Below are 57,671 nucleotides of genomic sequence, written 5' to 3'. Positions count from 1 at the left end.
CGGTGCCGCCTTTCGCTGACAGATCGCCACGGATGGCGGTAGCAGCACGATCCAAATCTTCCTTGGCGCGGCCCAGCGTACCGTGCCAGTAAATTGGCCAGGTCAGATCGGTACCGATATAGGAGTAAGCAACAGACTTGGCACCTTCGGCCAGCACGCCGGCATCTTCCAGCGCGGACATCCACAGTTCCCAATCCTGGCCGCCCATCACGGTGATGGTGTTCTGGATCTCTTCTTCCGTCGCCGGTTCAACCGTGGCGGTGATGATTTGATCTTTATTGGTGTCGATGGCAGTGGTGGTGTAAACCTCACCGATCGGCTTCAGTGCGGAACGCACCACTTCGCCGGTATCTGGCATCTTACGCACTGGCGAAGCCAGCGAGTACACCACCAGGTCGATCTGGCCCAGGTCGGCTTTGATCAGCTCAATCACCTTGGCACGGCATTCGTTGGAGAAGGCATCGCCATTGACGCTTTTGGCGTATAGGCCCGCTTCTTTAGCGGCTTTGTCAAAGGCGGCAGAGTTGTACCAGCCTGCGGTAGCGGTTTTACCTTCGCTGCCCGCTTTCTCGAAGAACACGCCGATGGTGGCGGCATCGCTGCCAAACGCGGTGGCGATACGGGAAGCCAGACCATAACCGGTAGATGCACCGATCACCAGCACACGTTTAGGGCCATTGGCAATTTTGCCCTGCGCTTTGGTGTAGGCAATCTGACGACGAACATTGGCTTCACAACCGACCGGATGAGTGGTGGTGCAGATAAAGCCGCGAACCTTAGGTTTGATAATCATAATGGGTCTAGGATCCGTTAAAGGGATGAAATCGGGACATAAGATAACTCATTGTGCCCCTTTATTGTGATCTGATGTGTTGGATTGCACAAATATTGCGCTAACTTTGTTAAATTAAGCACAAATTTCGTCGGGATTAGCCAAAAAACCGCCATCAATCCTGTGTGCCCCCTCACCCTAACCCTCTCCCCAAGGAGAGGGGATCGATCGTGCTACCATTTAGCGCCTGCGCCTGATGGCGGCTCTGGACTAGCTCCCTCTCCCCCGAACAAGTGTCCTCTGACATCCTCGGTTTGTAAAACGGGAGAGGGTTGGGGTGAGGGGCATGCTTTACATCAATCCTGTGTGACAAACCCTAATTCCTGGGAAATACGCCGCGTGGTATCCAGCAGCGGCTTCATCAGCGACTGTACGCCAACCTGTTGTAGCTTAGCCGTGGGCAGCGAAACCGAGACGGCATAAGGCACCCGTTGCTGAATATCGAACACCGGAGCGGCGATACAGGACACGCCCAGTTCGTTCTCTTCACGATCCATCGCCACACCCTGCTGGCGAATATCGGCCAACTCTTGGTACATCTTGGGTAATTCAGTGATGGTGTTACGCGTCAGCACCTGGATCTGTTGTTGATGGGTTTGCCAATAGTGATCCGGATAGTCGCTCTTGCCATAGGCCATGAAGATTTTGCCCATCGCCGAACAGTACAACGGCATGTGCTGGCCGATATAGGCACGGGTGCGCATCATGCCGGTGGTCGGTTCCAGTTTATAGATCAGGATCACGTGATCGTCTTCCCGGCTCGAGAAGTTGACCGTTTCCCCCACTTCCAGGTTCAACTGCTCCAAATGCGGAGCGGCAACATGGATGATATTGAGTGAGGAAAGCGCCTTTTGCCCAATGGAAATAAATTTGGTGGTCAGGCGATAGCTGCCTGGGGAAGGCGCCTGGGTGACGTAGCCGCTGGTATGCAGCCCCTGTAACAGGCGGTGCACGGTACTTTTGTTCATCTTTGCCAGCTCTGACAGGTGCGCCAGCGGGCAACCATTCGGGAAATTGCTCAATATCTCAATCAGCTGCAAACCACGGAACAGGCTCTGACTGCCCAGAGGTTTGTCTTTTTTATCATCTTTTTCGTCAACAGCTTTCAGGCTCATAGCAAAATCTCTCCAAAGTTGAGCCGCCAGCCGTTGCCACGGCGTAAGAAGCGGGCCTACTAACGGAGAATGTTACTCCATGGGCCGCATCAGGTGAAGTTGGAACGCCGTATCATTTTCAGTAACAGGGTTAAAACTCGCAACATTTGAGCAACCTTATAAGTGAGTTGTTCGTCACAAATTCGCCAAATTAAAAATAACCCATTGTTTATTAAATAAAATTAAAATCGTCTCGCCTTTGCTTTAGCACGGGGTTCAGCATATCATTTTTGAAATCTAATTTCGCATATTGAAATTTAAGGTCGATTTAAACAGCAAAGATTCACTTATTGGCGGCGCGCTGATTGCGCGAGCCGGACACAGGGGCGCATCACATGACTCAAGGCAATGCGGATCAACCCATTCTCACGCTCAGCCATATCGTCAAACGATTTGGCGGCAACGTCGCGGTCAATGACGTCAGTTTGCAGGTCATGCCCGGCGAAGTGCTGGCGCTGCTAGGGGAAAACGGCGCGGGTAAATCCACGCTGATCAAAGTGCTGGCCGGGGTGTACCCACGCGATAGCGGCGACATCCACTTTCAAGGTACCAGCATTGCCTCGGCGGCGGCGATTAAAAGTGACAGCCGCCAGCCGATTGCCTTTATCCATCAGGATCTGGGCCTGATTGAATGGATGACGGTGGCAGAAAACATGGCACTGGTGATGGGGTTTCCCCGCCGATTCGGGCTGATCGACTGGCGTGCCATCCGCTGCCGGGCGCTGCAAGCCTTGCAGGACGTTGGTATTGCTTTGGATCCCGATGCGCGCGTGTTCGAACTTTCCCGGACGGAGAAGTCTTTATTGGCCATTGCCAGAGCGGTGGCCGTCAATGCCGAACTGCTGGTGCTGGATGAACCGACCGCTTCCCTACCCGCCAACGACGTGCGCCACCTGTTTGCGGTGATCAACCGCCTGCGCGCCAAAAAGGTCGGCATGATTTACGTCACCCATCGTCTGGATGAGGTGATTGAAATCGCCGACCGGGTTTGCGTGATGCGTGACGGGCGCTACGTCGCTGGCGGCAATACTGCCGATTATTCGCTGCGCGATCTGGTGCAGATGATCGTCGGTGAAGCGATGGCAGAAGATCAGCGCGAGCCGCTGCCGCAACATCAACCGCCGGTGCTACAGCTGGAAAACGTCACCGTCGGGGATATTGGCCCGGTCAGCTTCGCGCTGCAGCCGGGGGAAATGCTCGCGCTGGCTGGCCTGCGTGGTGCTGGGCAGGAAGAAATTGGCCGCCTGTTGTTCGGCCTGCGCCAACGGGACAGCGGCGACATCCAGTTCCGCGCCGAACCTTACGCCGCCAGCTCGCCACAACAGGCAATGGCTCGCGGGGTATCGCTGGTTGCGGGCGATCGCACCGGAGAAAGCCTGGTGATGTCTATGAGCGTGCGGGAAAACCTGTTTCTCAACCCCTGCGCCAGCGGCCATAGGTTGCTATCTCGCTATAGCCGCCGTGCCGAAATCGGTGCCAGCTGGTGGAAGGTGCAACTGTTCGACGTGCGGCCCAAGGACGTCAATATCGATATCAGCGCCCTGTCCGGCGGTAATCAACAAAAAGTGGTGATGGCCCGCTGGATGCACCTTGCAGCACCGTTGCTGATCCTGGAAGACCCCACTGCCGGGGTCGATGTGGGTGCCAGGGCCGAAATCTATCATCTGTTAAATCAATCCCTGGCAGCCGGCGTGGCGGTATTGGTGATCTCCAACGATTTTGAAGAGATCGCTCATATCTGTAACCGCGCCCTGGTGTTTAACCGGGGAAAAGTGATGGGCGAACTGAAAAATCAGCAGGTCTCGTTCGCCAATTTATTAGAGCTTGCCTCGGCCAGCACCGGGGAAGCCGTTGTGGAGGAATACCATGTCGAATAAAACGTCCGTCAAATCAACGGCGCTGGAGCAACGTGTCAGCCTTGGGCAGGACGGCGTTGGCCCTTGGCTGATGCAAATCATCACCCGCTACGGCCTGCTGTTGCTGTGCATCGCACTGGTGATCCTGTTCTCGCTCACCACGACGTCGTTCGCCTCAATGCTGACGGTACAGGCGATCCTCTCCAGTAAATCCAAAATTGCCTTGCTGGCACTGGCGGCCACCATTCCGATGATCGTCGGCAAGATCGACCTGAACGTCGGCTTCGGTATCGTGCTTTGGCACATCCTGGCGATCACCTTGCAGGTGCAATATGGCTTCTCCTGGCAGATGGCGGTGCTCACCGTGCTGGTCCTTTCCGCGCTGTACGGCCTGCTTAATGGCATCCTGGTGGCACTGGCGGATATCGACAGCTTTGTGGCTACCCTGGGTTCAGGCACCGTGCTCTATGCGGTGGCGCTGTGGCACTCCGGCGGGCGGCAGATTGTCGGCGACTTGCCAGACGCCTTTATTGCCCTGCATCACACCGAAATTTACGGCATCCCGATCGTGGCCTTCTATGTGCTGATCGTCGCCATCATTCTGTGGCTGATCACCGAACATACCCCGCTGGGGCGTTGCATGTATGCGGTGGGCGGTAACCCGGCGGCGGCAAGGCTCAACGGGATTTCGGTCAATCGCTTCACCATCGGCGCATTTATCGCTTCGAGCGTGCTCACCGGATTCAGCGGCGTGCTGATCGCCGCCGAACAGGGCGTGGGCCAGGCCAGCGTCGGGATGGATTATCTGTTACCTGCACTAGTCGGCGCATTTCTTGGCAGCACCACCATTCGCCCTGGGCGGGTGAACGTCTGGGGCACCGTGGTCGGCATCGCGATTCTGGCGATCGGCATTGCGGGCATTCAGCAGTTTGGCGGGGAGTTCTGGGTCGAACCGTTATTTAACGGCGCGACGCTGCTGCTGTCCATCACGCTGGCGGGCTATGCCCAACGCCGCCGGTTACTCAATCAAAAAGCAGTACAACGCAGTCAGGCAGCCTCTGCCGAAAACAACAACCAAAAAGCGATCAATCCTTCATCAGGAGCACAGCCATGAAACATTTTTGGATTTTGCCCGGGATCACCACCCTGCTGTTGGCCACCTCACCGGCCTGGGCAGATGCTTATCTCGATCAGGCCACTGCGGCGGTAGCCAAAGCCACGGCCAGCAGCAGCCAATGGGATGGCCCCACCAGCGGCCCGCAGTTACTGGCCAATAAAAAGATCATCTTTATTGCCTCCGATATGAAGAACGGTGGCGTGCAAGGCGTGCAGCAAGGGCTGAGTGAAGCAGCCAAGGTCGCGGGCTGGCGCTTGGAAACGCTGGACGGTGGCGGCTCGGTGAAAGACCAACTGTCGTCGCTGAATCAGGCCATTGCCCAAAAGCCGGACGGGATCGTGATCGGCGGCTGGAACCCTAACGTAGCCAAGATCCCACTGAAAAAGGCGGTGGCCCAGGGGATCGTGTTAACAGCCTGGCACGCGGTGCCGGAGCCTGGCCCTATCGCCAAATACGATGTGTTCTATAACGTCACTTCCGATTCCAATGAGGTGGCACGTATCGCCGCACAATACGCGGTGGTGAAATCCGGCGGACAGGCCAACGTGCTGATCTTTACCGATTCGCTGTACCAGATCGCCTTGGACAAGGCGAACGTGATGAAAGAAGAAATGGCCAAATGTAGCGGCTGCAAGGTGGTGGAGTTTATCGACACTCCGCTGGCCGATACCGCCAGCCGGATGCCAGCCATGACCTTCAGCCTGTTGCAGAAGTACGGCGACAAGTTCCAATACGCGCTGGCCATCAACGATCTGTATTTCGACTTTATGGCCCCGGCGCTGAAAACTGCCGGTAAAGGTGGTAGCAATGCGCCGTTTAACATCTCGGCAGGTGACGGTTCCATTTCCGCCTATCAACGCATCCGCTCCGGTGACAGTCAGTCTGCCACCGTGCCCGAGCCGCTGAAGCTGCACGGTTGGCAGTTGCTGGATGAATTCAACCGCGCCTTCGCCAAGCAGTCACCTTCCGGTTATGTTACCCCGGCCCATCTGGTCACCCGCGAGAACATCGCCAATGACGGTGGCCCGAACAACCTGTACGACCCGCAAAATGACTACCAGGGCCATTACAAAACCATTTGGGGCGTGAAGTAACGGGAGGCTGAGATGATCGAACAACAACTGGAACGTTTGTGCTCCCCCGCCATCTGGGCCGAAGGACCGGTATGGTTGCCGCAACAGGATGCGGTTGTGTTCAGCGATGTGAAAGGCAACCGCATGTTCCGTTGGGCGCGCAATGGCGAACTCAGCGTATGGCGCGCCGCGTCAAACTATGCCAACGGCAATGCCCGCGATGCCGAGGGGCGAGTCGTTAGCTGTGAACATGGGCGGCGTGGTATCAGCCGCACCGAACACGACGGCAGCATCCAACTGCTGGTCGATCGGGTGGACGGCAAGCGCTTCAACTCACCAAACGATGTCGTGGTCCGTTCCGACGGCACAATATGGTTTACCGATCCGCCCTACGGCATCATCGGCGATGAAGAGGGCTACAAGTCGGAAAGTCAGGTGATCGGCTGCTATCTGTATTGCTTTGATCCCCGTGATGGCTCGTTGAACATTGCCGCCAGCGATCTGCAACGGCCCAACGGCCTGGCCTTCTCGCCGGATGAAAGTCTGTTATATGTGGCAGATATGTCGATCATTGACTTCCCTACCCTTGGACGCCGCGAACTGCGAGTGTATCAGGTGGCAGGACGAGAGTTGCAGGCTGGCAGGCATTTTGCCCAGGTGATGCCGGGGATCCCGGATGGTTTTTGTGTCGATTGCGCCAGCAATCTGTTTTGCAGCTGTGCCGACGGCGTGATTATCTTTGATCCGTATGGAGAACAAATTGGCAAAATCCCGCTGCCGGAGTGCGTTTCCAACTGCACCTTCGGTGGGCCGGCAGGCAATGAGCTCTATATTACCGCTACCACCTCGCTGTACCGCATTGTCCTGAATACCCACGGGTAATCATGGACTGATAATACGCAGGGGGAGCGGGTCTCCTCCTGCTTTGTCACGTCTGTAGCACGCCAAAACCCCGAAACCGTGTTATCGATCACATATTCATCATATTAATTTAACTGACTGTTTTTACTTGATAATTTCAGCCTTAGCGGCTTTGACTTCACCACCGCGTGGGTATAGCATTAATTTGAAATGTGATTTCGTATATTGAAATACAAAGAACATAAATCACTCAGTTGGTCACAATGGAGAAGCAGCATGAGAGTGAGCTATACCGAGTTAAAGCAGCAGTTCAAACGCGTGTTGCTGGCACGGGGCCTGGGGGAATCCACGGCGGATGAGTGTGCCACCCTGTTCGCCGATACTACCGAAACCGGTGTCTATTCCCACGGGGTCAACCGTTTCCCGCGCTTTATCCAACAGTTGGACGCTGGCGATATCATTCCCGATGCCGAACCGAGCAAGCTGCTGTCTTTAGGCGCGATCGAACAATGGGATGCTCACCAGGGGATCGGCAACCTGACCGCCCGCAAGATGATGGATCGCGCCATGCAGTTGGCAGATCAGCACGGTATTGGCCTGGTGGCGTTGCGTAATGCCAACCACTGGATGCGCGGGGGCGGTTACGGCTGGCAAGCGGCCGAGAAAGGCTACATCGGCATTTGCTGGACCAACTCGATCGCCGTCATGCCGCCTTGGGGAGCCAAAGAGTGCCGCATTGGGACTAACCCGCTGATCGTCGCCGTGCCGAGTAATCCAATCACCATGGTCGATATGTCGATGTCGATGTTCTCCTACGGCGCGCTGGAAATGAATCGCCTGGCGGGCAAACAGTTGGCGGTAGACGGCGGCTTCGATAACGAGGGCAACCTGACCCGCGATCCGGCCATCATCGAAGAAAATCGGCGTATTCTGCCGATGGGCTATTGGAAAGGCTCCGCACTGTCGGTGGTGCTGGACATGATCGCCACCCTGCTCTCCGGCGGTTCCTCCGTTGCCGAGGTTAGCGAAGATAACCGCGATGAATACGGCATTTCACAGGTGTTTATCGCCATTGAGATCGATCGCCTGATCGACGGCAAAACCCGTGATGCAAAACTACAGCGCATTATGGATTACGTGACCAGCGCCGAGCGTGATAACCCAGAGGTCGCCATTCGCTTGCCGGGCCACCGCTTCCCGCACGTCCGCGCCGAAAATCAGCGCGATGGGATCCCGGTGGACGACCGCGTCTGGGCACGTATTCAGGCACTTTAAGGAGCAACAGATGATCTTCGGCCATATTGACCATACGACAGCTGAGCACTATCCCCCGGCGATTGCCAAAGCCGTGGCCTATTTGCAACGCACCGACTTCACGGATATGCCTGTCGGGCGTTATGCAGATCCGGCAACCGGCTATGTGGTGCAGGTGCTGGATTTACACACGCAACCTAAAGATGATCTGCGCCCGGAGGTGCACCAGAAAAATATCGACGTGCAGTTTTTGGTGAGCGGCACCGAGTTAATTGGCATCGCCGCGGATAAGGGAAATAACGTCATCCATCAGGAATTATTAGCGCAGCGCGACATTATATTTTATCAGGATGTGGAGGACGAATCCTGGTTGACCATGCAGCCCGGTAATTTTGCGGTATTCTATCCGCAGGATGTGCATCGCCCGGCCTGTATTAATCACAGCCCCTGCGATATCAGAAAGGTGGTGGTAAAAATACCGCTGACATTACTTACCAGCGAAATGAAATAAACAACGCCTCATAATATGAATCTTGCCGCTTGATTGATAGCGGCACTATCAGGTGAACAATATGAAAAATACCACACCGGGCTTTATTATTGGTGCATATCCCTGCGCGCCTTCATTTCACCAGCTCGAACGTGAAAAGGAGGTTCAATTCTGGGACTGGCTAGCCGAACTGCCGTCGATCCGTGGGCTGGAACAGCCTTGTCTGGACGACCTGCATCCTTATGGTGATGATTTTCTGCTTAAGCAGATCCCCAATCACTGGCAGTTGGTGCTGACCGCGATCATGGGAACCATGCAACGCCGCGGCAGCGGGCGGGATTTTGGTCTTGCCGCCCGTAATGAGGAAGAGCGTCAGGCGGCGGTGGATTATATCCGCTCAATACATGACAAAATAAAGCGCACCAACGATCGTGCCGGTCGTCAACAGGTGGTGGCGCTGGAGCTGCAATCCGCCCCCAACCGGCAGGAAAAAGACAGTGCGGCGGCGCGTCAGGCCTTTATGACCTCGTTAGAACAGATTGTCGGTTGGCACTGGGAATGCGATTTGGTGATTGAGCACTGCGATGCTCTGACCGGGCCCATGCCACGCAAAGGCTTTCTGACGTTAGAAGATGAGATTATCGCCGCACAGGCGATTAATCGCCACTTTGGCACCTCGCTGACAATGGCTATCAACTGGGGCCGTTCCGCCATTGAGGGGCATAATAGCCAACTGCCCTTGCAGCAGGTGAAACAGTGCCAACAGGCAGGATTATTAAGCGCCCTGATGTTCTCTGGCACGGCCAGCCATGGCCCCTATGGAGAATGGGAAGATACCCATGCGCCCTTTGCCCCATTCATTGGCAGTCAATACGTTTGCCATGAGTCATTAATGACGCTGGACAGCGCCCGGGAATTATTTACTCAGGCTCCGCTGGCAGAGTTAAGTTATGCCGGTATCAAATTACTTTCCACCTCTCCGCAAGATAGTGTGGAACAACGGATTGCGATTATCAAAGATGGTATCAACGCGCTGGCATTAAGCAGCGGCGCTATTTCACAACCAATAAAATAGAACATCAATTAAACGCTAAAAATAATACAGAACCATTCCGAGCCTACCCTATTTATGTGAAGGGATCGATAACATGAATACTGCTTCTATTGCCGTTAATCAAAACCAGCCCATACCCAAATTACGTTGGCTGCGCATCGTGCCGCCCATTCTGATTACCTGCATTATTTCTTATATGGACCGAGTCAACATCGCCTTTGCTATGCCGGGCGGCATGGACGACGAATTGGGGATCACCGCCTCGATGGCCGGATTGGCGGGCGGCATCTTCTTTATCGGTTATCTGTTCCTGCAAGTGCCCGGCGGCAAGTTGGCGGTTAACGGTAACGGCAAGAAGTTTATCGGCTGGTCGCTGCTGGCCTGGGCAGTGATCTCGGTACTGACCGGCATGGTCACCAACCAATACCAACTGCTGTTCCTGCGCTTTGCCCTTGGCGTTTCCGAAGGCGGCATGCTGCCGGTGGTGCTGACCATGATCAGCAACTGGTTCCCGGACAAGGAACGTGGCCGCGCCAACGCCATCGTGATCATGTTTGTGCCGATCGCCGGTATCCTCACCGCCCCGCTCTCCGGCTGGATCATCACCGCCTGGGACTGGCGCATGCTGTTCCTGGTGGAAGGTGGCCTGTCGCTGGTAGTGATGGCGCTGTGGTGCTTTACCATCAGCAACCGCCCGCAGGAAGCCAAATGGATCTCACAGGCAGAAAAAGATTACCTGATTAAAACCCTGCATGACGAACAACTGCTGATCAAAGGCAAAACGGTGCGCAATGCTTCGCTGCGGCGCGTGCTGGGCGATCGGATCATGTGGCAACTGATCCTGGTCAACTTCTTCTACCAGACCGGTATCTACGGCTACACCCTGTGGCTGCCCACCATTCTGAAAGGCTTGACCAACGGCAATATGGAACAAGTGGGTTGGTTGGCCGTACTGCCCTACATCGGGGCCATTTTCGGCATGCTGATCGTTTCCACGCTGTCCGATCGCACCGGTAAACGTAAAGTCTTCGTGGCCCTGCCATTGGCCTGCTTTGCGATTTGCATGGCGCTTTCCGTCCTGCTCAAAGATCACATCTGGTGGTCGTATGCCGCGCTGGTCGGCTGCGGTGTGTTTATCCAGGCTGCTGCGGGCGTGTTCTGGACTATTCCTCCCAAATTATTCAACGCCGAAGTGGCCGGTGGCGCACGTGGTGTGATCAACGCCTTGGGCAATCTCGGCGGTTTCTGCGGCCCCTATATGGTCGGCGTGCTGATCACTCTGTTCAATAAAGACGTGGGTGTTTATAGCTTGGCTGCCTCTCTGGCGATCGCGGCGGTGCTGGCCCTGATGTTGCCCAACAAATGCGATCAGGTCGCCGGGAGCGAGCAATGAAATATTGGTTAGGGCTGGACTGCGGCGGCACCTTTATCAAGGCGGGTTTGTATAACGCCGAGGGTAAAGAACTGGGGGTCGCCCGTCGTAATCTGGCCATCATCTCCCCACAACCCGGCTGGGCCGAGCGGGATATGCCTTCGCTATGGCAAACCGCCGCCAGCGTGATCCGCGAGGTGCTGGATCAAAATGGTATCGCAGCGGTCGCCGTGCAGGGACTGGGGATTTCGGCCCAGGGCAAAGGAGTGTTCCTGCTGGATAAACAAGGGCAACCGCTGGGTAACGCCATTCTGTCTTCCGACCAACGGGCATTGGCGCAGGTGATGGCCTGGCAACAAGCGGGCATGCCACAAACGCTGTATGAACAAACTCGTCAGACGCTATGGACCGGCCACCCGGTTTCGCTGCTGCGCTGGATCAAGCAGCATCAGCCCGAACGCTACGCCCGGATCGGCAGCGTGCTGATGGCGCATGACTACCTGCGCTTCTGCCTGACGGGCGAACTGGCCTGCGAAGAAACCAATATCTCTGAATCCAACCTGTATCAGATGGAGCGTGGTGATTATGACCCGGCGCTGGCGCAGCTGCTTGGCATCGCTGAAGTCATGCCCGCTCTGCCGCCGATTGTTGGCTCTGCCGAGATCGCCGGGCGCATCAGTGCCGAGGCAGCAGCAGTGACCGGGTTGCTGATCGGCACCCCGGTGGTGGGCGGTTTGTTTGACGTAGTATCCACTGCCCTCTGCGCCGGGTTGCAAGACGAAACCCGGCTCAACGCGGTGATGGGCACCTGGTCCGTCACCAGCGGGATCACCGACACCCTTGCCGCTGACGCCGATTATCCCTTTGTTTATGGCCGCCACGCCGAGCAAGGCAAGTACATCGTCCACGAAGCCAGCCCAACCTCCGCCGCCAATCTGGAATGGTTCTGCCAGCAATGGGGATTGCACGATTATCAACAACTCAATCATTGGGTAGCTGCCTTACCCAAGGCTGGCAGCCAATTGCTGTTTGCCCCCTTCCTCTATGGCTCCAACGCCGGGCTGGGGTTAAGCGCCAGCTTCTACGGCATTCAGGCCTTCCATCAGCGTGAACATTTGGTACAGGCGATTTTCGAAGGCGTGGTGTTCTGCCATATGACTCACCTGAACCGCATGCGCCAGCGTTTCCCTCAAACCACAGCACTGCGCGTCACCGGAGGCCCGGCCAAATCAGCCCCCTGGATGCAGATGTTTGCCGATATCAGCGGGTTACCGGTGGAGCTGCCGCAGGTGGAAGAAACCGGCTGTTTGGGCGCGGCAATGGCCGCCATGGTGGGCACCGGCGTTTTCAGCGACTTTGCCGCCGCGCAGCAGGCATTGGCTCCGCGCATTGAAACCGTGCTGCCAGATATCGCCGCTCAGGAAGCTTATCAACGCAAATACCAACGTTATCAGGCGTTAGTTGCCACGCTACAAACGCTGCAACACAGCGATCTTCAGGAGGCTTTATGACCATCAAACCGCGCCTGCAACTGGCGCTCGACCACACCCGGCTGGATGCCGCCCTACAAACGGTCGAACTGCTGCATCCGCATGTCGACATCATCGAAGCGGGTACCATTTTATGTATCAGCGCCGGGATCCAGGCGGTTAGCGTCCTGCGCGATCGTTGTCCGCAACATACCTTAGTCGCGGATCTGAAGGTGGCCGATGCCGGAGGCACCTTGGCTGAGCAGGCTTTTGCGCAAGGGGCTAACTGGATGACCGTGATATGCGCGGCCCCGCTGGCCACCATGGCCAGCGCGTTAGAGGTGGCCGAACGCCACCGGGGCGAGATCCAGATTGAGCTGTTTGGCCGCTGGACGTTGGAAGATGCCAAAGCCTGGCGCGAGCTGGGCATCAAGCAGGCGATTTACCACCGTGGCCGCGATGCTCAGGCCAGTGGACAAACCTGGAGCCAACAGGATCTGGACACCATGAAGGCACTGTCAGATCTGGGGATTGAGCTTTCGGTGACCGGCGGGATCACACCTGCCGATTTACCGCTGTTTAAAGACATTGCCGTTACGGCGTTTATCGCCGGCCGCGCGCTGGCCGAGGCCGCCGATCCGGTGCTGGCCGCCCGTCAGTTCCATACCGCCATTGATGACATCTGGAGATCTTGATATGCGCCAGCATCCGTTGGGAATTTATGAAAAAGCGCTGCCGAAGCACCTGAGCTGGCCGGAGCGTTTGGCGTTGGCGAAAGCCTGTGGTTTTGATTTTGTCGAGATGTCGGTCGATGAAAGCGATGAGCGGCTGGCACGACTGAACTGGAGCAAAGAGCAGCGTCTTTCGCTGGTCAGCGCCATGCTGGAAACCGGCATCAGCATCCCTTCCATGTGCCTTTCCGGCCACCGGCGCTTCCCGTTTGGCAGCCACGATGAGGCCACGCGACAACAGGCTTATCTGATCATGGAACAGGCCATCCAACTGGCCAAAGATGTCGGCATCCGCACCATTCAGTTGGCGGGCTATGACGTGTATTACGAACAGCAGGATGAGGGGACTCTCGCCCGTTTTACCGAGGGTCTGCAATGGGCGGTAGAACGTGCCGCTGCCGCGCAGGTGATGCTGGCGGTAGAGATTATGGACACCGCCTTTATGAACTCCATCAGCAAATGGAAAAGCTGGGACACCCTGCTGGCCTCCCCTTGGTTCACCGTGTATCCGGACGTTGGCAACCTCAGCGCCTGGGGCAACGACGTAACGCAAGAATTGCAGCTTGGCATCGACCGCATCGCGGCAATTCACCTCAAAGATACTTTCCCGGTCACAGCCACTTCCCCGGGCCAGTTCCGCGATGTGCCTTTTGGCGAAGGCTGTGTGGACTTTGTCGCCCTATTCCGCACCTTGAAACGGCTCAATTATCGCGGCGCATTTTTGATTGAAATGTGGACCGAAAAAGCCGACGAACCGGTTGCCGAGATCGTGCAAGCCCGCCGTTGGATTGAACAGCAAATGCAGCAAGGAGGCATGACATGCTAACGTTAGCGCAGCTTAAACAACAGGTACTGGAAGCCAACCTCGATCTTCCACGCCACAAGCTGGTGACCTTTACCTGGGGCAACGTCAGTGCCGTTGATCGCGAACGTGGGTTGGTGGTGATCAAACCTTCCGGCGTGGAATATGCGCATATGCAGGTGGAGGATATGGTGGTGGTCAATCTGGCCGACGGCCAGCGGATCGAGGGCAACAAGAAGCCCTCTTCGGATACCGCGACCCATCTGGCACTGTACCGCGAGTTTGCCGATATTGGTGGCATCGTGCATACCCATTCACGCCATGCCACCATCTGGGCGCAGGCCGGGCTGGACATTCCAGCCTGGGGCACCACCCATGCCGACTACTTCTACGGCGCCATCCCATGCACCCGCTTAATGACCGCAGATGAAATCGAGCATGACTACGAACTGGATACCGGTAAGGTGATTATTGAGACCTTCCGCCAGCGCGGTATCAGCCCGAGCGCCATCCCGGCGGTGCTGGTTAACGCCCACGGGCCGTTTGCCTGGGGCAAAGATGCGGCTGATGCGGTTCACAACGCGGTGGTGTTGGAAGAGATTGCCTATATGGGGATTTTTTCACGGCAGTTAACACCGGGGATCGGCAGCATGCAGCAGGTGTTGTTGGACAAGCATTATCTGCGCAAGCACGGCAAGAACGCCTATTACGGGCAATAGCCCCTCTCACCCCAACCCTGTGGGAGAGGGTTAGGGTGAGGGGCCGTTAGATACAAAAAATGCCAGTCACCGCAAGGTGGCTGGCATTGTGTTTTATACCCGTTAAATTACAGCGCGCGCAGGATCGCTTCCACGCTGGCTTTGGCATCGCCAAACAGCATCTGGGTGTTCTCTTTAAAGAACAGCGGGTTCTGCACCCCGGCATAGCCGGTATTCATCGAGCGTTTGAACGCGATAACGTTTTGCGCTTTCCACACTTCCAGCACCGGCATACCGGCGATTGGGCTGCGCGGATCTTCCAACGCCGCCGGGTTCACCGTGTCGTTGGCACCAATGACCAGGACGGTATCGGTGTCCGGGAAGTCATCGTTGATCTCGTCCATTTCCAGCACCACATCGTACGGCACGCGGGCTTCCGCCAGCAGCACGTTCATGTGGCCCGGTAAACGGCCCGCCACCGGGTGAATACCGAAGCGCACCTTGATGCCGCGCGCGCGCAGCTTCTCGGTGATTTCCGCTACCGGATACTGCGCCTGTGCCACCGCCATGCCATAGCCTGGGGTGATGATCACCGAGGTGGAGTTACGCAGCTGTTCGGCCACTTCTTCCGCCGTGGTTTCACGGTATTCGCCCATTTCTTCGGCATCGCCGGTTGAGGAACCATCGGTACCAAAACCACCGGCAATCACGCTGATAAAGGAGCGGTTCATCGCCTTACACATGATGTACGACAGGATCGCACCGGAAGAACCGACCAGCGCACCGGTCACGATCAGCAGGTCGTTGCTCAGCATAAAACCTGCCGCCGCAGCTGCCCAACCCGAGTAGGAGTTCAGCATCGACACCACTACCGGCATGTCTGCCCCACCGATTGACGCCACCAGATGCCAGCCGAAGCCCAGGGCAATCACGGTCATGATCAGCAGTGCGAACACTTCCCAACCGACGCTATTGGTACGCACGAACAGCACCATCAACAGGAAGGAAACCACCAGCGCAGCCAGGTTCAGCTTGTGACGGTTAGGCAACATCAGCGGCTTGGAAGAGATAATGCCGCGCAGTTTGCCGAAGGCCACGATAGAACCGGTAAAGGTTACCGCACCGATAAAGATGCCGAGGAACACTTCGGTAAGATGGATATTTTCCATCACCGGCTCCATGGCAACCGTACCGTGATCCAGGTAGCTGTTGAAGCCTACCAGCACCGCAGCCAGACCCACGAAGCTGTGCAGTACCGCCACCAGCTCTGGCATTTCGGTCATTTCGACCTTCTTCGCCAGATAGACGCCGATGGAACCACCGATGATCATCGCGATAATGATCCAGCCCACGTTGCCGGAATCCGGCCCGAGGATGGTGGCGATCAAGGCGATCGCCATCCCAGCCACGCCGAACAGGTTGCCCTGCTTGGACGTTTCATGGCGCGAAAGACCGGCCAGGCTGAAAATAAACAAAATAGCGGCAACAATGTATGCAGCTGTAACTAATCCACCAGACATTTTTGTTACCCCTTAGTTTTTGCGGAACATCTTCAGCATGCGCTGAGTGACGGTAAATCCACCAAAAATGTTGATGCTGGCGATCAGTACCGCGACAAAGGAGAGGAAACTCACCCAGCCGCCACTGCCGATCTGCAACAACGCACCGACCACGATAATCCCTGAGATCGCGTTAGTGACCGACATCAACGGGGTATGCAATGCATGGCTGACGTTCCAGACCACGTAGTAACCCACCACGCAGGCCAGCGCAAACACGGTAAAGTGAGACAGGAACTCTTTTGGTGCCGAATTGGCAAACCATCCGAACAGAATGATCGCCAGTGCGATCAGGCCGTATTTCACCACAGGTGAGGTTGGTTTCTTTTCAATCTTCTCGATTGGCGCAGCGGCAGCCTGCTTCGGCTGGGCTGAGACCTGGATCGGCGGTGCTGGCCAGGTAACTTCACCATCGCGCACCACGGTCACGCCGCGGATCACGGTGTCTTCGAAGTCGATATCGATTTCACCGTTTTTCTCTTTCGACAGCAGCTTCAGCAGGTTCACCAGGTTGGTGCCGTAAAGCTGTGAGGACTGGGTCGGCAAGCGGCTTGGCAAGTCGGTATAACCGATGATCTTCACGCCGTTTTCGGTGATGGTCACCTGGTCTGCTACGGTCAGCTCACAGTTACCACCGGTTTGCGCGGCCAGATCGACAATCACGCTGCCCGGCTTCATGGAAGCCACCATCTCTTTGGTGATCAGTTTCGGTGCCGGACGGCCTGGGATCAGCGCCGTAGTGACGATAATGTCCACTTCCTCTGCCTGAGCGGCAAACAGCGCCATCTCCGCTTTGATAAAGGCTTCCGACATCACTTTGGCATAGCCATCGCCGCTGCCGGCTTCTTCCTCAAAGTCCAGCTCGAGGAATTCTGCGCCCATACTCTGTACTTGCTCTTTCACTTCCGGGCGGGTGTCAAAGGCGCGAACGATCGCTCCCAGACTACCTGCTGCACCGATAGCGGCCAAGCCAGCAACGCCAGCGCCGATAATCATCACTTTTGCCGGGGGGACTTTACCCGCTGCGGTGATCTGACCGGTGAAGAAACGCCCGAACTCGTGCGCCGCCTCAACGATAGCGCGATAGCCTGCGATATTGGCCATCGAACTCAGTGCATCCAGAGACTGCGCACGTGAAATACGTGGCACGGAATCCATGGCCATAGCGGTCACGTTGCGGGCCGCCAGCTTCGCCATCAATTCTGGATTTTGCGCAGGCCAGATAAAGCTGACTAACGTACTGCCTTCACGCATTAACGCAATTTCTTCCTCTAACGGCGCGTTCACCTTCAGGATCAGATCCGATTGCCACACATCGGCAGTATCGGTAATTGTTGCCCCTGCGGCTTGATAAGCAGCATCTTCAAAGCTTGCCAGTTTTCCCGCCGCGCTTTCGATCGCGACGGTAAAGCCCAGTTTCAGCAGTTGTTCTACCGTTTTCGGCGTTGCTGCAACTCGGGCTTCATTGGCCAACCGTTCTCTTGGTACACCAATACGCATAATGTTCCCTTCTCACCTGTTCTGATGATGTTTATTATCGTCTTACCCATAGTGATGGCACCGGCTGGCAGGCTTTTTTATCGCCCTTGCCTGTCAGCAAATTAAGGTGCCACCTATAACCTACTGAAAATGTGATCGATGATCCATATTTGCTTACGTCTACCCGTCAGTTTTTACATAAAAATGCAGCTAAGGCTATGACAAATCTCAAATCTGGATGGAAAAACGGCTGGAAAGGCCCTTTTCAGCGCACTATTGTGCAGAGCGGGCTCCAGGCCACTTCCTATCCGCTGCGGCAAGTCAGCATAAAAGTTATAAAATTGTGAATAATTAACATTAATGAGATCTAACGCTTTATTCTTGAAACTTATAATGCTTGGGCCTCAACGCAACGGCTCAATACTGTTGCATCACATAACATAAAATGCTGAGACACCCGCCAAGGTTACATGGCATAATCTGCGGCTGAATTACACCTAAACTGTTCAGCACGTTTAAACGTTACTGCGCTTGGCGAAAGGATTTTTTATGAAGCTGAAGACCACGATCATCGCATCAGCCTTGTTATCACTCACCGCGCTGTCTGTGCATGCCGCGCAAGAGTTAACTCCTGAGAAAGCAGCGGCCATCAAGCCGTTTGATCGCATCACCATTACCGGCCGTTTCAATGCTATCAACGAAGCTGCCGATGCCGTATCCCGCCGTGCAGATAAAATGGGGGCCGACGCCTTCTATATTCAGGATATCAACAACGGGAATAACGGCGGCAACTGGCGCGTCACCGCAGACGTCTATCATAAAGATGCCCCAGAAGTCAGCAAAGAGACCAAATACCGCGTTATCAACGGCGTGAAAGAACTGCCAAAAGACGAAGCCTTCCTGCTTGAGCCTTACGATACCGTCACCGTCAGCGGCTTCTACCGCAGCCAGCCAGACATCAATGACGCCATCAGCAAAGCCGCACAGAAGAAAGGCGCTGCCTCCTTCTTTATCGTGCGTCAGGTTGATGCCAACCAGGGCGGCAACCAGTTCATTACCGCTTATATCTACAAGGCCGATGCCCCTAAACGTGTGGTGCAGAGCCCGGATGCCGTTCCTGCCGATTCTGAAGCCGGTAAAGCCATGTTGGCTGCTGGTGGTGCAGAAGCCGCCAAGGTCGAGATCCCTGGCGTCGCCTCTTCTGGCTCACCAGCCCGTGATGTTGGCCGTTTCTTCGAAACCCAGACCTCTACCGGCCAACGTTACACCGTAACACTGCCGGACGGTACCAAGATCCAGGAAGTGAATAACATCACCGCCGCGCAGATGGTGCCGTTTGATTCCGTGACCTTCACCGGCCACTTTAACAGCATGACCGACGTTTCCACCGAAGTGGCGAAACGTGCCGCAGCCAAAGGCGCCAAGTATTACCACGTTACGCGCCAGTGGCAGAACAAGAGCGGCGGCAACCTGACCGTCAGCGCCGATCTGTTCAAATAACCCCTGCTGTCTGGTTAAACGAAGGGCTGCCAGCGTGCAGCCTTTTTTTAGGCCACTGCTGAATAAGTTTTTAGCAAACTCGCATAACCAATCATTGCATCCGCAAGCATCTCCCCTTAGAATTTGCGCCAATTTTTAGCTCCTTTGCCTACCCTTGCGACAATTGCCATAACGTTATGGCTGGCCCGCACGGAACGCATAGTCGTTTATTCTGTCTCGGGATCCATCATTGGAAAGAAAACTTGGTCTTACCGCGTTAACCGCCTTGGTACTCAGCTCAATGCTGGGCGCGGGTGTCTTTAGCCTGCCACAGAATATGGCCGAGGTTGCCAGCCCGGCGGCCCTGCTGATCGGTTGGGCCATCACCGGCGTGGGCATCCTGTTCCTGGCGTTTGCCATGCTGCTGCTGACCCGTCTGCGCCCTGACCTGGACGGTGGGATCTTCACCTACGCCAAAGAAGGCTTTGGCGAACTGGTGGGTTTCTGTTCCGCATGGGGATACTGGCTGTGTGCAGTGATCGCCAACGTTTCTTACCTGGTGATCGTGTTTGCCGCGCTGAGTCTGTTTACTGACCGTAGCGGTACGGTGATCCTGGGGGATGGCAATACCTGGCAGGCGTTGATCGCCGAATCCTTGCTGCTGTGGATCGTCCATGCCCTGGTATTGCGCGGCGTGCAGACGGCAGCCAGCATCAATCTGGTTGCCACCCTCGCCAAGCTGTTGCCGCTCGGTCTGTTTGCCGTGCTGGCCGCGATCGCGTTCCGTATGGATACCTTCACCCTGGATTTCCACGGTGTTGCCCTTGGTACGCCCGTCTGGCAGCAGGTTAAGGACACCATGCTGATCACCCTGTGGGTATTTATCGGGGTTGAAGGTGCGGTGGTGGTTTCCGCCCGTGCCCGACAGAAAAAGGACGTTGGCCGCGCCACCATGCTGGCCGTGGTGTCCGCTTTGGCGGTTTATCTGGTGATCACCCTGCTATCGCTAGGCGTGGTACCGCGCAGTGAACTGGCCGAAATGCGCAACCCGTCAATGGCGGTGCTGATGGTGGATCTGATCGGCCCATGGGGTGATGTGATCATCGCCACTGGCCTGATCGTGTCGGTTTGCGGAGCTTACCTGAGCTGGACCATCATGGCGGCCGAAGTGCCGCTGCTGGCCGCTCAGCACGGCGCCTTCCCCAAAATTTTCCGCAAACAAAACCAGAACCACGCCCCGTCCGCCTCTTTGTGGCTGACCAATTGCGCCGTGCAGGTCGCGTTGGTGATAATCTGGCTGACCGGCAGTAACTACAATTCACTGCTGACCATCGCTTCTGAAATGATCCTGGTGCCGTATTTCCTGGTCGGAGCCTTCCTGTTCAAGGTAGCCCGCCAGCGGCAGGACAAGCGTCTGATTTTCGCCGCTACCGGTGCCTGCCTGTATGGGCTATGGCTGCTCTATGCTTCGGGGCTGATGCACCTGTTGATGTCGGTGCTGCTTTATGCACCAGGCCTGCTGGTGTTTATGTATGCCCGCAGTGGGCATCAGGAGGTGAAATTGCTCAACCGACTGGAAAAAGGTAGCGTTCTGCTGCTGTTGGCCGCCACGATCCCGGCCGGATGGTTTATGTTGCAGTAATACCGCAAAATACCGGGTGGCGACACCCGGTTAATTACCCGCGATCGGTTGGGCGTTAATGGTGATCCGCTCGCCGACCTGCGTCACCATCACCGAGGTACCACACTCTTTCTCAATGGCCGCCAACTGTTCCGCCGCCAGCGGATACGGTAGCTGGATATCAAACACCGCCAACTGCTGCTGCCGTGCCAGATCGATCAGGCGTATAATATTGACCTCATCGCTGACCTGCGTAGAAACTACCTGTAACGCCAACTCCTTCAACTGATCCTGACGTGAGCGAGAGTCTGCGACGCGTGATTTCAAAACCATGCCAAAGATCGGCATCACACCATAGATTGCATCGATAAAGCGCCACTGTTTTTTGCAGGAGGCGGATAAAAAATCCGTATAGTCAAAACAAACCCTCTCACTGCGCGCGACGAATGTAAGATGATCGTTATGCATCCTCGGTACCCTTTTGGTGGCCAGTGCTGAAATATCATCGATGGCAAACGCTATCCGCTTTCTGACGTATAATGGCATAATTCCCTTAATGTTTGCCAGTTTGCTCAGGAGCTTTACTCGATGGTCTCTCATAATTCGGCCCCTGTGCTGATCACCGGCGGTGCCCGCAGGATCGGGTTGGCTCTGGCCAAGTCATTTTTGCAACGCGGCGTACCAGTGATCATTGCCTATCGCAGTGAATACCCTGCATTAGCCGAACTCAAACAGCTTGGGGCGATTTGCCTGCAAGGCGACTTCTCTGCGCATGATGGCATCTACCAATTTGCCGATCGGGTCAAACAGGTCACCCCCAAGCTGCGTGCCGTGATCCATAATGCCAGTGCCTGGTTGGCGGAATCTGACGATACGCCACCGGAACAGGTGATGGCCTCAATGTTACAGATCCACGTTTACACCCCTTACCTACTTAACCAATTGCTGGAGCCTTGCCTGCTTGGCCAAGGGCAAGCCGGTGCCGATATCATTCACCTGACGGATTATGTGGTGGAAAAAGGTAGCGACAAACACATTGCCTATGCCGCCAGTAAGGCCGCGCTGGATAACATGACCCGTTCCTTTGCCCGCAAATTGGCCCCCGAAGTCAAAGTGAATGCCATCGCCCCGGCGCTGATCATGTTCAACATCGGTGATGATGAGGCGTATCGTCAGCAGGCGCTGAGTAAGTCGCTGATGCAAATTGCCCCTGGAGAGAGCGAAGTGGTCAATCTGGTGGATTATCTGATGAGCAGCCGTTACGTCACCGGGCGCACTCACGGCGTGGATGGCGGACGACCGCTGCGATAAATAATGTGCATGGCGCAACACCGAGCAGCGCGCTATGCTGAATGCCGTTTTTCCTATAAAACCACCCTATTATGACTAAAATTGTTTTTGTAGAAGACGATCCGGAAGTCGGCAAGCTGATTGCGGCCTATCTGGGTAAACATGATATTGACGTCATTATCGAACCACGTGGTGATACAGCCCAGGCCTGCATTGAGCGGGAACAGCCAGATCTTGTACTACTGGACATCATGCTGCCCGGCAAGGACGGCATGACACTGTGCCGCGATTTGCGTCCGGTTTACCCAGGCCCGATCGTGTTGCTCACCTCGCTGGACAGCGATATGAATCACATCCTGTCGCTGGAAATGGGCGCGCATGACTACATCCTGAAAACCACGCCGCCCGCAGTGCTGCTGGCTCGCTTGCGCTTACACCTGCGCCAACACGGCGGCAACCAGCCAAAAGAAGAGCAGACGCAGAACATCACCCAACATAATGCTCTGCATTTTGGGTTGCTGTGCATCGATCCGGTCAACCGTGAGGTGACGTTGGGGGAAGAAGTGATCACCCTTTCCAGCTCGGATTTCGATTTGCTGTGGGAGCTGGCGACCCATGCCGGGCAAATCATGGCCCGCGAAGCACTGCTGCAAAATCTGCGCGGTGTCAGCTACGATGGTATGGATCGCAGTATCGATGTGGCCATCTCGCGCCTGCGGCGCAAACTCTATGACAATGCCCTGGAGCCGTTCCGTATCAAGACCGTGCGTAACAAGGGCTATCTGTTTGCCCCCAACGCCTGGGCATCGGTGCAACAATGAGAAAACTGTTCGTCCAGTTCTTTTTGCTGCTGTTCGTCTGCTTTCTGGTGATGGCGATGTTGGTTGGCCTGGTTTACAAGGTCACCGCCGAGCGCGCCGGCCGCCAATCAATGGACGACCTGATGAAAAGCTCACTGTACCTGATGCGCAGCGAGCTGCGGGAGATCCCGCTGAAGGACTGGAACAAAACCATCGCCACCCTGGATTTAAACCTGTCGTTCAAACTGCATATCGAGCCGCTCGGTAAACAGAACCTGAGCGAAGATCTCACCAAGCGCTTGCGGCTGGGTGAAATTATCGCGTTGGACGATCGCTACACCTTTATGCAACGCATTCCACGCAGCCATTACGTGCTGGTTGTCGGCCCTATCCCTTACCTGTTCTACCTGCACCAGATGCGGATCCTGGATTTGGTGCTGCTGATTTTTATTGGTATGTCGCTGGCCCTGCCGGTGTTCCTGTGGATGCGCCCGCACTGGCAAGACTTGCTGAAACTGGAAAATGCCGCCCAGCGGCTGGGGGCCGGTCATCTCGATGAACGCACGCATTTCGTCCCCACCTCCAGCCTTTACCGACTGGGCGTTGCGTTCAATCAGATGGCCGATAACGTCAACACGTTGATCGTCAGTAAAAAACAGCTGATTGACGGTATTGCCCATGAGCTGCGGACTCCGCTGGTCCGCCTGCGCTACCGCTTAGCCATGAGCGATAACCTGACCGACGGCGAGCAGCAGGCGCTGAACCGCGATATCGGCCAGTTGGAATCATTGATCGATGAGCTATTGACCTATGCGCGCCTGGATCGGCCGCAGGTAGCACTGAATATTGAGCCTATCGATCTGCCCGGCTGGCTACGGGATAAGGTGGCCGATATCCAACTCATCCATCCAGACCACGACATCGAGCTGAATATCCCGCATGTCGGTGATTTTGGCGGTGTCGATCTGCGGCTGATGGAGCGCGTGTTGGACAATCTGGTCAACAATGGCCTGCGCTATTGCGAACGGCGTTTGCGCGTCGGCCTGTGGTTTGACGGTGATGCCGCATGCTTGCAGGTGGAAGACGATGGTCCAGGCATTCCTCCGGAAGAACGCGAACGGGTGTTCGAACCTTTCGTCCGCCTCGACCCAAGCCGCGATCGCGCAACCGGCGGCTGCGGACTTGGATTGGCGATCGTGCACTCCATCGCCGTAGCCTACCAAGGCCAGGTCTTTGTGGAAGCCAGCTCATTGGGCGGCGCCAGTTTCCGCTTCTGCTGGCCGATTAAACCCCTGTTAGATAACAAAACAGAGCCGGCATAACGATCCGGCCCCGTTGGCCTGCAACTATTTCAACGGGTTCACTATGGAGTCCAAAATGACGTCTAAATCATCCCCTACTGCTTACGACCAGCTACGCGCTCTGTTCACCCGACTGGCACGCTTTGATCACCTCTCGGCCATCAGCGGCTGGGATATGCAAACCATGATGCCGCCGGGCGGCAATAAAGCGCGCTCAGAAGCATTAGCGGAATTGAGCGTGTTGAAACATCAGATCCTGACGGCGCAGAAAACGGGCGAATTGCTCAACCACGCGCAACAAGAGTCACTCGACGAATTTGACCGTGCCAACCTGCTCGAAATGCGCCGTCAGTATGACAATGCCGTGCTGGTGCCAGAAGCGCTGGTCGAAGCCAAATCCCTGGCCGGTGCCCGCTGTGAACATGCCTGGCGCACCCAACGCCCGGCCAACGACTGGCAAGGCTTTAGCGAGAACCTGCGCCAAGTGGTCAAACTGAGCCGCGAAGAAGCCCAGATCCGTGCTCAGGCGGCAGGAGTCAGCCGCTACGATGCGTTGCTGAACCTGTATGAGCCGGGTATGCGCAGCAGCGATCTGGACCGTATCTTTGGCGATCTGAAAACCTGGCTGCCCGACCTATTACAAAAAGTGGTTGCCAAACAGCAACAAGAACCCTGCCTGATCCCGCAAGGCCCGTTCGATGTCGATACTCAGCGTAAGCTGAGTCTAAGCGTGATGAAACTGCTCGGCTTTGACTTTGACGGTGGCCGGGTTGACGTCAGTGCTCATCCGTTCTGCGGTGGCGTTCCGGAAGACGTGCGTATCACCACCCGCTACAACGAGAAAGAATTTCTTACTGCACTGCTCGGCATCGTGCATGAAACCGGTCACGCACGCTACGAGCAGAATCTGCCGCGTGAGTGGTTGGGCCAACCCATTGCGCAAGCCCGCTCAACGGCGATCCACGAATCACAAAGCCTGTTTTTTGAAATGCAGTTGGCCCGCGGCAGCGACTTCCTGAAAGTCCTGCGGCCTTTGATCGTCAATCAGTTTGGCGCACAACCGGCATTGGAAGAAAGCAACTTTATTCGCCTTAATCAGCGGGTAAGACCTGGCCTGATCCGCGTCGACGCTGATGAGGTCAGCTACCCTGCTCACGTGATTTTACGCTATGAGATCGAGCGTGCGTTGATCGAAGGCGAGATCGAGGTAGAAGATATTCCAGCGCTGTGGAATGAGAAGATGCACAGCTACCTTGGCCTGGATACCGTGGGTGATTATCGCAACGGCTGTATGCAGGACATTCACTGGACGGACGGTGCCTTTGGTTACTTCCCAACGTATACGCTGGGTGCCATGTATGCCGCTCAACTGTTCGATAGCGCACGCAGCGCAATGCCGAAACTGAGCGAAGATATTGCTGCCGGTAATTTGACCGAGCTATTCCATTGGCTGCAGCAGAATATCTGGCGTCACGCCAGCCGCTATCCAACCGATACGTTGATCGCCAACGCTACCGGCAAGACGCTGGACCCAAGCTATTTCCGCCAGCATTTGGAAAGCCGTTATCTGTAGAAGAGATACCTAACATTACGTTCAGTGACGCCCCTCACCCCCAGGAGAGGGAACCGATCGAGTTCGCTGTAGCACAGAATGAGGGGATGAATATTGGTAGCCTTAATCAAAGAGTCCGCATGACGTTAACCATCAATGTGTTACTTGAGAACCGCCGGGCTGCCGGTGCGGATAAAGCGTTAACCACCAAGGCCGGGCTGAGCTTACTGGTTCAGGATGGTTCGGACAGCGTGCTGTTTGATACAGGGCCGGACGGCAGCTTTTTGCACAATGCCGATCGGATGGGGATTAGTCTCGATAATTTGACCGCCACCGTGCTCTCCCATGGCCATTACGATCACAGCGGTGGCGTCCCGTGGCTACCTGAAAACAGCCGGATAATTTGCCACCCCGGCGTGCAAGACGTGCGCTATGCTGCCGTTAATCTTCTGGGTCGCGTAAAGAAAATCAAACGGTTATCACCGCAAGTGGATTACTCGCGCCACGCCATTGAGCTGACCCGAACCCCCGTGCATATCAGTGAGCGTTTTATCTGGTCTGGTGAAATCGAAGTTCCCTCTCCCAAAGCCTACGGCATTATTGAAGATGCCAACTCATCGCCTGATTACGTCACCGATGAGGGTGTGCTGATTTATAAGTCCGACCGAGGCCTGATTATCATCACCGGCTGCGGACACCGGGGGGTCATCAACATTGTGCGACACTGCCAGAAGATCACCGGTATCGATAAAATCTACGCGCTGATTGGCGGTTTTCACCTGAGAACGGCCTCACCGCTGCGATTATGGCAAGTGCAGCGTTTTCTCAAGCACATCAAACCTGAAAAAGTCATGGGCTGCCATTGCACCGGCCCTTGGGGGCTGCTGTGGTTGCCGAATACCATTAGCCCGGCGACGGGGGATAAGATCATTCTAGAGTGATCCACTAGCTAGATAAGAATGGTGTAATTCCTGTTTAGTATCCGAACCATTAATGATTGATTAGAACTACAATGGTACACTGCATCAGTAGTGAGTTCGGTGTAAAATACTAAGGAGGAGCAATTATGACATGGGGTTACTATTTAAAAAATATATTTTGGGGAGTATTTTATACCAGTGCCGCATACGGTGCATGGTACAAAAACCCAGAAAGCGAGAGATTAACACTCATCCTCATACTATCCGTAATTAGCTGTATCCTGGTCCCATTCGCAAAAAAGTTCATTGAAATAATAGCGTTGAAATACTCCACCCGAAAATTTTGGCAGCAGGATTTTTTTGTTAGTTCTGTAGGCGGAAGTGTACGAGTGATCTATGATTTATTCTGCCTTGTATTTGCAATATTTTTATCAGCCCTTTACTTATTCATGATTACATTTAAAGCTCTAAGGCATAAACCTTAGAGCCATGTGTTTTAAATTCCTATTAAATTATTCACCTCTTCCATTAAAGAATCATCTATGAAAGCACTAACCAATGTCATTATTATGGCGAAGCCTAATATTCCTAATGGGGACCCAAGGATAATACTAAATGCAAAAGCAGTTAGCGCCGTTGCAGCCCTCCCTGCAGCCAAAGATTCCAGCTTAACAAAAACTGGCCGCCAATTATTGCTCTCAAGCGCTTTTTCTATTTCTTTCACGGTGTCATAACCAACGATTGTCCAACCAACATAGTTAAATGCCTTACTAAACTTGGCTAAACTTTTCGCCATCTGATCGCGGTTTAGTGATTCAAGCGCTTTAGCAATCGCCTCACGATCTTTAACACTAAATTTTTTATTTAGCACATCCTTATACTTATTAAAAGCTTTCAGCGCCTCATCTGCATTGCGGATCTGCTTACCTTTTGCCGCATCCGCCAACTCTTGTGCAATTTTGGCCGACTGCTCACCAAATCTACCAGTTAATTCCGTATAGAAATTAGCCGTGTACTTGACAGCATCCTTAACACGCTCCTGTTCGGCCTTGGCTTCTGCCTCTTGTTTAGCTTTGTCGTTAGCCTGCTTCTGGTTCTGCACATCCGCCAGCGTTTTCCGAGCATTATTGAGCGTGTTCTCCGCATTGAGCTTGTCTCTTCTTGCCTGTTCAAGACGGTTTGCCGCGCGATTGGCCGATTCTCTCGCGGCATTCATCTGGCTTATTGCAGTGTCACGCTCACTAGCCAGTTTTGCGATCAAATCCATCGCACCTTCAAACTCCGCCCACCACGCCTCTTTGCCATAATCAACTTCGGTGTTCCATTTAATAAAATTATCCAGCAGATCACTGTGTCTTTTCCTTTTAGACTCAGCCTGGGCCGCTTTATATTCATAGTCACGGGAAAGTTTTTCAGCACTCGCCTTATCATTGGCGGCTTGATTAATACGACCATTCGCATCGTTTAACGCATTTTGTGCGCTCTGTTCGCTTTGGCGGGCATCATTTTCAGTACGTAGCAGGCCTGCCTCGGTAGTAAGGTCTAGATCTTTAAGCCGATTAACCTCATTTTCTTTTTGACGCTGCTCATTTTCCAGTTGTTCTAACCTGTTTTTTGCCGCATCGATTTCCGCTTGAATATTTTTCACCTGCTCCCGCGCTTTGCCCATTTCCTTTCTGTTTAATGACTGTTGCTCTCTAACCCCCGGGGTGGGCTTCTCTCTCGAATAGAACCAATCTTCATTGTTACGCTTCAAGTATTCTTGTTGCACCCGCCGTTTATTAGCTTCATGACGCAGGACGGTCAGGCGCTCCTTACTGACTTTAAGTTTACTGATGATGGCATTAAGGTTAGCTTTTTCTAATACAGTTTGGTTATCTTTCTTTAACTGACCATTTAGTTCATCAATATCTTTTTGCATTTCCTTAATTTGATTGTCAAGATCGTGGACTTTGTTCGCCGCAAACTCGATAGCCTTATCGGAGTCTTTTCGGAAACTCTCTTTGGCCTCATTACTGAATGGCGTAACATCATCATCCTCAGGATCAAAAGCGCTTATTGGTTTATTGATATCGGAAATCTTCTGATCCCATAGATGCGTAATGTTACTGATTTCTTTTTGCCTCTCCGGTAAGCGATTACCAGACCAGGCTTCAACCACCATGTTGCCATCCGACAGATCAAAGCCACGCTGCCAGCCGTGACCATTCCAATAATATCCCATTGAAGTCAGGACATCGCGTTCGTACTGAGTTGTATCTTCATATCGAGCCATAATTAAATTTCCTTTTCAAATAATAGACGGAATTGAGTGATATCAACCGTATGTCAATACAGCCTTATCCACCTTATGGCGTCTCTTTTTATTCTTCAATTTGAATGCGTATTATTATCGTTAATGTGCGTACCACTACGCAGAATCAGAATTGCAGAGAGCGCTGCATGTGGCACTCTACGTTTCTATCGCTGGGGCATGTCGCGATCTCTTTTTGATGATGCTTAGCTAGCGATGTTCCATAGCCCACGTCCTTCCCCAGAGCACAGGTGCCGCAGGTTGGTGGTCTGCATACCCTCCAATGTATGTTGTAACTAATTTATGGCGTACTCGGCTCAATACAACGAAAGTCACGCCCGCCCAAGCCACTCGTACATTAGGTTACACGCCGAAACCAATCACTCACGGAAAGTCATCCTCGGTTTGCATAAGATTATTTCAACGGCCCCGCAGTGGGGTTATACACCAACAGAAATCTGAGGATTTACCCATGAAAAAAGTATTAGCTCTGGTTGTTGCCGCTGCAATGGGCTTGTCATCTATCGCTTTCGCCGCTGAGGCCGCTGCCCCTGCTGCTGCACCAGCCGCCACGACCCAAGCCGCACCAGTGAAAACCACCCACGTGAAACAACATCACGCAAAAAAAACGACCGAGCAAAAAGCTCAGGCAGCCAAGAAACACCATAAGGCCAGCGGTAAAAAAGCCCCGGCCCAGAAAGCTCAGTCAGCTAAAAAGCATCACAAGAAATCCAGCAAGAAAGCAGCAACTCCGGCTGCCTGATAGCCAACCGGCGTGAGGCTCCCCTCACCTGTTCTGAGTACAGTTGTCCAACACCCGGTTCGCCGGGTGTTTTTTCATCGGGGGTTGTCTATGCTGCGTCGCTATCGATTCGAAATCATCCTTGGCACCCTGATCCTTTGCGGGCTGATCGCCAGCTTTTTTTATCTGTGATCTCCGGTCTTTTTTCAGGAAATTATCGGAAAATCAATCACCGACCATCTACACAGCGGCTAAATCAGTCTATAGTTAGCATTCAGTGTGTCTATGGATGAACCGAATTTGTCAGGCAAGAAACCTATGCGCATCTCTGTTTTGCTGTTGTTGTGCTCATTCCCTTTGGCTCTATCCCACGCTGCGCATGCTGATAGCCCTTCCGAGGCGTCTGCGGCCGATCAAACCCGTCTGTTTTTTGGCAAAGACGACCGTATTAAAGTCACCGAAACCAGCGGTTGGCCATGGCAAGCCATTGGCCAGGTCGAAACCGCCAGTGGCAATCTGTGTACCGCCACGCTGATCTCGCCGCATCTGGCACTCACCGCCGGCCACTGCGTGTTGGCCCCTCCCGGCAATCTTGATAAGGCCGTTGCGCTACGCTTTATCTCCGGCAGCAAAGGTTGGCAATACCAGACTGCTAATATCGAAACGCTGGTCGACAAGTCACTAGGCAAGAAGTTGAAGGCCGACGGCGATGGCTGGATCGTGCCACCGGCGGCGGCGGCCTATGATTTTGCGTTGATCAGGTTAAAGGACAAGAAGGCGCTGGCAATCAAGCCGCTACCGTTATGGCAAGGCGACAGCAAAGCGTTAACGCAAACCTTAAAGCAGGCCAAACGCCTGGTGACTCAAGCCGGTTATCCGGAAGATCATTTGGATGACCTGTACAGCCACCAGAATTGTAAAATCACCGGCTGGGCACAACAGGGCGTGCTATCTCACCAGTGCGATACCTTGCCGGGGGACAGCGGTTCTCCATTGATCTTGAAAACCGCAGAAGGCTGGCGACTTATCGCTATCCAGAGTTCTGCTCCCGCTGCACTTGACCGCTACCGTGCCGATAACCGCGCGCTGTCAGTTACCGGCATTCGCGATGCGCTGGATACATTAGCCGCCGGTAAATAATCCTTCCGTAGTATGCAGGCCACCATTATCCCACCGCAGGGTGATGGTGGCAGGCAAACTGTGCTGCAATACCTTATCCACGTTTGGCCCATCGGTTTGCTGATAGAACGTACTGGCCTGCTCCAGCGACGAACCACCACGCATTTTGCGTTCAATCAGGCGTGACCGCAGTTGCTCTGCTGGCGCCTGAATAAATAGCGTCAAGTCGCTGGATCTTGCCAGATCGCGCCAGCCCGGCTCATCAAGCAGCAGCCAGTTGCCCTCTACAATCACCACCGGAGCGGTCACCTCGATAGCGTCTGGCACCGGATCGTGCAATACCCGATCGTAGGTTGGCCACAACGGCCGTGGTTGTTCGAGTGAGGCTAACGCCAACTCGAGTTGCTGACGATCAAACGTTTCCGGCATCCCCTTTTTGCAGCGTAACCCTTGAGCATCAAGCCAAGCGTTAGGGCGATGAAAACCATCCATCGGCAGGGTTTGCAATTCTGGCAATTCATCATGTTGCGTGGATAAATACTGCCAAAAAGCAGTCAGCGTCGATTTACCACTGCCAGGCGGTGCCGCCAGAAATACCACCAGGCGCCCCCCCTTACTCCGTTGTTTGTGAGCCAGCAGACGCAGCAAAGGTAAATGCACCTGCTCGATCTCTTCATCGGCAAACAAGGCATCGATCGTCAGCCCATTAACCGTTAGCGCTATTTTCATTGGTCAGTTCCTTTAACAGCGAAGTCACTGCCAGCGTTAATCCGGTTTTCACCATATTGCCGTAACGCTCGGTATTAAATACCTCAAAACTGGAAAACTTCATCTTTCTTATCGCACTGAAAAGCTGCTCGTTTTCCGTAATGGCGTTCAGGTTGGCAATAAAATCAAAGGTCATTTCATCATGAAAGCTCAGTGAGCCATTTTCAGCCTGCACATGCTGGCTGAATTGTGAAAGACAGATGATATCGGCATAAACGGTTTTCTTGATTTTACCCAGCGCATACAACAAACGCAGGGCAACCTCCATATTGTCCAAAGGGCCGGATTTTGCTAACAATGGCTTCACCGCATATTCTTGTATATCGGGATCGTTATTGACGAACACCTGCGGCAAATAGGTTTTGACAGCAGAAAATAAAATCTCATTGGCCTTCAGTAACCAATGGAGCAATTGTTGCTGCTCGTCCAGTTGTTCAATTATTTCATCTTCTGTCAACGTTTTCATTCGTCCTGCGATACCATCAATGCAAGTGTAATGTATGAATTCTATTACACGATCCGTCGGTACCATTGATCATAAGGGTTTCTGTGCTCAAGTACCCCTCTTTTTGTTTTATACCGCCGATAATGTCACCTTTGGTGATCCCGGTTGCCGAAAAAATCACCTCATCACTGGCGATCAGGGCATTGAGCGGCAAGATGGCGTTAATCTCAATCCCCATGCTGCTGCAACGCCGTCGTTCTTCCTGCGCCAGTATCCTGTTCTGGGGCGTATCTCCTTTCGCCTGGCAGAAATCGATCAGTTCGGCCTGCATATCCCCGCCCAGCAGGCGCACCGCACAGGCAGAAATCACCCCTTCCGGCGCGCCGCCGAGGGTATACATGATGTCGGCTTCACCACCTGGCAGGCAAGTCATCAGGCTGGCGGCGACGTCACCGTCAGGAATGGCAAAAATCTTCACCCCGAGCGCCTGCGCCTGTTGGCGTATTCGCTCATGGCGCGGTTTATCCAGCGTGATCATCCGTAGTTGGTGCAACGGCTTGCCTAGAGCCTGCGCGACTTGCCGCAGGTTTTGCTCCAGAGGCAGCCGCAAGTCGATAGCTCCTTTGGCCCCTGGCCCCACCACCATCTTGCGCATATACATGTCAGGGGCGTGCAGCAAGGCGTTGTGAGGGGCAAAAGCGATCACCGCCAGCGCATTATATTGCCCCATAGCCACCATCCGAGTGCCTTCGATAGGGTCAACCGCAATGTCTACCGCTGGCCCCTTGCCACTCCCCAATCGTTCACCGATATACAGCATCGGCGCCTGATCGATTTCGCCTTCACCGATCACAATCTGCCCCTGCATCGCCATGCCGCTCAGTTGTTCACGCATGGCGGCAACGGCCACTCCATCAATCTGATTTTTATCACCACAGCCCAGTAATGGCCAGGCTGCCAGGGCAGCCTGTTGAGTGGTGCGTACTATGTCGTAAGCCAGCGATTTCATCGGCTTATACCCCTGTTTCCACGCCAAAATGTTGCAGCAGGAAGCGTTCGGCCTGCTCATTCCACACGCCGTGGCTCTCTGCAACCAACTCCGCCAGGCGGGCATAGAATGGATCGGTTTTGCCCAGTTGCGGGAAGTCCGCAATCGCGGTTAACGGCATGGTCGCAAAGTTATAAATCAGCTTTTTACCACCAGGGATCGTAGGCAGATTGATGATGGTATCCGGCACGGAATTCAATCCGCCAATGTGGGTGATCATGACCGAAGGATTGATGCGACCTTCGGCGGTCAGTTGCAACGCCTCCAGCATGTCGCCCGTTGAACCGCCCGATGTCCCTACCACATGGGTGGAGGCGTAATGCACGTTGTAAAAGTTAAACGGCACCTTGAATTCACTGTCGGTCGGGCCGGCAAAGAAATTCAGGCAACCGTCTTCCGCCATCAGTTCATCGCCCATCACCAACACATCGGCCACGGCGGCATAAACGAAGACATCATCAAAACCGTGGCCCTGGGTGAGATCGCGCAGCGCCGTCACCGGATCGGCAACCTTGCTGCTGTTGAAATAAACCAGCTCCACCCCCTTGTCACGCGCAACGCTTTCCGGCAGCAGCAATCTGGCCCGCGCCAAGCGCGCTTCATCAATATCTACCACCACTACCCGCGCAGGACGGATGTTGCCGTTAATGGCATAGTCGATCGCACCAATCCCCATCGGCCCGGCACTGGCCAATAACGCCACGTTGCCGCCGGGCTTGATCCCCATGCGATGTTCATAGACGTATTGCGTCGTGTGGTAGTTGGCGTGGTAAGCACCAATGATGCAGCACATCGGTTCTGCCAGCGAGGCTGCCGCAAAATAGCTGCCTTCATACGGTAATACGCAACCGAGTTCCACAGCCTGCTGCGGGATGATCATGTAGGTGGCGTTGCCGCCAAAAAATTCGTAGCTGTAACCCGCCGAGTAACCGCTCGGCAATCCCATCGCCGGTTGCAGCACAAAGCGTTGGCCTGGCTGGTACCGTGAGCGCAGGTTGTTACCCACCTGCTCAATGATACCGGCGCACTCATGGCCGGTGATTGCCGGGTGATCGGCGACGTTATCAGGCACTCGCTTGTGGCTAGCCCCCAATTTGGCGGCCTTCCAGGTAGAGAGGCACACGCTGTCGGAAATCACTTTCACCAGCAGTTCATCATCCCCTAGCGGCGGTAATTCAAACTCACGCAGGCGAACATCGTTTTGGCCATAAATAGCGGCGGCTTGGGTTTTCATGCTGTTTCCTTTTCTGACTGTGTGGCTACCAGTTGTTCCAACAGATGGTCGAGATTGCGGTCACCGAGATAATTACTGATCAATACTTTGGGTTTATCACTCACCCGTTCAGCTCGTCCTTCCAGGCTGGAGTGTGTGACGATCAGGTCGGCTTCCGGCGGAATGTTTTCAATGGCGTAGTGCTTAACGCTGATCGGCACCCCTGCTTTCTCCAGACGTTTACGGAAGGTGGTTGCCCCCATCGCGCTGGAACCCATACCGGCATCACAGACAAAGGCGATATGGCGGATCGGTTGAGCTTGCCCTTTGCCGGCGGCTTTCAAGGCTTTGACCTGCCGCTGTGAGTCATCAAAACTGTCTTCGGTAACCTGTTGTTTCTCCATCTTCAGGATCAATGTGGCAATCAGGAACGAGACCAACGTACCCGCCGCTACGCCTGCCAAAGTTCCTGCAAAACCACCACGCGGCGTCAGGGCAAGGTAAGCGAAGATGGAACCCGGACTTGGCCCGGCAACCAGGCCTGCCCCCATCAGGTCAAATACGTAGATCCCCGTCATACCACCGCCAATCATGGCGATGATCATCAGCGGCTTCATCAGCACATACGGGAAGTAAAGTTCGTGGATCCCGCCAAGGAAATGGATAATCATCGCGCCCGGTGCCGACTTTTTACTCATACCCTGACCAAACAGCGCAAACGCCAGCAGGATGCCAAGCCCAGGGCCTGGGTTAGAAGCCACCATAAAGAACACTGAGCGGCCATTTACCGCCGTATCCTGCATGCCCAGCGGGTAATACACACCCTGGTCGATGGCGTTATTCAGGAAAAGCACCTTCGCCGGTTCGTTGATGATCGACAGCAGCGGCAGATAACCGGTAGCGACCAGCGACTCAATGCCGGCACGGACCAAATGGTTGGCTTGCTGCACCGCAGGGCCAATCACTTCGTAGGCAAACAGGCACAGAAACATGCCCACGATCCCCAGCGAGAAGTTGTTGATCACCATCTCAAACCCGGCCGGGATGCGCTTGTCCAGTTTGGTGTCGATATATTTGATGATCACTCCGCCGAGCGGCCCCATCACCATCGCACCGATGAACATCGGAATATCGGCCCCCACAATCACGCCGATGGTACCAATGCCGCCCATCACCGCACCGCGTTTCTCCGCTATCAGGTAGCCACCGGTAGAACCGATCATCAACGGCAGTAAATAGGTGATCATCGGCCCGACCAATTGCCCGAAGTGGGCATTAGGCATCCAACCGGTGGGAATAAACAGTGCCGTAATAAATCCCCACGCAATAAATGCGCCGATATTAGGGATTACCATAGCCGTCAGGAACCCGCCAAAAGCTTGCACTCTGGCTCGTATTGTTTTATTGGCCATTATATTGATCCTTGAGTGGATAAAATCAGAAGCGCAGAACGATTTCTTTTATTTCTGATACTTTAGTTGCCTGAGTAAGCTGTTCTATAGCGTCATCATCGCAGAACATTTCGCTCAACAGCTGGATGGCGTTGATATGGCTGTCGGCATCTTGCGCCGCCAAACCAATTAGGACTTTCACCTGCGGGTTATCGTCATTGAAATAAACGCCATTCGGCAATACGGTTAAGGTTAATGCCGTGCCCAAAGCGCCTTCTTCCGGGCGGGCATGTGGCATTGCCACTTCCGGCGTCAGAATATAATAGGCGCCATTCTGTTGAGTGCTTTCTTTTATTGCTGTCACATAACGTGGCTCAACGATATTATTTGCCAGCAGGCAACTCATCGATAAATCAATAGCCTGTTGCCAGTCGCAATTTTGCTGGTGAACGGTAAATGCATTTTCCGGGAAGTAATCTATCAATCCATTCATGAGCTGTTCCTGTTGTTATTCCAAGAGGATTGGGAATTGCTATGCAGCTTATGGACTAGTGATAGGAAACGCAATCAGGGGGAATTTTGTGAAGAAAATCACTCTCTATATGAAACATATTGCAATTGAAGATCTACTTCACAAAAAATCGGTGATTATTTTTTCAATTTAAAATTGTCAATAGATGAATTGTGACTCTTGCTGCATATAAACAATTTGATAAAAATATCCATAACGTGACAAAAATCACATCTTACATATTGCTAACCAAGATTAATGAGGAAAGCACTATGATAATGACGCCAAAACACGTTCCCCACTAGCCATAAAGCGCTTCGGCGTCGTCCCCGTATACTGGCGGAAAAAAGCGATAAAGGCACTATCGCTGGAGAAGGCCAGCCGTTGGGCAACCGCGCTTACGGAAGGTAACTGAGCTAATAGTTCGATAGCGTGCATCAACCGCCATTGCTGGCACCACTGTTGATAGCTGAGCCCTGTTTCCCGCAGGAATATCCGCGTTAACGTTTTAGAATGCAGGCCGATCTCCTTGGCCAAGTGCGCCAAACCGGGTAGCTGATCTACCTCGTTTAACCTGCTAATCCACGCAGCAATCCGTGGATCACTTGGCAACGTCAGGTGGGTATTTTCCTGCTCCGCCACGCTCAGTTCATTGCGCAAAACTCGCAACAGATCTTCCGCCTGGGGATGCTGTTGTGCATAGTCAAACGGCCAATGCGCAATGCGCTCAATCACCGCTGCCAATAAAGGGTTGGCGGCCAACACCGCACTGCGCTGCCTTGCCAACATCGTACTATCCGCCAAATAAAGCGAACGGTAAGCTACCTGCCCGCGCAGTTGCACACGGTGCCGTACTCCGCTGGGGATCCAGATAATACGCGTAGGCGGCAAGATCAGCCATTGCTCGGCTAACGTCACCGTCATACAGCCACGTGGGGCATAGAGGATCTGGGCCCGTTGATGCTGATGTTCGCCTGAATCATGCTCCGTCAGTTCGGCACTGATCCCCACCACCGGAGCGGAGTAACTATCCGGATCAAAAACCTGATGTTGAGATATCAGTGCCATCGATAAGTCCTATACTTGTTGCTTTTTGTCTTTATCATTGTAATCGAACAGCCTCTATCTCCCTATACTGCTGGCACTTATTTGGGAGAATGCTATGTCCGTCAAAAAACTGCCCCTGCCTCTGATCGTTGTGATGATCATGGCCCCGCAAATTCTGGAAACGCTCTACAGTCCGGCACTGACCGCGATCCGTGCCGATTACCAGATCGACGCTACTCAGGCCAGCCACACGCTATCGGTCTACTTTTTTGCTTTTGCCTTCGGCGTGGCCTTTTGGGGCACCGTCAGCGATCAATATGGCCGTAGAATGGCCATGCTCGCCGGTTTGATGATGTATACGGCCGGAGCCTTACTGGCAATAGTTAGCAGCTCTTTCGCATTACTGCTCGTCTCGCGTGCCGTGATCGCCTTTGGTGCCGCCGTCGGCTCAGTGGTGACACAGACCATGCTGCGTGATGTCTATCAGGGACCCGCGTTGGGAAAAATGTTTGCGATGATTGGCATGGCATTGTCGATAAGCCCGATAGTGGGCATGTTGAGCGGCGGCATGCTGGTGTTCTGGGGTGGGCACATGGCCATTTTCATTGCTCAAGGCGGCTTCGCACTGCTACTGCTTATCTGGTGCTGGCAAGCGCTACCCGAAACCCGCCAGCAAACCACCGGCATGGCGTTAATCCCCTGTCTGATGGAGATGCTGCGTGATAAGCAAATCTGGTGTTCGGCACTACTGATTGCCAGTTTTAATGTCATGGCTTTCAGCTACTTCAGTCTGGCTCCTTTTATTTTTCAGAACTTGGGATTGAGCAGCGAACAGTTTGGTTATTCGGGGATAGTTTTGGCGTTTGGCAGCCTGTGTGGCGCGGCTGCAAACCGCTATTTTTTACAACATGGGCTATGCGCATACCGGCAGATCCAACTGGCCGGTCTGTTAGCCCTATTGGCCGCCGTGAGTGCGTGGTATTGGCAAACCAGCCTGATGATCCTGCTGCCCTGCATGGCGATAACCGTGGCATTTGGCTTGGCGATCCCTAATATTCTCAGCCAGGCGCTGAAGCATTACCGCAACCGGCTGGGTGCTGCCGGTGCGGTATTGGGATTAGTTTATTATCTGCTGATCGCTGGTGGCCTGGCACTGGCCGCGATGGGCCAGCACCTGCCGTTGACGCTGTTTGCTTGCAGTTTGTTAAGCCTTACCTGCTCAGCAAGGCTTAAGCATTATGCCGAGAGCTGATCCATGGTCTGCAAGATACGCTTCTCAGAGATCGGGTAAGGCGTACCCAACTGCTGTGCGAACAGGCTGACGCGCAGCTCCTCGATCATCCAGCGTACCGCCTTCACCTCTTCATCCTGCTGGCGCTTAGGTGGCAGTTTATTCAGCCACTGCTGCCACGCCTGCTGAACCTGCTCCACCCGGAGCATCTGAGCGCGATCGCGGTGCGGATCGATTGCCAGCTTCTCCAAGCGGCGCTCGATCGCTTGCAGATAACGCAAGGTGTCCGGCAAGCGGCTCCAACCGTTATTGGTGACAAAACCACGGTACACCAGGCCGTTAAGCTGGGCCTTGATGTCAGAAAGCGCCAGCGCCAACGAGATATCAACGCGCCCCTTCAGACGTTTGTTGATGTTGAACACCGTGGTCAGGATCTGTTCCACCTGCTTGGCCACGCCCACCACGGTTTCGTTCAGCTCGGCACGCACCAGCTCTTGCAGGCGGGCAAAGTTTTCTTCCTGCCACACCGGTCCACCGTGTTCGGCAATCAGCTTGTCGATACCGCAAGAGATACAGTCGTCGATCAGATCCAGCACCTTGCCATACGGGTTGAAATACAGCCCAAGCTTGGCCTTGTTCGGCAACTTCTCATGCAGGTACTTGATTGGCGATGGAATATTCAGCAACAATAAGCGGCGCGTTCCTTGCCACATGGCCTGCTGCTGTTCCTGTTCGCTGTCAAACAGGCGGATGGCCACGCTGTCTTTTTCGTCCACCAGCGCCGGGTATGCCTTGACCGAATAGCCGCCACGCTTCTGCTCATAGAACTCTGGCAGTTTGCCAAAGCTCCAGATATGCAGATTACTCTGTTCCAGCCCGTCGTCCGCCACGGCAGACAGCGTCTCTTGCACCTTGTCTTTGAGCTGGAGCCTCAGCGCTGCCAGATCTTTGCCTTCACGCAGGGTTTTGTGTTTCTCACCCACCACGCGGAAGGTCATTTTCAGATGATCGGGTACCTGATCCCACTGCCAATCCTCACGTGACACCGTCACGCCAGTCATGCGACGCAGCTCGCGCTCCAGCGAATCCAGCAGCGGCATCTCCAAAGGAGTTGCACGAGCCAGGAAAGCCTCGGCGTAGTTGGGTGCCGGCACAAAATTACGCCGCATCGGCTTGGGTAACGATTTAATCAGCGCGATCACCAGCTCACGACGAATGCCGGGGATCTGCCACTCAAAACCGGCCTCTTCCACCTGATTGAGGATCGGCAACGGGATGTGCACGGTCACACCATCGGCATCGGTACCCGGCTCAAACTGATAGGTCAGGCGCAGTTTGAGATTACCCTGATACCAATAGTTCGGGTAATCCAGCGCGTTGACCTTGTTGGCTCCGTCCTTGATCAACATCTCTTTTTCGAAGTTGAGCAGTTCAGGGTTTTGCTTACCGGCGGTTTTCCACCAGTGGTCAAAGTGACGCCCGGACACCACATCGCTCGGGATGCGTTGATCGTAGAAACTGAATAGCGTTTCGTCATCTACCAAAATGTCGCGGCGGCGCGACTTGTGCTCCAGCTCTTCCACTTCGGCACGCAGCTTCAGGTTGGCGGCGAAGAACGGGTGCCTCGTCTGCCAGTCACCTTCCACCAGCGCATGGCGGATAAACAGCTCACGGCACAGCAGCGGATCGATAGTGCTGTAATTCACCGGGCGAGCCGCGACGATTGGCAAGCCAAACAGCGTGACCTTTTCGCTGGCCATCACCGCACCCTGCGATTTTGACCAGTGGGGTTCGCTGTAATGATGCTTGACCAGGTGCTGCGCCATCGGCTCGATCCATTCGGGTTCGATACGCGCGGCGATGCGGCCCCACAGGCGGCTGGTTTCGACCAGTTCGGCCACCATCGTCCATTTCGGCGGCTTTTTGAACAGCCCGGAACCGGGGAAGATGGAGAAACGGGCGTTGCGCGCCCCGGTATACTCTTGCTTATCCGCATCCTTCTGGCCAATGTGTGAAAGCAGGCCACTCAGCAGCGCGGTATGTACGCTGCGATAATCCGAAGGCACGCTGTTAACCGGCAAGCCCAGCTCTTTCACCACCTGACGCAGTTGGGTGTAGATATCCTGCCATTCACGCACCCGCAGATAGTTCAGGAAATCATTGCGGCACAGGCGGCGGAACTGCCCGGAGGAGTTTTCCTTCTGCTGCTCTTTCAGGTAATCCCACAGGTTCACAAACGCCATAAAATCGGAATCTTTGTCGGCGAAGCGGCGGTGCTTTTCATCGGAAGCCTGTTGCTTATCCATTGGCCGCTCACGCGGATCCTGGATCGACAACGCCGAAGTGATGATCATCATCTCGCGCACGCTGCCACTTTTCTGGGCTTCCAACACCATCCGAGCCAAACGCGGATCGATCGGCAACTGCGCCAGTTGACGGCCCTGCGGTGTCAATTGGTAGTGGCCGTTGTCAGCGGTTTTAATCGCGCCCAACTCTTCCAGCAGGCGCACGCCGTCCTGAATATTACGGTTATCCGGCGCCTCGACAAACGGGAAGGCAGCAATATCGCCCAGGCCCAACGACGTCATCTGCAAAATGACCGAGGCCAGGTTGGTACGCAGAATTTCCGGGTCGGTAAACTCCGGACGCGACAGGAAATCCTGCTCCGAGAACAAACGGATACAGATACCGTCCGAGACACGCCCACAGCGACCCTTACGCTGGTTGGCCGAAGCCTGCGACACCGGCTCGATCGGCAAACGCTGCACTTTGGTGCGGAAGCTGTAGCGGCTGATACGTGCCGTACCTGGGTCGATGACATACTTGATGCCTGGCACGGTCAGCGAGGTTTCTGCCACGTTGGTCGCCAACACGATGCGGCGGCCATGGTGCGACTGGAATACCCGATTCTGTTCGCTGTTGGACAGGCGGGCATAGAGTGGCAGCACCTCGGTATGCGGCAGGTTGAGCTTGGTCAGCGCATCGGCGGTATCGCGGATTTCACGCTCGCCGCTCATAAAGATCAGGATATCTCCTGGCCCCTCACGCCCCAGTTCGTCCACCGCATCGAAAATCGCCTGTAGCTGATCGCGTTCGGTATCGTCAGCGTCATCGACTACCGGCCGGTAGCGAACTTCAACCGGATAGGTACGCCCTGACACCTCAATGATCGGCGCATTATTGAAATGGCGGGAAAAACGCTGCGGATCGATGGTGGCCGAGGTGATGATCACCTTGAGGTCCGGGCGCTTTGGCAACAGTTCGCGCAGGTAACCCAGGATAAAATCGATGTTCAGGCTGCGCTCATGCGCTTCATCGATGATCAGGGTGTCGTACTGCATCAGGTTACGGTCCTGCTGGATTTCGGCCAGCAAGATCCCGTCGGTCATCAGTTTGACCAGGGTATTCTCACCCACCTGATCGTTGAAGCGCACCTTATAGCCAACGCTGCCACCCAGTGGGCTTTCCAACTCATCGGCGATGCGGTTGGCAACGGTACGTGCGGCCAGGCGGCGCGGTTGCGTATGACCAATCAGGCCTTTGACGCCGCGCCCTAATTCCAGGCAGATTTTCGGTAGCTGGGTGGTTTTCCCAGAACCGGTTTCCCCCGCCACGATCACGACCTGGTGATCGCGGATAGCGGCGAGAATATCCTGTTTCTTTTGGCTGACCGGCAGGCTTTCCGGATAGGTAATTTTCGGGCACGAGGCCGCACGCGAGCGCACCTTCTGGATGGCTTGCTCGATATCACCCGCTATTTCTGCGGCAACGGCTTGTTGAGCCTCGGGGCTTTTGACTTTGCGGGCACCTTGCAACCGGCGTTGCAGGCGCTGCTGATCACGGAGCATCAAGTCACCCAGTTGGGATGACAATGCCGCGAGCGTAGATTTCACTTTCGGTGTTCCTTGTTTCTTCGCAGCTAGCGGTTAACGTCAGGGGCTATGGTTTGATGTTATTGCCCCTCACCCAAACCCTCTCCCCAAGGAGAGGGTTTGGGTGAGGGGTTGACCAATAGCTGCGGTTTTAAAATAGGTTTATCAATTTTTGACTAAGCGGCACAGGATACCACAATGGGTTTTCTCTCCATAATCCATCCGCTTAGCCTGGGTTTGCTTGTTCAATAAAATCGAACGAAGATCTCGAAATATTCCGCTATCACTGCTGGTACATTCTGCATAAAGTGTACCTCATGCAACGGGCAACCTGCCCCGATCTCACTGTCATAACGAAAGGAAGTATCGATGAGCAACGTATTGGTTCTTAAATCCAGCATCCTGGCAACTTATTCTCAGTCTAACCAATTGGCCGATTTCTTCGTTGAACAGTGGGCCAATGCTCACAGCAACGATACCATCACCGTGCGTGACCTGGCTGCGCAGCCGATCCCGGTACTGGACGGTGAACTGGTTGGTGCGCTGCGTCCTTCCGATGCTCCGCTGACCCCACGCCAGCAAGAAGCACTCGCTCTGTCAGACGAACTGATTGCCGAACTGCAAGCCAACGATACTATCGTTATCGCGGCACCGATGTACAACTTCAACATCCCAACCCAGTTGAAGAATTATTTTGACCTGATTGCCCGTGCCGGCGTCACCTTCCGTTACACCGAGAACGGCCCGGAAGGCTTGGTAAAAGGTAAACGCGCCATCATTCTGACCAGCCGCGGCGGCATCCATAAAGGCACTCCAACCGATCTGATCGAGCCTTACCTGCGTCTGTTCCTGGGCTTTATCGGTATTACCGAAGTTGAGTTTGTGTTTGCCGAAGGGATTGCTTATGGCCCAGACGTCGCGACCAAAGCTCAAGCGGATGCCAAAGCGTTACTGAGCGAAGTAATTGCCGCTTAACAACGGTGGGCGCAGCATGCGGCGCCCCTGAAAAATAGTTTCACCTGCAAAATCCGTTTTACCCTCAAAATAATAAGTTGTTTAAATTCCATTGCGCGCCCAAGGGCGCGCTTTTTTTATTTCTGCAACCACTGACCGTTAATACCCCGGACATATTCCCCCGCAGGCGCTCGGGTCACCAACTTCTGCCCCGCCATGCGCGCGACTTCATCGATGGCAATATGATTGCTGGTTGCCACCTGCTGGTATTTCTCGGCACGCCCGGCATTGATTTTTTTCACCAACGCCTGCGTCTGTGCATCCTGCTTCACCGGCGCAATGTAGCCACTGAGCGTTTCGCCCACCCGCCCCTGCTGCTTGGCTTCATCCAGCGTCAACGCCTGAGCCACTCCGCTGAATAACCAACCGGCGGCGATCAACCACAGATAATGCTTTTTCATGCTGGCTCCTAGAATAGACCGCTTTGTTCTTTCAGCAGGTTCTCGACGTCCTTATCCACCTTGATGCGGATCTCATGTTCGATTTTGACGTTCATATTGATGGTGATGGGATCTTTTGGCGTTGCCACCTCAATGCGCGGTACGCAACCGCTCAGCAAGGATGCGCCCAACACGGCTGCCAGCAATGGCCTGGTCGCGTTCTTCATTGTTGTTCCTCGGGTTTAGAGAGCGCCTGCTCCAGCCACTCTTGTAAATTGTCGCCGAAACGCAGGCTGCGCCACAGCTGAAACACGTTTTCCTGATGGCTATAGTTAAGGATAACCTCACGCTTGGCATTTTTCTGCGGATTTACGCCATCGATATGCGCCTTTAACGTCAGTTCGCCCAGGTTATCGAGATCGACCCGCGCCTTGGAGCGGTTGATTTCCATATAGCGTAGCCAGTCGATAGCGGCACCGGTGGCCAGATTATTGCTGCCAATGGCATCGGCCATATCTTTATCCAGCCGTAACGTCATCGTGCCTGCATTGGCAATCCAGCCGTTTTGCACCAGCCATTTTGGGTGGTTCAGGTAGAGCGGTAACTCGCCGTTGATGCGGCCAGACATGGCGAACTGCTTCGGTTTGAGCGCGGTGAACAGCGCGCTGAGGTCGATTTGATCCAGTTTGAGCACCGCCGCATCATGCTGCGGCATCCGTAATGCCGAGAGGCTGATATGACCGTTCAGCATATCCACCCCGATGTTACTCAAGGTTAATGGATACGCCTCGCTGTAGGGATAGGTGCCTTGCAGGTCGGCGGTAATATTTTGCATCTCGAACAGCGTTTTGATGGATTTGATGCGCAGCATGATCGGGCGCTTGGCCCCAAGCTGCCACAGATGGTTCTTCAACCGATAGGGCAACACAAAGTCCAGCCCACTCATTTCCCCGTCTGGCAGCCACATGCCGCCGTTGCGCACGACCCAGTGCCCTCCAGCTTCAAACCCCTGCACCCGCGCAGCCGAAAATGCCGACTGGGCATAAAACTCACCATCGCGCAGTTTGATATTCAGAGCTGGTGCTATCAACGGCTGGAACACCGTTAACGACTGCTTAGGCCACCAGCCTTCACCACGCAGGCGTTCACCATCCCAGCGGCCACGTAGGGTGATTGGCCCAATCTGCTCCGCCTGCAATGCACCTTGCCATTGGAAACTGTCAGGCCCGGCTCCCTGCAATTGCAAATCCAGCACTGAAGCGGGCAAATAACTGCCTTCACCAAAGCTGGTTTTGTCCGCCTTCAGTTGCACACCGCCGGTAAGGCTTGGTGCTTTGATATCCCGCTGCCACCGAATGGGCTGGCTGAGCGTCAGACGCGGCGTCGCCACCGTGACCAGGCCGTATTTCATCCGATCAAAACCGGTGGATAGGCGATCGAGGGTGATAGTGGTGTCCTGCCAGCGGCCACTGCCTGCAACATCCCAGGCAGCCTGTAGCGGCGGTAATATGCCGTTACCCCAAGAGCGCCACTGCCACTGCCCGCGATCTGGCCAGAAGCTTTGTGCCTGGCCATCCAGATGCAGTTTGAAATGTCCCCAGTAGCTTTCACTGGCACTGATAATTGCCTGCAAACGCCCCGTGATCCCGTCAACGGTGACTTTTACCCCTGCCAGGGGCAGACGCGCTTCTTCCAGCTTCACATCCGGTGCAGGGTTGCCCCAGGCGCGCAGCAAAGACCCCGGCTGAAGCACCAGCGTTGGGTTAAGGATCGAGCCGCTGATAATGCCGGGGATTGATGCAGTGAGCGAAAGATTGGCCAGGTTGGCCTGCCCGGTAAGCCGGAATGCCAGATCGCTGTTGGTCAGGCTCAGGCTGCCCGGCCCCAACGTCAGCACCGCGTTACCTTTACCGTTGTGCCCTGCGGTGATCACGTTCAAACGTGCGGTAATCTGGGTTTCATCAAAACCCTGGCTCCAGTCATGTAATTCCACATTCAAACCACCGCTGAGCGGTTGTTCCAGGTACGGCCAGCGCCATTCCCCTTTTTCGATGCTGATCTGCTTCGGCGTCAGCGACCAGGGGAGCGTAGCCAATGGTTGTTCGCTGCCCTTTTCCGTGAGTGTCAACATGCCCTGCTGCTGTTGCCAGTGCAAATTCAGCAGCAAAGGTTTTTCCAGATAGGCGGTTTGCAGTTCGCCTTGCAGTTCACCCTGGCTCGGCATACTGTCCATGTCGAGCGGCACGGTGATTTTGCCCGTCAGTTGCACCGGCGTCGTGCTGTTTGGCGGCGTAATGCTGAGCTGGTTAAGCGTTAGCTGTTGATGTGCATCCAGCTCCGCTTCGGCGGTGATGTTTTTCCCTTGATAGTGCAACCGCTGGCCATCGGCCGTAGATGACAGTTGCAATTTGCCGGCATAGGCTTGCCAAGGGGTGATCGTAAGAAGATTGATGTTAAGATCAACGGGCGGCAGCATCGCTTGCAGTCGGTCTAACGCTAGCGGTGCGCTGTCCCCCGCGGCGGCAGGTAATTTTGACAGGCAAGCGGTATCCACATCGGCCCGTTCACTGCTCAGCCGCCAAGTACCCGTTTGGTAGGACAGCGTTAGGTCGCTGACGTTGGCAATCGCGCAGCCTTGGGCGCTGAATTTCAGCCCAGCAAGATGCAATGCCCCTTGCTGCCAGCGCAAAGACCCTTGTAAAACCAGTTGGCTCCCCTGCGGCAACCAAGGCGCGATCGTACGCGGTAACCAGCGAGGCAGAGTTTGCCACAGCACGATGATCAACAGCATGATGCTCGCCACGACCGCTAACAATACTTTTAATTTCTTTGTCATTACGCGCAGGTTTAGTTCCTGATAAACATCGATTAGCTGGGTGCAATGATGACACGGATCCCCTGACAGGTGAAGGTGATCCCTTCTCATCATTAATATAATAGGTTTCTCAATCTTGATATTTATCCGGTGAATACGGGAAATGGCTAATTCACTGATTATCAGCACAAAATTCTGAACACGCCGCGGCACAACTGCGAGCTAAACCATTGTCGTATTTGGTAAAATATGTTAATTTGATCACATAATCACGCGGGAGAAACCACGATGAAAATGGCGATTTACAGCACCAAACAGTACGACCGTAAGTATCTTGAATTGGTAAATCAGCAGTTTGGTTATGAGCTGGAGTTTTTCGATTTTCTGCTAAGCAAGAAAACCGCCAAAACCGCTATCGGTTGCAAGGCCGTGTGCATCTTCGTCAATGACGACGGCAGCCGGGAAGTGCTGGAAGAGCTGGCCGCGCTCGGGGTCGAGATCCTCGCCCTGCGTTGTGCCGGCTTTAATAACGTCGATCTGGATGCGGCAAAAGAGCTGGGTATCAAAGTGGTACGCGTTCCGGCCTATTCACCAGAGGCCGTCGCCGAACACGCCGTGGGCATGATGATGTGCCTTAACCGCCGCATTCATCGTGCCTATCAACGCACCCGCGATGCCAACTTTTCGCTGGAAGGGCTGATCGGTTTCAATATGCATAACCGCACCGCCGGGGTGATCGGTACTGGCAAGATCGGCGTCGCCACCATGCGCATCCTGAAAGGCTTTGGCATGAAGCTGTTGGCCTATGACCCGTACCCAAGCGCGCAGGCGTTAGAGTTGGGTGCCGAATATGTCGATCTTAAGACATTGTATGCCCAGTCAGATGTGATCACCCTGCACTGTCCGTTAACACCGGAAAACCATCATCTGCTGAATGCGGACGCGTTCTCGATGATGAAAGACGGCGTGATGGTGATTAACACCAGCCGCGGGGCCTTGATCGACTCTTCCGCCGCCATCGATGCGCTTAAACAGCAGAAGATTGGCGCGCTGGGGATGGATGTGTATGAAAACGAACGCGACCTGTTCTTTGAAGACAAATCCAACGACGTGATCCAGGATGACGTTTTCCGCCGTCTGTCTGCCTGCCATAACGTGCTGTTTACCGGCCACCAGGCGTTCCTGACGGAAGAGGCGCTGACCAGTATTTCGCAAACCACATTGAAAAATATTGAACAGCTGTCGCGGGGCGAAGCCTGCCCTAATCAGCTTAATGCCTGATATTTTTGGGGCGCGCTTGGCGCCCCTGCTCCCACCATTTCGCAAGGGCGTGCCCCTTAAGCTTCTGGAAACAACAATGAAAAAACTGATCCATCTGGTCATGGCAAGCGCACTGCTGGCTGGCTGTCATACAGCAAAAACCGAGCAACCCACCGTGGTAGCAAGCGACCTGCTGCATCATAACTTTGTGTTGCAGAGCGTGGATGGTGTGGCGGTTGAGGCGAAACAAGGCAGCGGCCCGAGCATTGAGTTCGGTGAGAAAATGAATATTTCCGGATCGATGTGTAACCGTTTCTTCGGCCAGGGCCAGTTAGAGAACGGCGTGCTGACGGTGAAAAACCTCGCCACGACCCGCATGATGTGTACGGATCCGCAGCGTAATCAATGGGATCAAACCATCGGCACGCTGCTGGCAAATGGCGCAACAGTCTCGCTCAATGGCCAACAGCTGACCCTGAGCGGCAGCGATCATCAACTGGTCTATACCCTGAAAGACTGGGTTAACTAGCCCCCCACCCCAACCCTCTCCTTTAGTGAGAGGGGGTTGGTACGGTGCAATAGGCAGGTACCGGTGTCAATTTTCAGCACGTTTGCCCGTGACGGATGGGCTCAACGAGAACAGGCTCCCCGGCCCAGCGCCGACTCTTCGCACTGTTTGCCATTCGGCATCTGACACATTCTGAGCGTATCGCCGTTGAGCGAATGAGCAATGGTAGTGACCCCACCCACGCTGGCACAACTTTCACTGGTAGGAATGGTGCCAATATTGGCACTGGTCGCGATCTGCTGTGGTTCTTGATTGTTGCTGCTACAGGCAGCCAAAGTGAGTATGGCGCCGGCAAGCAGCCATTTTGCTGTGATCATTATTCGTACCTCTGAACCGAAACGATGCTGTGTAATTTTGCCATTGCTGATAACCCGAGCCACTTGAACGATGGGCGCGTTTGATTATCTTTGATGTCCACCCGTTGAGCTTCAAGTTGCCCCCTGATAATCAGCAAGTGGCAACCGGAAACACAATCTAAGTAATCTAGCTTGTTAGCTTAATAATAGAAATATGATTAGCGATAAAATTGTCGTTTTTTTGACCTGGACGCATTTTAGCGCCACCGCCGATCAGTGCCCTGCCGATTTTGACAGCAGATTAATCACCAACACCCCGGCAATAATCAATCCCATGCCAACCACCGCCGGCAAATCCAGCTTCTGCTGGTAAAAGAATACCGCAGCAATAGACACCAGCACGATCCCCATGCCCGACCAGATGGCATACACAATCCCCAGCGGCATGGTTTTCACCACCATCGACAACCCCCAAAATGCGATCACGTAGCCCAAGACCACAAACACCGAGGGCCACAAACGGGTAAACCCTTCTGAGGCTTTTAACAAGGTCGTCGCGATCACTTCGGCGACAATCGCCATGGTTAAATAGATAAATGCGGTCATTTCTCAGTTCTTCTTGCTATGTCATGTTGAATAAATATAAGGCGCGGAGATTAAATTACGTTGAAACCGCGACGACGTTGTAACGTTGTGCGGCGAATGATAAATATTTTTTAACCAAATATCACCTTACATCCCGATTTTGTGCGCCACACAAACGCGATAAAGCGTCAATAAACCCCTCTGTTAGACTTTACCGATGATTATAAAAGGCTGACTTTTGCAGCTTTGTGAGCAAAGAAAGGTACTGCAGATGATTACTACAGATGGTAATAACGCTGTCGCTTCCGTGGCTTACCGCACCAGTGAAGTGATTGCCATTTACCCGATCACCCCAAGTTCGACCATGGCGGAACAAACCGCTGCCTGGTCTGGTGACGGCAGGAAGAACATTTGGGGCGACGTACCCAACGTTGTGGAGATGCAATCCGAAGGCGGTGCCATTGCTACCGTGCACGGCGCGTTGCAAACCGGTGCGCTTTCCACCTCCTTCACCTCCTCCCAGGGATTGCTGTTGATGATCCCTTCGCTGTATAAGCTGGCCGGGGAGTTGACGCCGTTTGTGCTCCACGTTGCCGCTCGTACCGTCGCGACCCATGCGCTGTCCATCTTTGGCGATCACTCCGATGTAATGGCCGTACGCCAGACCGGTTGCGCCATGCTGTGCGCCAGTAACGTGCAAGAGGCGCAGGACTTTGCGCTGATCGCTCAGACGGCCACGTTGAACAGCCGCCTGCCGTTCATTCACTTCTTTGATGGTTTCCGCACCTCGCACGAAATCAACAAGATCGCCCCGCTGAGCGACGAGACGCTGCATCAGATGATGCCGCAGGACGCCATCGACGCCCACCGCAGCCGGGCCCTGACGCCAGATCATCCGGTAATACGCGGCACCTCGGCCAACCCGGATACTTATTTCCAATCGCGCGAAGCGACCAATCCGTGGTACGACAATACCTACCAGCACGTACAGCAGGCGATGGACAAGTTTGCCCAACTCACCGGTCGTAGCTATCAGCCGTTTGAGTATTACGGCCATCCGCAGGCCGAGCGCGTGGTGATCCTGATGGGATCCGCCATCGGCACCTGTGAAGAAGCAATCGACCACCTGCTGACGCACGGCGAAAAAGTGGGCGTGCTGAAAGTTCGGCTTTATCGTCCTTTCTCCGCCAAACACCTGCTCGCCGTACTGCCGGACAGCGTGCAAAAAATTGCGGTGCTCGATCGCACCAAAGAACCTGGCGCTCTGGCCGAGCCTTTATACCTGGATGTGATGGCCGCGCTGGCAGAAGCCTTTAGCCGTGGTGAGCGTGACCACATGCCGATGGTGATTGGCGGGCGCTATGGACTATCTTCCAAAGAGTTTGGCCCAGACTGCGCGCTGGCCATCTTCCGTGAGCTGATGCTGGATAAGCCCCGCCCGCGCTTTACCGTGGGCATTTTCGACGATATTACCGGCCTTTCGCTACCGCTGCGCGAAGAAACCTTGCCGCAACGAGCCTCACTAGAAGCGCTGTTCTATGGTTTGGGCAGCGATGGTTCGGTGTCTGCGACCAAGAACAACATTAAAATCATCGGTAACAGCACACCGATGTTTGCCCAAGGTTATTTTGTCTACGACTCTAAAAAAGCCGGTGGCCTGACGGTGTCCCACCTGCGGGTTAGCGACAAACCGATCAATTCGGCCTATCTGATCGACCGAGCCGACTTTGTGGCTTGCCATCAGTGGCAGTTTATCGACAAGTATCAAATGGTCGAGCGCCTCAAACCCGGCGGTATTTTCCTGCTCAATACCCCTTATAGCGCCGATGAAGTCTGGTCACGCCTGCCACAGGAAGTTCAGGCAATCCTGCATCAACGCCAGGCGAAGTTTTACATCATCAACGCCGCCAAGCTGGCGCGCGAATGCCATCTGGGCGCTCGTATCAATACAGTGATGCAGATGGCCTTCTTCCATCTGTCACAGATCCTGCCTGGTGATGTGGCGTTGCAGGAGTTGCAGGGGGCGATTGCCCGTAGCTATAGCAACAAGGGCCAGGAAATTGTTGAACGTAACTGGCAGGCCTTGGGGGCTACGCTGAGTGAGCTGACGGCTATCCCGCTTCGCCCACTCGACAGCAACAGCCCGATACGTCCGCCGGTGGTTTCCGACGCCGCACCTTATTTTGTTAAAACCGTTACCGCCGTGATGCTGGCCGGGCTGGGCGATACCCTGCCGGTTTCTGCCTTCCCACCGGATGGCACCTGGCCGGTAGGCACCACGCAGTGGGAAAAACGCAATATCGCTGAAGAAGTGCCGATCTGGCGGCCGGATCTGTGTACCCAGTGTAACCACTGCGTCGCCGCCTGCCCGCATTCGGCTATTCGTGCCAAGGTCGTTCAGCCAGAGGCCATGGAGTTCGCCCCTGCTACGCTGCAATCGCTGGATGTAAAATCCCGTGATATGCGTGGCCAGAAATACGTATTGCAGGTCGCCCCTGAAGACTGTACCGGCTGTAATCTGTGCGTAGAGGTCTGCCCGGCAAAAGATCGTCAGAACCCGGAAATCAAGGCGATCAATATGGCTTCCCGCCTCGATCATCTGGCCGAGGAAAAAGCGCATTACGACTTCTTCCTGCAACTGCCGGAAATCGACGCTTCGCAGTTGGAACGTATCGATATCCGTACCTCGCAGTTGATCTCCCCGCTGTTTGAGTATTCTGGCGCCTGTTCCGGCTGTGGTGAAACACCGTATATCAAACTGCTGACCCAGCTGTATGGTGACCGCTTGCTGATTGCCAACGCCACCGGCTGTTCTTCGATCTATGGTGGTAACCTGCCAACGACGCCTTATACCACCAACGCCGATGGCCGTGGACCAGCCTGGGCAAACTCACTGTTTGAGGATAATGCCGAATTTGGCCTGGGCTTCCGCCTGACGGTAGACCAGCATCGCCGCCGCGTATTGCGCCTGCTCGACACGTTGGCACCGCAGTTACCTGCCCAACTGGTCGCCTCGTTGCAAGCAGACGAGATCGCCACCGGTCCACGCCGCCAGCAGATCGCCGAATTGCGCAGCCTGTTGGCCAACGTGCCTGGCAACGACGCTCGCCAGCTGGCAACCGATGCCGATTACCTGGTGGATAAATCCATCTGGCTGATTGGCGGTGATGGCTGGGCTTACGATATCGGCTTCGGCGGCCTGGATCATGTGCTGAGCCTGACAGAAAACGTCAACGTGCTGGTGCTGGATACGCAGTGCTACTCCAATACCGGCGGGCAGCAATCCAAGGCCACTCCGCTGGGGGCCGTGACCAAGTTTGGTGAGAACGGCAAGCGCAAGGCCCGTAAAGATCTCGGCGTCAGTATGATGATGTACGGCCATGTGTATGTCGCACAAATCTCGTTGGGTGCACAGCTTAACCAGACGGTGAAAGCGATTCAGGAGGCGGAAGCCTACCCTGGCCCTTCATTGATCATCGCCTACAGCCCTTGTGAGGAGCATGGTTACGATCTGGCACTGAGCCACGACCAGATGCGGCAGTTGACCGCGACCGGCTTCTGGCCGCTGTACCGCTTCGATCCACGCCGGGCCGAAGAAGGTAAAGCCGCATTGGCGCTGGATTCCCGTCCGCCAAACAGTGAACTGACCGCGACCTTGAACAAGGAGCAGCGTTTCCGCCGCCTCAACACGCAGCAGCCTGAGGTTGCCGCCGCGCTGTATCAGGCCGCAGAAAAAGAGCTTAAGGAGAAATATGATTTCCTTAGCCTGCTCGCAGGGAAATCTGAGAAGGTTGATTCAGAGTAACTCTGTTGAGGGCGCGGTTTCGCGCCCTTTTCTATAATCATGTGGATTTACGTCAATAACAGTTACTGGTAACGATTATTTGCCAAGTATCAATATTTTCGGCAACCCTAGTCGTTTCTCTGCGGCTACCACGACAGCTTAAGCTCAAAATGTAATTCGCTAACATAAGTGTCCCCTTCGGCCGTCTGCAATCTGTCCACCGATGCTGGCAACACTTCCTGCAGTTTCACAATATGGGCATCCTGCAATATTTTCGCGAGCAAAGTCAGTGCTAACGGATTGTTGATATCGATCCACTGAGGTTTTCGATGCCTATCGGCCAATGAGTTGACACTACGCCAATCCGTGGTAAACACCTTCTGAACAAAGCATTGTGCCGGTATACCCAAAGTGCAGAAGACTTTCTTGACCCGATAAAGGCACTCTGCATCCACCTGTTTTCCAGGTGGGCATGGTAAAAAAATCTCATCATAGAGTTTCTTGGCATCACACGTCCATGTCTCGCGATAGAGTACGCAATCATCTATCGATTCACGAGGGCGATGAACCAAAGCATCTTGATTCTGGCTCCAATCAAGACCTTTGTTCGGCCTCTTTATCGCCAGTGGCGAAGTTAAGTAAGGAAGCCAATAGTGCGCTCCCCAATTCGGCAGAGGCACAATCCCGCCAATATTGATCAACTGCACCCTTTGGTTAAACTTATCTACAACCTCCAGCCGATCGCCATGCGGAGATACGCGTACAAATAAATCACCAGGTGAAACTGTGGTAGCTGCCAGTTCCTGCGAATTCGAAACAAACCCTTGTAAATACTCATCGACGATACCATGATGATCCTGTAAGGAATTACATTCGCTGCCAATCGATAAACCAATCACCCGATGGTCATTCTCACCCTTGAGCCATTGTACGATAGACTGGCGCATATACTGTTCGTGCAAAGAGTTACCTGCCGTATATCGTGATATTTGCCATATGGGGAATTCGTACACTCCATTGAGGATTAACTTTTCCCGTTCATCCTCTGTAAATACTTGCGCTTTAACATTAACAAATAACTCACCGACTCCTGCGGTAATGCGTTTTTCATTGCACTGCTTTAATATATCTTCATCATTCAGAGATAACGACAGAAGTGATTGGTTCTCATTTATTGCATTAACAAATTGCTCAAGGGTCACTTGATTACTATTGACTTGGTACTGTTCACGGTAAAATCTCAGCAAGATATAGTGCTCAATCGATGCCACAACATTTTTTTTGAGTGCGGAAGCAATGACATGCTGAAGATGTTTGATTCTATCTGAAGAATAACCTAATTGACAATCTAGCCAAAGGACCTGCTGTTTTTCTGAAATATGCAGAGCGAGTGGATGAGAGGACTGCCCTTGGCCCTCAGCATAAACCTCTGGCACGCTGGACTCAACAACCAGCAGTCCCTTTTCCAGAAACATTGTGAATAACTTTTTTGCTATAGTTTGCGATATTCCGCTGCTCTGCATTTTTTGTAGCAATTCAGTCATCGTAAAAACACTAGTTTTAAACGTTTGAAAAATTGATAGCAGCGGTTCCTTAAGAAGGAAGGCATGAGCAGAATGTTCGAACCACAGATTATCTCTCAAGATGACTAATTTCTGCTTGTCGGATTCGACCATTCCGTCCATGCCAATCACTGCATTGATTCTTAACAGTACATCCCCCTGGTTTAGCGTTTGTCGCCGATACTCTTCACGCTGAATCGCTTGCCACTCTTTGGATGTTTTACATGACTCATGCCACTGATTAATCTTAAATACACAGTTCCGATATAGAGGCAACTTTAACTCAATGTATGACAATCCCATATAACGTTGATAAGGACTGGTTTTTAAGCTTATCCGGGTAATATATTTGAAAATAGTCAGCGCGACTTTAAGCTTGTTAGTCTGTTTTTTAAGACGATTTAACATCATCCGTTCACTTTCCATCAGCCAATTAAATCGCTTATTGTCCAGTAATCTGTAGTAGTTATTAATCATAGCATTAAAATCATGATGAAAGAGCCATTCGGTTTTTTCCACCGAACAGGTAATACGCTTGGTCAATGTCAGGAAATCTTGGATCTTGGCGTGTTGAAGCACAAGGTTATCACTCTTTTCACATAACTCTACAAACCTGGATTTCTTATTCTTCCGAATTGCCTGCAATAAAGGAAGAAGATCCTTTCTCTGTTCCTTTTTACACCCAATTAATATCTCATTGATACAAGCGTTGCAATGAAGAGCCAACATCTCCCACTCAGCCTCCAGGGTTAAACGCTGCTCTATTATAGCTGTCGTATCTGACATGACTGGTTGATCGATGATATTGGTCGGCAAGGAGGCTAATCTAAGCAGAATAAAGTCTGCAAAGTGGTAGGTAAATTGCGATTGCTCATCGCTATTTTCTTGTACAGAATGCGTCATTAGATTCCTCTCATTTTGTAATGACAACGGGTATACTCCGAATTCAAGATGCCGCTAAATTATTCTTTTCTACCCGTTTACCGTTATGGAGGAATAGAGTTGCATCGCCTAATTCACCGTATCGGAGATCGTGAGTTACCAGCACTACCGTAGTTCCTGCACGATTACAGTTCAAAAGAGCATCCATCACCAATTGGCCGCTGTCTGCATCCAGATTGCCGGAAGGTTCATCAGCCAATATCAACCCAGGATCTATCACCAGAGCACGAGCTATCGCTACTCGTTGCTGTTGTCCCCCAGATAGATGCGCCGGATAGTGTTTAGCACGATGCGACAAACCAACGCTATCTAAAATACTCAGCGCCTTATCCCTAGCTTGCGTCTGTTTGACTTTTTGATAAAGAAGAGGAAGCGCTACATTATCCAAAACTGTTAATTCATCAATAAGATTAAGGTCCTGAAAAATAAATCCAATATTGCTACGACGAAACTCGAAGCGCCTTTTTTGGCTTAGCGCATACATATCAATACCAGAGTAGCAAATTTTACCTTGGTCTGGTTTATCCAGCAGCCCTATCATTTTCAGCAAGGAAGACTTGCCGCACCCTGAAGCACCTACTATAGTAAGAAAACTCCCCATCTCTACGGTAAGAGATAATTGGTCAATTGCCGTTGTTTCCACAAAATCCGTTTTAAAACTCTTGGTTACATCAATAATCTCGATCAAGGCTTACTCTCCGATATTAAGTTCATTCGCATCCGCCAGTTCCCGGTAGGAAGAGGTAATAACCATTTCTCCTGGTTTAATACCTTCAATAACCTCTATCTGCTCAGCGCTTCTTTCTCCAATAGTAATATTTCTACGAACCGCTTTTTTCATATCTGGTGTAACTACAAATACCCATCGCCCGCCCGTCTTTCCTATAAACTCACCGTTCGGAAGCAATACCGTATCTTGCGATGAAGAACCCGTACTGATTCTGATATCGATACTTTGACTAGAGATAAACTCTTGAGGCGGTTCCACATCAAACTTAAATTCCAATTTAACTTTTCCAGCTTCTACTTCTGGTAAAATCTTGGTTAATGATAAATAATACAAAATACCCTCTTTAGTTTTAAAATCGGCTTTAGTGCCAACGGATAATCGTGATAAGTAAAATTCATCCAGCAACACGATAATTTTTGGCTGGCCCATAAAATACACCCGACCCAACGCGGCGCCGCGTGCTTTAAATTGCCCTAATTTGACATCTAAACTTGCGAGCGTGCCATCAATCTCTGCTTTAATTAGTAGATCATCCAAACTCTTCTTGGCAATATCGAGATTACTACGCATATCATCAACAATTTTACGCGCAGTATTTATCTGAGCCATCCTTTCGGCCAATTCTAAATCTCGCCATTTCTGACGAAGTATCAACAAACCCTGCTTGTAGTCTCGCTCACGCCTTAGTTGATCGACAAGAGCGGTATTAACAAATTTTTTCTTTAAAAGTGGAGTTTGTAATTTCAGTTGTTCAGCAACCTCAGAAAATTCATAAGAAATACGCGTAATCTCCAGATCATATTCTAGCTTCGTTTTGTTATAGACAATCTCTAGGGTACTTAAATTATTGATCTGCTCTGCCACGTCCGTCTCTAACTTAAGTACCGATAACAAAATGTCGGTATTGGTCAATTGTACAATAGAGTCGCCTCGTTGTACCGACTCGCCCGGTTGTACAAATACCTTCTCTACCCTACCAGCATCTTTGTTCTCAATGAAATATTCTTCGGCAGGCTGGATCTGTGCAACCGTCGCCACTGCGGGTTGAAAGGCACCTCTCTTTACAGTCATTATATTCAGCGATGTTCGTGACACAGGGATCACATAGGTCTCATTACTGGCAATCACTTTAAGGAAAAACCAACTTGCTACCACTATGCCGATAATAAAAATAGCCAGCCAAAGCCAAGTTCTGGTCGGCCTTCTTTCGAGCGCTTTATCCATCAATTCGGGTGGTGGCAACCGCTGTTTTTTTGATACATCGACAATGCTCGCCCTTAACTTGGCATTC

The 57,671-nt window shown here is 53.5% G+C and carries 49 protein-coding genes (2 of these 49 cut by a window edge); 27 read left to right on the top strand and 22 right to left on the bottom strand.

Annotated features, from left to right (window positions below; all coding sequences use genetic code 11):
• Both fabV and ACRDCA_RS19335 read right to left on the bottom strand, forming a co-directional pair.
• A protein-coding gene (gene fabV / locus ACRDCA_RS19340; RefSeq protein WP_438690980.1) for an enoyl-ACP reductase FabV crosses the window boundary here: on the bottom strand, positions 1-793 show its 5' portion. 401 nt of this gene lie to the left of the window's left edge; 793 of the gene's 1,194 nt are visible here — the first part of the coding sequence; it begins with the start codon at positions 791-793; its stop codon lies off the left edge, out of view.
• A gap of 335 nt (positions 794-1,128) precedes the next feature.
• Positions 1,129-1,947: an IclR family transcriptional regulator gene (locus ACRDCA_RS19335; RefSeq protein WP_438690979.1), complete on the bottom strand. Its 819-nt coding sequence runs from the start codon at positions 1,945-1,947 to the stop codon at positions 1,129-1,131.
• Positions 1,948-2,321: 374 nt separating this feature from the next.
• On the opposite strand from ACRDCA_RS19335, the gene ACRDCA_RS19330 reads away from it, so the two are divergent.
• From ACRDCA_RS19330 to araD, 12 genes are all read left to right on the top strand, one after another.
• Positions 2,322-3,863: a sugar ABC transporter ATP-binding protein gene (locus ACRDCA_RS19330; protein ID WP_438690978.1), complete on the top strand. Its 1,542-nt coding sequence runs from the start codon at positions 2,322-2,324 to the stop codon at positions 3,861-3,863.
• Positions 3,853-4,956 (top strand): ABC transporter permease, encoded by a 1,104-nt coding sequence (locus ACRDCA_RS19325; protein ID WP_438690977.1) that lies wholly within the window; start codon positions 3,853-3,855, stop codon positions 4,954-4,956. Before ACRDCA_RS19330 ends, ACRDCA_RS19325 begins: the two co-directional genes overlap by 11 nt.
• Positions 4,953-6,053, top strand: coding sequence for an ABC transporter substrate-binding protein (locus ACRDCA_RS19320; protein WP_438690976.1), 1,101 nt, complete (start codon positions 4,953-4,955; stop codon positions 6,051-6,053). The genes ACRDCA_RS19325 and ACRDCA_RS19320 overlap by 4 nt, the downstream gene beginning before the upstream one ends.
• Positions 6,054-6,065: 12 nt before the next feature.
• The gene (locus tag ACRDCA_RS19315; protein ID WP_438690975.1) at positions 6,066-6,914 is read left to right on the top strand and encodes an SMP-30/gluconolactonase/LRE family protein; all 849 of its coding nucleotides are present in this window, start codon (positions 6,066-6,068) and stop codon (positions 6,912-6,914) included.
• 255 nt (positions 6,915-7,169) lie between these two features.
• The gene (gene yiaK, locus ACRDCA_RS19310; protein WP_438690974.1) at positions 7,170-8,168 is read left to right on the top strand and encodes a 3-dehydro-L-gulonate 2-dehydrogenase; all 999 of its coding nucleotides are present in this window, start codon (positions 7,170-7,172) and stop codon (positions 8,166-8,168) included.
• 10 nt (positions 8,169-8,178) lie between these two features.
• A complete protein-coding gene (locus tag ACRDCA_RS19305) occupies positions 8,179-8,658 on the top strand; it encodes a YhcH/YjgK/YiaL family protein (protein ID WP_438690973.1) in 480 nt (159 codons plus the stop codon).
• Positions 8,659-8,719: 61 nt separating this feature from the next.
• Entirely contained in the window at positions 8,720-9,712 is a 993-nt protein-coding gene (locus ACRDCA_RS19300) for a DUF4862 family protein (protein WP_438690972.1), read from the top strand.
• A 73-nt stretch (positions 9,713-9,785) separates the two neighbouring features.
• Positions 9,786-11,084, top strand: a complete 1,299-nt coding sequence (locus ACRDCA_RS19295) for an MFS transporter (RefSeq protein ID WP_438690971.1) — start codon at positions 9,786-9,788, stop codon at positions 11,082-11,084.
• Positions 11,081-12,574 carry an FGGY-family carbohydrate kinase gene (locus ACRDCA_RS19290; protein ID WP_438690970.1) on the top strand — a complete coding sequence of 498 codons (1,494 nt, stop codon included), beginning with the start codon at positions 11,081-11,083 and terminating at the stop codon, positions 12,572-12,574. Before ACRDCA_RS19295 ends, ACRDCA_RS19290 begins: the two co-directional genes overlap by 4 nt.
• Entirely contained in the window at positions 12,571-13,227 is a 657-nt protein-coding gene (gene ulaD / locus ACRDCA_RS19285) for a 3-keto-L-gulonate-6-phosphate decarboxylase UlaD (protein ID WP_438690969.1), read from the top strand. The genes ACRDCA_RS19290 and ulaD overlap by 4 nt, the downstream gene beginning before the upstream one ends.
• Before the next feature lies 1 nt (position 13,228).
• Positions 13,229-14,089, top strand: a complete 861-nt coding sequence (locus ACRDCA_RS19280; RefSeq protein ID WP_438690968.1) for an L-ribulose-5-phosphate 3-epimerase — start codon at positions 13,229-13,231, stop codon at positions 14,087-14,089.
• Positions 14,083-14,784 carry an L-ribulose-5-phosphate 4-epimerase gene (gene araD, locus ACRDCA_RS19275; protein ID WP_438690967.1) on the top strand — a complete coding sequence of 234 codons (702 nt, stop codon included), beginning with the start codon at positions 14,083-14,085 and terminating at the stop codon, positions 14,782-14,784. The genes ACRDCA_RS19280 and araD overlap by 7 nt, the downstream gene beginning before the upstream one ends.
• A gap of 107 nt (positions 14,785-14,891) precedes the next feature.
• On the opposite strand, the gene pntB is transcribed toward araD, so the two are convergent.
• A complete protein-coding gene (pntB, locus tag ACRDCA_RS19270) occupies positions 14,892-16,283 on the bottom strand; it encodes a Re/Si-specific NAD(P)(+) transhydrogenase subunit beta (RefSeq protein WP_021177867.1) in 1,392 nt (463 codons plus the stop codon).
• Positions 16,284-16,295: 12 nt separating this feature from the next.
• A complete protein-coding gene (gene pntA / locus ACRDCA_RS19265) occupies positions 16,296-17,822 on the bottom strand; it encodes a Re/Si-specific NAD(P)(+) transhydrogenase subunit alpha (protein WP_438690966.1) in 1,527 nt (508 codons plus the stop codon).
• 528 nt (positions 17,823-18,350) lie between these two features.
• On the opposite strand from pntA, the gene ydgH reads away from it, so the two are divergent.
• Entirely contained in the window at positions 18,351-19,301 is a 951-nt protein-coding gene (gene ydgH / locus ACRDCA_RS19260; RefSeq protein WP_438690965.1) for a DUF1471 family protein YdgH, read from the top strand.
• Between the two features lie 229 nt (positions 19,302-19,530).
• Positions 19,531-20,922, top strand: coding sequence for an amino acid permease (locus ACRDCA_RS19255; protein WP_025119130.1), 1,392 nt, complete (start codon positions 19,531-19,533; stop codon positions 20,920-20,922).
• 30 nt (positions 20,923-20,952) lie between these two features.
• Here ACRDCA_RS19255 and ACRDCA_RS19250 read toward each other — a convergent pair whose 3' ends face one another.
• Entirely contained in the window at positions 20,953-21,369 is a 417-nt protein-coding gene (locus ACRDCA_RS19250; protein ID WP_438690964.1) for a hypothetical protein, read from the bottom strand.
• Positions 21,370-21,489: 120 nt separating this feature from the next.
• Here ACRDCA_RS19250 and folM point away from each other — a divergent pair, with 120 nt between their 5' ends.
• The 6 genes from folM (at position 21,490) to ACRDCA_RS19220 (ending at position 27,249) form a co-directional block, all read left to right on the top strand.
• Entirely contained in the window at positions 21,490-22,212 is a 723-nt protein-coding gene (gene folM, locus ACRDCA_RS19245) for a dihydromonapterin reductase (protein ID WP_438690963.1), read from the top strand.
• Between the two features lie 71 nt (positions 22,213-22,283).
• On the top strand, positions 22,284-23,012 hold the full coding sequence (rstA, locus tag ACRDCA_RS19240) for a two-component system response regulator RstA (protein ID WP_438690962.1): 729 nt from the start codon (positions 22,284-22,286) through the stop codon (positions 23,010-23,012).
• A complete protein-coding gene (gene rstB / locus ACRDCA_RS19235; protein ID WP_438690961.1) occupies positions 23,009-24,313 on the top strand; it encodes a two-component system sensor histidine kinase RstB in 1,305 nt (434 codons plus the stop codon). Before rstA ends, rstB begins: the two co-directional genes overlap by 4 nt.
• Before the next feature lie 55 nt (positions 24,314-24,368).
• Positions 24,369-25,865, top strand: a complete 1,497-nt coding sequence (locus tag ACRDCA_RS19230) for a carboxypeptidase M32 (protein ID WP_438690960.1) — start codon at positions 24,369-24,371, stop codon at positions 25,863-25,865.
• Between the two features lie 119 nt (positions 25,866-25,984).
• Positions 25,985-26,785, top strand: a complete 801-nt coding sequence (locus tag ACRDCA_RS19225) for an MBL fold metallo-hydrolase (protein WP_438690959.1) — start codon at positions 25,985-25,987, stop codon at positions 26,783-26,785.
• Positions 26,786-26,910: 125 nt separating this feature from the next.
• Entirely contained in the window at positions 26,911-27,249 is a 339-nt protein-coding gene (locus tag ACRDCA_RS19220; RefSeq protein ID WP_438690958.1) for a colicin E1 family microcin immunity protein, read from the top strand.
• Between the two features lie 11 nt (positions 27,250-27,260).
• Here ACRDCA_RS19220 and ACRDCA_RS19215 read toward each other — a convergent pair whose 3' ends face one another.
• Entirely contained in the window at positions 27,261-29,039 is a 1,779-nt protein-coding gene (locus ACRDCA_RS19215) for a colicin-like pore-forming protein (protein WP_438690957.1), read from the bottom strand.
• Positions 29,040-29,529: 490 nt separating this feature from the next.
• Between ACRDCA_RS19215 and asr the strand changes: the two genes are divergently transcribed.
• Together asr and ACRDCA_RS19205 are read left to right on the top strand one after the other, a co-directional pair.
• Positions 29,530-29,820 carry an acid resistance repetitive basic protein Asr gene (gene asr, locus ACRDCA_RS19210; protein WP_438690956.1) on the top strand — a complete coding sequence of 97 codons (291 nt, stop codon included), beginning with the start codon at positions 29,530-29,532 and terminating at the stop codon, positions 29,818-29,820.
• 297 nt (positions 29,821-30,117) lie between these two features.
• On the top strand, positions 30,118-30,939 hold the full coding sequence (locus ACRDCA_RS19205; protein WP_438690955.1) for a trypsin-like serine peptidase: 822 nt from the start codon (positions 30,118-30,120) through the stop codon (positions 30,937-30,939).
• On the opposite strand, the gene ACRDCA_RS19200 is transcribed toward ACRDCA_RS19205, so the two are convergent.
• The 7 genes from ACRDCA_RS19200 to ACRDCA_RS19170 all read right to left on the bottom strand — a co-directional run bounded on the left by ACRDCA_RS19200 (position 30,922) and on the right by ACRDCA_RS19170 (position 37,362).
• A complete protein-coding gene (locus ACRDCA_RS19200) occupies positions 30,922-31,647 on the bottom strand; it encodes a nucleoside/nucleotide kinase family protein (protein WP_438690954.1) in 726 nt (241 codons plus the stop codon). The genes ACRDCA_RS19205 and ACRDCA_RS19200 overlap by 18 nt on opposite strands.
• Positions 31,625-32,152: an MltR family transcriptional regulator gene (locus ACRDCA_RS19195; RefSeq protein ID WP_438690953.1), complete on the bottom strand. Its 528-nt coding sequence runs from the start codon at positions 32,150-32,152 to the stop codon at positions 31,625-31,627. The genes ACRDCA_RS19200 and ACRDCA_RS19195 overlap by 23 nt, the downstream gene beginning before the upstream one ends.
• A gap of 16 nt (positions 32,153-32,168) precedes the next feature.
• A complete protein-coding gene (gene glpX, locus ACRDCA_RS19190) occupies positions 32,169-33,140 on the bottom strand; it encodes a class II fructose-bisphosphatase (protein WP_438690952.1) in 972 nt (323 codons plus the stop codon).
• Between the two features lie 4 nt (positions 33,141-33,144).
• Positions 33,145-34,413 carry a zinc-binding dehydrogenase gene (locus ACRDCA_RS19185; protein ID WP_438690951.1) on the bottom strand — a complete coding sequence of 423 codons (1,269 nt, stop codon included), beginning with the start codon at positions 34,411-34,413 and terminating at the stop codon, positions 33,145-33,147.
• On the bottom strand, positions 34,410-35,804 hold the full coding sequence (locus ACRDCA_RS19180; RefSeq protein WP_438690950.1) for a PTS mannitol transporter subunit IICB: 1,395 nt from the start codon (positions 35,802-35,804) through the stop codon (positions 34,410-34,412). The genes ACRDCA_RS19185 and ACRDCA_RS19180 overlap by 4 nt, the downstream gene beginning before the upstream one ends.
• A 25-nt stretch (positions 35,805-35,829) precedes the next feature.
• Positions 35,830-36,276 carry a PTS sugar transporter subunit IIA gene (locus ACRDCA_RS19175; protein ID WP_438690949.1) on the bottom strand — a complete coding sequence of 149 codons (447 nt, stop codon included), beginning with the start codon at positions 36,274-36,276 and terminating at the stop codon, positions 35,830-35,832.
• 288 nt (positions 36,277-36,564) lie between these two features.
• Positions 36,565-37,362, bottom strand: a complete 798-nt coding sequence (locus tag ACRDCA_RS19170; protein ID WP_438690948.1) for an AraC family transcriptional regulator — start codon at positions 37,360-37,362, stop codon at positions 36,565-36,567.
• 94 nt (positions 37,363-37,456) lie between these two features.
• Here ACRDCA_RS19170 and ACRDCA_RS19165 point away from each other — a divergent pair, with 94 nt between their 5' ends.
• Positions 37,457-38,593 carry an MFS transporter gene (locus ACRDCA_RS19165; RefSeq protein ID WP_438690947.1) on the top strand — a complete coding sequence of 379 codons (1,137 nt, stop codon included), beginning with the start codon at positions 37,457-37,459 and terminating at the stop codon, positions 38,591-38,593.
• Here ACRDCA_RS19165 and hrpA read toward each other — a convergent pair.
• Complete coding sequence (gene hrpA / locus ACRDCA_RS19160; RefSeq protein WP_438690946.1) at positions 38,578-42,465, bottom strand: ATP-dependent RNA helicase HrpA; 3,888 nt, start codon at positions 42,463-42,465, stop codon at positions 38,578-38,580. The genes ACRDCA_RS19165 and hrpA overlap by 16 nt on opposite strands.
• 348 nt (positions 42,466-42,813) lie before the next feature.
• Between hrpA and azoR the strand changes: the two genes are divergently transcribed.
• A complete protein-coding gene (gene azoR / locus ACRDCA_RS19155; RefSeq protein WP_025119148.1) occupies positions 42,814-43,419 on the top strand; it encodes an FMN-dependent NADH-azoreductase in 606 nt (201 codons plus the stop codon).
• 116 nt (positions 43,420-43,535) lie between these two features.
• Here azoR and ACRDCA_RS19150 read toward each other — a convergent pair whose 3' ends face one another.
• From ACRDCA_RS19150 to ACRDCA_RS19140, 3 genes are read right to left on the bottom strand one after another with little or no spacing between them, the layout of a single operon-like run.
• On the bottom strand, positions 43,536-43,859 hold the full coding sequence (locus ACRDCA_RS19150) for a YdbL family protein (protein ID WP_438690945.1): 324 nt from the start codon (positions 43,857-43,859) through the stop codon (positions 43,536-43,538).
• An 8-nt stretch (positions 43,860-43,867) separates the two neighbouring features.
• Entirely contained in the window at positions 43,868-44,065 is a 198-nt protein-coding gene (locus ACRDCA_RS19145; RefSeq protein WP_438690944.1) for a YnbE family lipoprotein, read from the bottom strand.
• On the bottom strand, positions 44,062-46,674 hold the full coding sequence (locus ACRDCA_RS19140) for a YdbH family protein (RefSeq protein WP_438690943.1): 2,613 nt from the start codon (positions 46,672-46,674) through the stop codon (positions 44,062-44,064). The genes ACRDCA_RS19145 and ACRDCA_RS19140 overlap by 4 nt, the downstream gene beginning before the upstream one ends.
• A 267-nt stretch (positions 46,675-46,941) precedes the next feature.
• Here ACRDCA_RS19140 and ACRDCA_RS19135 point away from each other — a divergent pair, with 267 nt between their 5' ends.
• Complete coding sequence (locus tag ACRDCA_RS19135; RefSeq protein ID WP_438690942.1) at positions 46,942-47,934, top strand: 2-hydroxyacid dehydrogenase; 993 nt, start codon at positions 46,942-46,944, stop codon at positions 47,932-47,934.
• Between the two features lie 76 nt (positions 47,935-48,010).
• Entirely contained in the window at positions 48,011-48,442 is a 432-nt protein-coding gene (gene hslJ, locus ACRDCA_RS19130) for a heat shock protein HslJ (RefSeq protein ID WP_438690941.1), read from the top strand.
• Positions 48,443-48,543: 101 nt separating this feature from the next.
• Here the strand turns inward: hslJ and ACRDCA_RS19125 are convergent, their stop codons facing one another.
• Both ACRDCA_RS19125 and ACRDCA_RS19120 read right to left on the bottom strand, forming a co-directional pair.
• Positions 48,544-48,798 carry a putative hemolysin gene (locus ACRDCA_RS19125; RefSeq protein WP_438690940.1) on the bottom strand — a complete coding sequence of 85 codons (255 nt, stop codon included), beginning with the start codon at positions 48,796-48,798 and terminating at the stop codon, positions 48,544-48,546.
• Positions 48,799-49,050: 252 nt separating this feature from the next.
• The gene (locus tag ACRDCA_RS19120) at positions 49,051-49,383 is read right to left on the bottom strand and encodes an SMR family transporter (RefSeq protein ID WP_438690939.1); all 333 of its coding nucleotides are present in this window, start codon (positions 49,381-49,383) and stop codon (positions 49,051-49,053) included.
• 250 nt (positions 49,384-49,633) lie between these two features.
• Here ACRDCA_RS19120 and nifJ point away from each other — a divergent pair, with 250 nt between their 5' ends.
• The gene (nifJ, locus tag ACRDCA_RS19115; RefSeq protein WP_438690938.1) at positions 49,634-53,167 is read left to right on the top strand and encodes a pyruvate:ferredoxin (flavodoxin) oxidoreductase; all 3,534 of its coding nucleotides are present in this window, start codon (positions 49,634-49,636) and stop codon (positions 53,165-53,167) included.
• A 125-nt stretch (positions 53,168-53,292) separates the two neighbouring features.
• Here nifJ and ACRDCA_RS19110 read toward each other — a convergent pair whose 3' ends face one another.
• The 3 genes in view from ACRDCA_RS19110 to ACRDCA_RS19100 are tightly spaced (at most 43 nt apart) and all read right to left on the bottom strand, a layout consistent with a single transcriptional unit that may run on beyond the window.
• Positions 53,293-55,611: a hypothetical protein gene (locus ACRDCA_RS19110; RefSeq protein WP_438690937.1), complete on the bottom strand. Its 2,319-nt coding sequence runs from the start codon at positions 55,609-55,611 to the stop codon at positions 53,293-53,295.
• A 43-nt stretch (positions 55,612-55,654) separates the two neighbouring features.
• Complete coding sequence (locus ACRDCA_RS19105) at positions 55,655-56,338, bottom strand: ABC transporter ATP-binding protein (RefSeq protein ID WP_438690936.1); 684 nt, start codon at positions 56,336-56,338, stop codon at positions 55,655-55,657.
• Between the two features lie 3 nt (positions 56,339-56,341).
• A protein-coding gene (locus ACRDCA_RS19100; RefSeq protein ID WP_438690935.1) for an efflux RND transporter periplasmic adaptor subunit crosses the window boundary here: on the bottom strand, positions 56,342-57,671 show its 3' portion. The gene runs 17 nt beyond the window's last position; the window shows 1,330 of its 1,347 coding nt (coding positions 18-1,347); the start codon falls outside the window, past its right edge; it ends in the stop codon at positions 56,342-56,344.

The sequence above is a fragment of the Serratia sp. (in: enterobacteria) genome, assembly GCF_051654945.1.
Taxonomy (GTDB): domain Bacteria; phylum Pseudomonadota; class Gammaproteobacteria; order Enterobacterales; family Enterobacteriaceae; genus Chania.
Note: the sequence above shows the minus strand (reverse complement) of the source record. Positions and strands in the feature narration are given on the sequence as shown.

Bases quoted from the DNA above. Each gene is read 5' to 3' on its own strand.
- ACRDCA_RS19335 (WP_438690979.1), bottom strand. From the start codon at position 1,947: ATGAGCCTGAAAGCTGTTGACGAAAAAGATGATAAAAAAGACAAACCT.
- ACRDCA_RS19330 (WP_438690978.1), top strand. From the start codon at position 2,322: ATGACTCAAGGCAATGCGGATCAACCCATTCTCACGCTCAGCCATATC.
- ACRDCA_RS19325 (WP_438690977.1), top strand. From the start codon at position 3,853: ATGTCGAATAAAACGTCCGTCAAATCAACGGCGCTGGAGCAACGTGTC.
- ACRDCA_RS19320 (WP_438690976.1), top strand. From the start codon at position 4,953: ATGAAACATTTTTGGATTTTGCCCGGGATCACCACCCTGCTGTTGGCC.
- ACRDCA_RS19315 (WP_438690975.1), top strand. From the start codon at position 6,066: ATGATCGAACAACAACTGGAACGTTTGTGCTCCCCCGCCATCTGGGCC.
- yiaK (WP_438690974.1), top strand. From the start codon at position 7,170: ATGAGAGTGAGCTATACCGAGTTAAAGCAGCAGTTCAAACGCGTGTTG.
- ACRDCA_RS19305 (WP_438690973.1), top strand. From the start codon at position 8,179: ATGATCTTCGGCCATATTGACCATACGACAGCTGAGCACTATCCCCCG.
- ACRDCA_RS19300 (WP_438690972.1), top strand. From the start codon at position 8,720: ATGAAAAATACCACACCGGGCTTTATTATTGGTGCATATCCCTGCGCG.
- ACRDCA_RS19295 (WP_438690971.1), top strand. From the start codon at position 9,786: ATGAATACTGCTTCTATTGCCGTTAATCAAAACCAGCCCATACCCAAA.
- ACRDCA_RS19290 (WP_438690970.1), top strand. From the start codon at position 11,081: ATGAAATATTGGTTAGGGCTGGACTGCGGCGGCACCTTTATCAAGGCG.
- ulaD (WP_438690969.1), top strand. From the start codon at position 12,571: ATGACCATCAAACCGCGCCTGCAACTGGCGCTCGACCACACCCGGCTG.
- ACRDCA_RS19280 (WP_438690968.1), top strand. From the start codon at position 13,229: ATGCGCCAGCATCCGTTGGGAATTTATGAAAAAGCGCTGCCGAAGCAC.
- araD (WP_438690967.1), top strand. From the start codon at position 14,083: ATGCTAACGTTAGCGCAGCTTAAACAACAGGTACTGGAAGCCAACCTC.
- pntB (WP_021177867.1), bottom strand. From the start codon at position 16,283: ATGTCTGGTGGATTAGTTACAGCTGCATACATTGTTGCCGCTATTTTG.
- pntA (WP_438690966.1), bottom strand. From the start codon at position 17,822: ATGCGTATTGGTGTACCAAGAGAACGGTTGGCCAATGAAGCCCGAGTT.
- ydgH (WP_438690965.1), top strand. From the start codon at position 18,351: ATGAAGCTGAAGACCACGATCATCGCATCAGCCTTGTTATCACTCACC.
- ACRDCA_RS19250 (WP_438690964.1), bottom strand. From the start codon at position 21,369: ATGCATAACGATCATCTTACATTCGTCGCGCGCAGTGAGAGGGTTTGT.
- folM (WP_438690963.1), top strand. From the start codon at position 21,490: ATGGTCTCTCATAATTCGGCCCCTGTGCTGATCACCGGCGGTGCCCGC.
- rstA (WP_438690962.1), top strand. From the start codon at position 22,284: ATGACTAAAATTGTTTTTGTAGAAGACGATCCGGAAGTCGGCAAGCTG.
- rstB (WP_438690961.1), top strand. From the start codon at position 23,009: ATGAGAAAACTGTTCGTCCAGTTCTTTTTGCTGCTGTTCGTCTGCTTT.
- ACRDCA_RS19230 (WP_438690960.1), top strand. From the start codon at position 24,369: ATGACGTCTAAATCATCCCCTACTGCTTACGACCAGCTACGCGCTCTG.
- ACRDCA_RS19225 (WP_438690959.1), top strand. From the start codon at position 25,985: ATGACGTTAACCATCAATGTGTTACTTGAGAACCGCCGGGCTGCCGGT.
- ACRDCA_RS19220 (WP_438690958.1), top strand. From the start codon at position 26,911: ATGACATGGGGTTACTATTTAAAAAATATATTTTGGGGAGTATTTTAT.
- ACRDCA_RS19215 (WP_438690957.1), bottom strand. From the start codon at position 29,039: ATGGCTCGATATGAAGATACAACTCAGTACGAACGCGATGTCCTGACT.
- asr (WP_438690956.1), top strand. From the start codon at position 29,530: ATGAAAAAAGTATTAGCTCTGGTTGTTGCCGCTGCAATGGGCTTGTCA.
- ACRDCA_RS19205 (WP_438690955.1), top strand. From the start codon at position 30,118: ATGCGCATCTCTGTTTTGCTGTTGTTGTGCTCATTCCCTTTGGCTCTA.
- ACRDCA_RS19200 (WP_438690954.1), bottom strand. From the start codon at position 31,647: ATGAAAATAGCGCTAACGGTTAATGGGCTGACGATCGATGCCTTGTTT.
- ACRDCA_RS19195 (WP_438690953.1), bottom strand. From the start codon at position 32,152: ATGAAAACGTTGACAGAAGATGAAATAATTGAACAACTGGACGAGCAG.
- glpX (WP_438690952.1), bottom strand. From the start codon at position 33,140: ATGAAATCGCTGGCTTACGACATAGTACGCACCACTCAACAGGCTGCC.
- ACRDCA_RS19185 (WP_438690951.1), bottom strand. From the start codon at position 34,413: ATGAAAACCCAAGCCGCCGCTATTTATGGCCAAAACGATGTTCGCCTG.
- ACRDCA_RS19180 (WP_438690950.1), bottom strand. From the start codon at position 35,804: ATGGCCAATAAAACAATACGAGCCAGAGTGCAAGCTTTTGGCGGGTTC.
- ACRDCA_RS19175 (WP_438690949.1), bottom strand. From the start codon at position 36,276: ATGAATGGATTGATAGATTACTTCCCGGAAAATGCATTTACCGTTCAC.
- ACRDCA_RS19170 (WP_438690948.1), bottom strand. From the start codon at position 37,362: ATGGCACTGATATCTCAACATCAGGTTTTTGATCCGGATAGTTACTCC.
- ACRDCA_RS19165 (WP_438690947.1), top strand. From the start codon at position 37,457: ATGTCCGTCAAAAAACTGCCCCTGCCTCTGATCGTTGTGATGATCATG.
- azoR (WP_025119148.1), top strand. From the start codon at position 42,814: ATGAGCAACGTATTGGTTCTTAAATCCAGCATCCTGGCAACTTATTCT.
- ACRDCA_RS19150 (WP_438690945.1), bottom strand. From the start codon at position 43,859: ATGAAAAAGCATTATCTGTGGTTGATCGCCGCCGGTTGGTTATTCAGC.
- ACRDCA_RS19145 (WP_438690944.1), bottom strand. From the start codon at position 44,065: ATGAAGAACGCGACCAGGCCATTGCTGGCAGCCGTGTTGGGCGCATCC.
- ACRDCA_RS19140 (WP_438690943.1), bottom strand. From the start codon at position 46,674: ATGACAAAGAAATTAAAAGTATTGTTAGCGGTCGTGGCGAGCATCATG.
- ACRDCA_RS19135 (WP_438690942.1), top strand. From the start codon at position 46,942: ATGAAAATGGCGATTTACAGCACCAAACAGTACGACCGTAAGTATCTT.
- hslJ (WP_438690941.1), top strand. From the start codon at position 48,011: ATGAAAAAACTGATCCATCTGGTCATGGCAAGCGCACTGCTGGCTGGC.
- ACRDCA_RS19125 (WP_438690940.1), bottom strand. From the start codon at position 48,798: ATGATCACAGCAAAATGGCTGCTTGCCGGCGCCATACTCACTTTGGCT.
- ACRDCA_RS19120 (WP_438690939.1), bottom strand. From the start codon at position 49,383: ATGACCGCATTTATCTATTTAACCATGGCGATTGTCGCCGAAGTGATC.
- nifJ (WP_438690938.1), top strand. From the start codon at position 49,634: ATGATTACTACAGATGGTAATAACGCTGTCGCTTCCGTGGCTTACCGC.
- ACRDCA_RS19110 (WP_438690937.1), bottom strand. From the start codon at position 55,611: ATGACGCATTCTGTACAAGAAAATAGCGATGAGCAATCGCAATTTACC.